The 56,687-nt window shown below is 73.0% G+C and carries 52 protein-coding genes and 1 pseudogene (2 of these 53 running past the window's edge); 31 read left to right on the top strand and 22 right to left on the bottom strand.

Features of this window, described 5'->3' with window-relative positions:
* The 6 genes and pseudogenes from ABZ452_RS16725 to ABZ452_RS16700 all read left to right on the top strand — a co-directional run.
* On the top strand, positions 1-802 hold the 3' portion of the coding sequence (locus ABZ452_RS16725) for a hypothetical protein (RefSeq protein ID WP_357943442.1). It extends 470 nt beyond the left edge of the window; only the last 802 of its 1,272 coding nucleotides appear in the window; its start codon lies beyond the left edge, outside the window; the stop codon is at positions 800-802.
* Positions 803-989: 187 nt separating this feature from the next.
* Positions 990-2,018, top strand: a pseudogene (gene hflX, locus ABZ452_RS16720) (GTPase HflX); the annotation flags it as partial.
* Positions 2,019-2,080: 62 nt separating this feature from the next.
* The gene (locus ABZ452_RS16715; protein ID WP_357943440.1) at positions 2,081-2,659 is read left to right on the top strand and encodes a PadR family transcriptional regulator; all 579 of its coding nucleotides are present in this window, start codon (positions 2,081-2,083) and stop codon (positions 2,657-2,659) included.
* Positions 2,656-4,377, top strand: a complete 1,722-nt coding sequence (locus ABZ452_RS16710) for an acyl-CoA dehydrogenase family protein (RefSeq protein WP_357943438.1) — start codon at positions 2,656-2,658, stop codon at positions 4,375-4,377. Before ABZ452_RS16715 ends, ABZ452_RS16710 begins: the two co-directional genes overlap by 4 nt.
* Before the next feature lie 50 nt (positions 4,378-4,427).
* Entirely contained in the window at positions 4,428-4,976 is a 549-nt protein-coding gene (locus ABZ452_RS16705; RefSeq protein ID WP_357943436.1) for a GNAT family protein, read from the top strand.
* An 83-nt stretch (positions 4,977-5,059) separates the two neighbouring features.
* The gene (locus ABZ452_RS16700) at positions 5,060-5,470 is read left to right on the top strand and encodes a type II toxin-antitoxin system Phd/YefM family antitoxin (RefSeq protein WP_313719758.1); all 411 of its coding nucleotides are present in this window, start codon (positions 5,060-5,062) and stop codon (positions 5,468-5,470) included.
* A 45-nt stretch (positions 5,471-5,515) separates the two neighbouring features.
* On the opposite strand, the gene pgi is transcribed toward ABZ452_RS16700, so the two are convergent.
* Entirely contained in the window at positions 5,516-7,150 is a 1,635-nt protein-coding gene (pgi, locus tag ABZ452_RS16695) for a glucose-6-phosphate isomerase (protein WP_357943433.1), read from the bottom strand.
* Positions 7,151-7,387: 237 nt separating this feature from the next.
* On the opposite strand from pgi, the gene ABZ452_RS16690 reads away from it, so the two are divergent.
* From ABZ452_RS16690 to ABZ452_RS16675, 4 genes are all read left to right on the top strand, one after another.
* Positions 7,388-9,331, top strand: a complete 1,944-nt coding sequence (locus tag ABZ452_RS16690; protein ID WP_357943431.1) for an ABC transporter ATP-binding protein — start codon at positions 7,388-7,390, stop codon at positions 9,329-9,331.
* Positions 9,332-9,410: 79 nt separating this feature from the next.
* Positions 9,411-10,460 (top strand): aldo/keto reductase, encoded by a 1,050-nt coding sequence (locus ABZ452_RS16685; RefSeq protein WP_357943429.1) that lies wholly within the window; start codon positions 9,411-9,413, stop codon positions 10,458-10,460.
* 118 nt (positions 10,461-10,578) lie between these two features.
* Positions 10,579-11,658, top strand: a complete 1,080-nt coding sequence (locus tag ABZ452_RS16680; RefSeq protein ID WP_357943427.1) for a hypothetical protein — start codon at positions 10,579-10,581, stop codon at positions 11,656-11,658.
* A 42-nt stretch (positions 11,659-11,700) separates the two neighbouring features.
* Positions 11,701-12,252: an RNA 2'-phosphotransferase gene (locus tag ABZ452_RS16675; RefSeq protein ID WP_357943425.1), complete on the top strand. Its 552-nt coding sequence runs from the start codon at positions 11,701-11,703 to the stop codon at positions 12,250-12,252.
* A 118-nt stretch (positions 12,253-12,370) separates the two neighbouring features.
* Here the strand turns inward: ABZ452_RS16675 and ABZ452_RS16670 are convergent, their stop codons facing one another.
* The 4 genes from ABZ452_RS16670 to ABZ452_RS16655 all read right to left on the bottom strand — a co-directional run bounded on the left by ABZ452_RS16670 (position 12,371) and on the right by ABZ452_RS16655 (position 16,239).
* Entirely contained in the window at positions 12,371-13,642 is a 1,272-nt protein-coding gene (locus tag ABZ452_RS16670) for a sulfite oxidase (RefSeq protein ID WP_357943423.1), read from the bottom strand.
* Positions 13,643-13,721: 79 nt separating this feature from the next.
* Complete coding sequence (locus tag ABZ452_RS16665; protein ID WP_357943421.1) at positions 13,722-14,447, bottom strand: ABC transporter ATP-binding protein; 726 nt, start codon at positions 14,445-14,447, stop codon at positions 13,722-13,724.
* Positions 14,420-15,256, bottom strand: coding sequence for an ABC transporter permease (locus ABZ452_RS16660; RefSeq protein ID WP_357943419.1), 837 nt, complete (start codon positions 15,254-15,256; stop codon positions 14,420-14,422). The genes ABZ452_RS16665 and ABZ452_RS16660 overlap by 28 nt, the downstream gene beginning before the upstream one ends.
* Positions 15,253-16,239: a sulfonate ABC transporter substrate-binding protein gene (locus ABZ452_RS16655; RefSeq protein WP_357943417.1), complete on the bottom strand. Its 987-nt coding sequence runs from the start codon at positions 16,237-16,239 to the stop codon at positions 15,253-15,255. The genes ABZ452_RS16660 and ABZ452_RS16655 overlap by 4 nt, the downstream gene beginning before the upstream one ends.
* A 118-nt stretch (positions 16,240-16,357) precedes the next feature.
* Between ABZ452_RS16655 and ABZ452_RS16650 the strand changes: the two genes are divergently transcribed.
* Positions 16,358-17,530: an LLM class flavin-dependent oxidoreductase gene (locus tag ABZ452_RS16650; RefSeq protein WP_357943415.1), complete on the top strand. Its 1,173-nt coding sequence runs from the start codon at positions 16,358-16,360 to the stop codon at positions 17,528-17,530.
* Positions 17,531-17,634: 104 nt separating this feature from the next.
* Here the strand turns inward: ABZ452_RS16650 and ABZ452_RS16645 are convergent, their stop codons facing one another.
* From ABZ452_RS16645 to ABZ452_RS16595, 11 genes are all read right to left on the bottom strand, one after another.
* On the bottom strand, positions 17,635-18,150 hold the full coding sequence (locus tag ABZ452_RS16645) for an NUDIX domain-containing protein (RefSeq protein ID WP_357943413.1): 516 nt from the start codon (positions 18,148-18,150) through the stop codon (positions 17,635-17,637).
* A gap of 123 nt (positions 18,151-18,273) precedes the next feature.
* Entirely contained in the window at positions 18,274-18,921 is a 648-nt protein-coding gene (locus ABZ452_RS16640; protein WP_357943411.1) for a response regulator transcription factor, read from the bottom strand.
* A gap of 14 nt (positions 18,922-18,935) precedes the next feature.
* The gene (locus ABZ452_RS16635; RefSeq protein WP_357943409.1) at positions 18,936-20,261 is read right to left on the bottom strand and encodes a sensor domain-containing protein; all 1,326 of its coding nucleotides are present in this window, start codon (positions 20,259-20,261) and stop codon (positions 18,936-18,938) included.
* A 17-nt stretch (positions 20,262-20,278) separates the two neighbouring features.
* On the bottom strand, positions 20,279-21,049 hold the full coding sequence (locus ABZ452_RS16630) for an ABC transporter permease (RefSeq protein WP_357943407.1): 771 nt from the start codon (positions 21,047-21,049) through the stop codon (positions 20,279-20,281).
* Positions 21,046-21,771 (bottom strand): ATP-binding cassette domain-containing protein, encoded by a 726-nt coding sequence (locus tag ABZ452_RS16625; protein ID WP_357943405.1) that lies wholly within the window; start codon positions 21,769-21,771, stop codon positions 21,046-21,048. Before ABZ452_RS16625 ends, ABZ452_RS16630 begins: the two co-directional genes overlap by 4 nt.
* An 84-nt stretch (positions 21,772-21,855) precedes the next feature.
* Positions 21,856-22,428 (bottom strand): NADAR family protein, encoded by a 573-nt coding sequence (locus ABZ452_RS16620; protein WP_357943403.1) that lies wholly within the window; start codon positions 22,426-22,428, stop codon positions 21,856-21,858.
* Between the two features lie 136 nt (positions 22,429-22,564).
* Entirely contained in the window at positions 22,565-23,206 is a 642-nt protein-coding gene (locus ABZ452_RS16615; RefSeq protein ID WP_357943401.1) for an SRPBCC family protein, read from the bottom strand.
* Positions 23,203-23,565, bottom strand: coding sequence for a metalloregulator ArsR/SmtB family transcription factor (locus tag ABZ452_RS16610; protein WP_357943399.1), 363 nt, complete (start codon positions 23,563-23,565; stop codon positions 23,203-23,205). The genes ABZ452_RS16615 and ABZ452_RS16610 overlap by 4 nt, the downstream gene beginning before the upstream one ends.
* A gap of 81 nt (positions 23,566-23,646) precedes the next feature.
* The gene (locus ABZ452_RS16605) at positions 23,647-24,321 is read right to left on the bottom strand and encodes a peptidoglycan recognition family protein (RefSeq protein WP_357943397.1); all 675 of its coding nucleotides are present in this window, start codon (positions 24,319-24,321) and stop codon (positions 23,647-23,649) included.
* 96 nt (positions 24,322-24,417) lie between these two features.
* Entirely contained in the window at positions 24,418-25,164 is a 747-nt protein-coding gene (locus ABZ452_RS16600; protein WP_357943395.1) for a lysozyme, read from the bottom strand.
* A 111-nt stretch (positions 25,165-25,275) separates the two neighbouring features.
* Positions 25,276-26,745, bottom strand: a complete 1,470-nt coding sequence (locus ABZ452_RS16595) for an FAD-dependent oxidoreductase (protein ID WP_357943393.1) — start codon at positions 26,743-26,745, stop codon at positions 25,276-25,278.
* On the opposite strand from ABZ452_RS16595, the gene ABZ452_RS16590 reads away from it, so the two are divergent.
* From ABZ452_RS16590 to ABZ452_RS16550, 9 genes are all read left to right on the top strand, one after another.
* Complete coding sequence (locus ABZ452_RS16590; protein WP_357943391.1) at positions 26,723-27,073, top strand: YciI family protein; 351 nt, start codon at positions 26,723-26,725, stop codon at positions 27,071-27,073. The two genes, ABZ452_RS16595 and ABZ452_RS16590, sit on opposite strands and share 23 nt — an antisense overlap.
* Entirely contained in the window at positions 27,070-28,290 is a 1,221-nt protein-coding gene (locus ABZ452_RS16585) for an RNA polymerase sigma factor (protein ID WP_357943389.1), read from the top strand. Before ABZ452_RS16590 ends, ABZ452_RS16585 begins: the two co-directional genes overlap by 4 nt.
* Positions 28,287-29,123 (top strand): SMP-30/gluconolactonase/LRE family protein, encoded by an 837-nt coding sequence (locus ABZ452_RS16580; RefSeq protein WP_357943387.1) that lies wholly within the window; start codon positions 28,287-28,289, stop codon positions 29,121-29,123. The genes ABZ452_RS16585 and ABZ452_RS16580 overlap by 4 nt, the downstream gene beginning before the upstream one ends.
* A 190-nt stretch (positions 29,124-29,313) precedes the next feature.
* Positions 29,314-30,135, top strand: a complete 822-nt coding sequence (locus ABZ452_RS16575) for an ABC transporter ATP-binding protein (protein WP_357943385.1) — start codon at positions 29,314-29,316, stop codon at positions 30,133-30,135.
* The gene (locus ABZ452_RS16570) at positions 30,132-30,848 is read left to right on the top strand and encodes an ABC transporter ATP-binding protein (RefSeq protein ID WP_357943383.1); all 717 of its coding nucleotides are present in this window, start codon (positions 30,132-30,134) and stop codon (positions 30,846-30,848) included. The genes ABZ452_RS16575 and ABZ452_RS16570 overlap by 4 nt, the downstream gene beginning before the upstream one ends.
* 28 nt (positions 30,849-30,876) lie before the next feature.
* Entirely contained in the window at positions 30,877-31,755 is an 879-nt protein-coding gene (locus ABZ452_RS16565) for a branched-chain amino acid ABC transporter permease (protein WP_357943381.1), read from the top strand.
* Positions 31,752-32,891 (top strand): branched-chain amino acid ABC transporter permease, encoded by a 1,140-nt coding sequence (locus tag ABZ452_RS16560; RefSeq protein WP_357943379.1) that lies wholly within the window; start codon positions 31,752-31,754, stop codon positions 32,889-32,891. Before ABZ452_RS16565 ends, ABZ452_RS16560 begins: the two co-directional genes overlap by 4 nt.
* Positions 32,892-32,943: 52 nt before the next feature.
* Entirely contained in the window at positions 32,944-34,215 is a 1,272-nt protein-coding gene (locus ABZ452_RS16555) for an ABC transporter substrate-binding protein (protein ID WP_357943377.1), read from the top strand.
* Between the two features lie 131 nt (positions 34,216-34,346).
* Entirely contained in the window at positions 34,347-34,973 is a 627-nt protein-coding gene (locus tag ABZ452_RS16550) for a TetR/AcrR family transcriptional regulator (protein ID WP_357943375.1), read from the top strand.
* Between the two features lie 21 nt (positions 34,974-34,994).
* On the opposite strand, the gene ABZ452_RS16545 is transcribed toward ABZ452_RS16550, so the two are convergent.
* Positions 34,995-35,417: a MarR family transcriptional regulator gene (locus ABZ452_RS16545; protein WP_357943373.1), complete on the bottom strand. Its 423-nt coding sequence runs from the start codon at positions 35,415-35,417 to the stop codon at positions 34,995-34,997.
* Positions 35,418-35,499: 82 nt separating this feature from the next.
* On the opposite strand from ABZ452_RS16545, the gene ABZ452_RS16540 reads away from it, so the two are divergent.
* The 3 genes from ABZ452_RS16540 to ABZ452_RS16530 all read left to right on the top strand — a co-directional run bounded on the left by ABZ452_RS16540 (position 35,500) and on the right by ABZ452_RS16530 (position 38,689).
* Positions 35,500-37,293 (top strand): ABC transporter ATP-binding protein, encoded by a 1,794-nt coding sequence (locus ABZ452_RS16540; protein ID WP_357943371.1) that lies wholly within the window; start codon positions 35,500-35,502, stop codon positions 37,291-37,293.
* Between the two features lie 64 nt (positions 37,294-37,357).
* Entirely contained in the window at positions 37,358-38,038 is a 681-nt protein-coding gene (locus ABZ452_RS16535; RefSeq protein WP_357943369.1) for a VOC family protein, read from the top strand.
* 93 nt (positions 38,039-38,131) lie between these two features.
* Complete coding sequence (locus ABZ452_RS16530) at positions 38,132-38,689, top strand: M23 family metallopeptidase (protein WP_357943367.1); 558 nt, start codon at positions 38,132-38,134, stop codon at positions 38,687-38,689.
* Positions 38,690-38,698: 9 nt separating this feature from the next.
* Here ABZ452_RS16530 and ABZ452_RS16525 read toward each other — a convergent pair whose 3' ends face one another.
* Positions 38,699-39,880, bottom strand: coding sequence for a hypothetical protein (locus ABZ452_RS16525; protein WP_357943365.1), 1,182 nt, complete (start codon positions 39,878-39,880; stop codon positions 38,699-38,701).
* 230 nt (positions 39,881-40,110) lie between these two features.
* On the opposite strand from ABZ452_RS16525, the gene pglW reads away from it, so the two are divergent.
* Together pglW and ABZ452_RS16515 are read left to right on the top strand one after the other, a co-directional pair.
* Positions 40,111-44,538: a BREX system serine/threonine kinase PglW gene (pglW, locus tag ABZ452_RS16520; RefSeq protein WP_357943363.1), complete on the top strand. Its 4,428-nt coding sequence runs from the start codon at positions 40,111-40,113 to the stop codon at positions 44,536-44,538.
* Positions 44,538-44,876, top strand: coding sequence for a DUF3024 domain-containing protein (locus tag ABZ452_RS16515; RefSeq protein ID WP_357943361.1), 339 nt, complete (start codon positions 44,538-44,540; stop codon positions 44,874-44,876). Before pglW ends, ABZ452_RS16515 begins: the two co-directional genes overlap by 1 nt.
* Positions 44,877-44,879: 3 nt before the next feature.
* Here the strand turns inward: ABZ452_RS16515 and ABZ452_RS16510 are convergent, their stop codons facing one another.
* Positions 44,880-45,314: a DUF3883 domain-containing protein gene (locus ABZ452_RS16510; RefSeq protein ID WP_357943359.1), complete on the bottom strand. Its 435-nt coding sequence runs from the start codon at positions 45,312-45,314 to the stop codon at positions 44,880-44,882.
* Between the two features lie 60 nt (positions 45,315-45,374).
* Between ABZ452_RS16510 and ABZ452_RS16505 the strand changes: the two genes are divergently transcribed.
* Positions 45,375-46,244 (top strand): hypothetical protein, encoded by an 870-nt coding sequence (locus ABZ452_RS16505; protein WP_357943357.1) that lies wholly within the window; start codon positions 45,375-45,377, stop codon positions 46,242-46,244.
* On the top strand, positions 46,241-47,134 hold the full coding sequence (locus ABZ452_RS16500) for a hypothetical protein (protein WP_357943355.1): 894 nt from the start codon (positions 46,241-46,243) through the stop codon (positions 47,132-47,134). Before ABZ452_RS16505 ends, ABZ452_RS16500 begins: the two co-directional genes overlap by 4 nt.
* A gap of 8 nt (positions 47,135-47,142) precedes the next feature.
* Here the strand turns inward: ABZ452_RS16500 and ABZ452_RS16495 are convergent, their stop codons facing one another.
* The 3 genes from ABZ452_RS16495 to ABZ452_RS16485 are packed head-to-tail and all read right to left on the bottom strand — an operon-like array spanning position 47,143 to position 48,729.
* Complete coding sequence (locus ABZ452_RS16495) at positions 47,143-48,180, bottom strand: ADP-ribosylglycohydrolase family protein (RefSeq protein ID WP_357943353.1); 1,038 nt, start codon at positions 48,178-48,180, stop codon at positions 47,143-47,145.
* Positions 48,113-48,448, bottom strand: a complete 336-nt coding sequence (locus ABZ452_RS16490) for a hypothetical protein (protein WP_357943351.1) — start codon at positions 48,446-48,448, stop codon at positions 48,113-48,115. Before ABZ452_RS16490 ends, ABZ452_RS16495 begins: the two co-directional genes overlap by 68 nt.
* Positions 48,449-48,450: 2 nt before the next feature.
* Positions 48,451-48,729, bottom strand: coding sequence for a cell division protein DivIVA (locus ABZ452_RS16485; protein ID WP_357943349.1), 279 nt, complete (start codon positions 48,727-48,729; stop codon positions 48,451-48,453).
* 314 nt (positions 48,730-49,043) lie between these two features.
* On the opposite strand from ABZ452_RS16485, the gene ABZ452_RS16480 reads away from it, so the two are divergent.
* The 4 genes from ABZ452_RS16480 to ABZ452_RS16465 form a co-directional block, all read left to right on the top strand.
* On the top strand, positions 49,044-49,283 hold the full coding sequence (locus tag ABZ452_RS16480) for a winged helix-turn-helix domain-containing protein (RefSeq protein WP_123242114.1): 240 nt from the start codon (positions 49,044-49,046) through the stop codon (positions 49,281-49,283).
* Positions 49,284-49,355: 72 nt separating this feature from the next.
* Entirely contained in the window at positions 49,356-52,934 is a 3,579-nt protein-coding gene (gene pglX / locus ABZ452_RS16475) for a BREX-2 system adenine-specific DNA-methyltransferase PglX (protein WP_357943346.1), read from the top strand.
* 53 nt (positions 52,935-52,987) lie between these two features.
* The gene (locus ABZ452_RS16470; protein ID WP_357943344.1) at positions 52,988-54,238 is read left to right on the top strand and encodes a hypothetical protein; all 1,251 of its coding nucleotides are present in this window, start codon (positions 52,988-52,990) and stop codon (positions 54,236-54,238) included.
* 108 nt (positions 54,239-54,346) lie between these two features.
* A protein-coding gene (locus ABZ452_RS16465; RefSeq protein ID WP_357943342.1) for a hypothetical protein crosses the window boundary here: on the top strand, positions 54,347-56,687 show its 5' portion. The gene runs 545 nt beyond the window's last position; the window shows 2,341 of its 2,886 coding nt (coding positions 1-2,341); its start codon is at positions 54,347-54,349; the stop codon falls past the right edge of the window.

The following is a 56,687-nucleotide window of genomic DNA, read 5'->3' as shown; positions in this document are numbered from 1 at the left end:
CGCGTACCGGCTGGGGGCCCGGCTGCTCGGCGCCGACGACCCGGACGCGGCCGGCGCGGACGGCCGGCGGGCCGTGCGGTACCTGCTGCTCCTTCCGACGGCCTTCCTGTTCCAGGCGGCGCTGACCGAGTCGCTCTTCGTCTGCCTCGCCCTGGCCGCGTTCTGGTACGCCGAGCAGCGCCGCTGGCTGGTGGTCGGGATCGTCGGCTACTTCCTGGCGATGAGCCGCTCGGTCGGCTTCGTGGTGGTGATCCCGCTGGCCCTGGTGCTGCTGCGCCAGCACGGCTGGCGCCTCGACCCGCGAAGCCTCGCGCGCTACCTGCGGTTGGGCTGGCCGCTGCTGCTGGTGCCGGCCGGCTGGCTGACCTTCATGGCGTTCTGTCGCTGGCAGAGCGGCGACTGGTTCGCCTACCAGCACGCCCAGGAGAAGGGCTGGGGGATCAGGGTGCAGAACCCGCTCGGGGTGGCCGGGTCGGCGCTGGTCGGCGACAACTCGGCGAACGCGTTCCGGGTCTGGATCGCCGTGGCGATGCTGGTCGTGGCGTTCGTCGGGCTGCGCCGGCGGGCCGACTGGCCGTACCTGGTCTACACGGTGATCGTGGTGCTCGTGCCGCTGTCGATGGGGCCGCCGGTGTACAAGAGCCTGCTGCGCTACCTGCTGGCCGCGTTCCCGGTGGCGCTGGTGCTGGCCCGCTGGGCCCGCCGGCCCGGCCTCGACGGCTGGCTCACGGCCGGGCTGGCGCTGCTCCAGGGCGCGCTGTTCGCCGTCTGGCTCACCTACTGGACCCACCTCATCATCTGACCGCGGCCCGGCCCGCCCGCGTCGCATGGTCGGGCGCTCCCCGGGTAGCTCGAACCCAGGCGGACGAGCGAGGTGGGCGATGGCCGGCACGTGGTTGATGGGCGCGGGCGCCGCGACGTCGGGGCGGCGGCCGACCGCCGTCCTGGTGGCGGTGCATCCCGAGGACGGGGACGGCAGCGGGCCGGGGAGCGAGACCTCGCTGGCCGAGCTGAGCCGCCTGGCTGACACCGACGGGTTGGCCGTCGCCGAGTCGGTGGTGCAGAACCGGACCCGGCCCGACCCGGCCACGTACGTCGGCTCCGGCAAGGTGGACGAGCTTGCCGCGGTGGCCGAGCGGACCCGGGCCGACGTGGTGATCGCCGACGGCGAGCTGAGCCCCGGTCAGGTGCGCAACCTCGAGGAACGCACCGGCGTGCGGGTGGTCGACCGGACCGCGCTGATCCTGGACATCTTCGCCGAGCACGCCCGCACGAGCGAGGGCCGGGTGCAGGTGGAGCTGGCGCAGATCGCGTACCAGCTGCCCCGGCTGCGCGGCGACGGCGGCGCGCTGTCGCGGGTGGGTGGTGGCCGGATGGCCGGCGGCGCCGGCATGGGTGTCCGCGGCCCCGGCGAGATGAAGCTGGAGACCCAGCGCCGCCGGCTGCGGCAGCGGGCCACCCGGCTGCGGGGCAACGTGCGCGAGCTGGCCCGGCGGCGGGAGCGCAACCGCGGCCGGCGGGCCCGCAACCGGGTGCCCTCGGTGGCCATCACGGGCTACACGAACGCCGGCAAGTCCGCCCTGCTCAACCGCCTCACCGGGGCCGACGCGCAGGTCCAGGACGTGCTCTTCGCCACGCTCGACCCGACGGTGCGGCGGATCTCGACCGGCGACCTCACGTACACGGTCACCGACACGGTCGGGTTCGTCCGGCACCTGCCCCACCAGTTGGTCGACGCGTTCCGCTCGACGCTGGAGGAGGTGAGCGGCAGCGACCTGGTGCTGCACGTGGTGGACGCCGCCGCGCCGGACGCGCTGGAGCAGATCACCACCGTGCACGGCGTGCTGCACGAGATCGGCGCCGGGGACGTGCCCGAGCTGCTGGTGCTCAACAAGATCGACGTGGCGCCTCCGGGGTGGGTGGACGCGCTCTGCCGCGCCTGCCCGGAGGCCGTTCCGGTGTCGGCGCTGACCGGCGAGGGTGTGGACCGGCTGCGCGCCGAGTTGGCCGCCCGGCTGGGCCGCGGCTGACCGAAGCCCGGGTCTTGCTATGCAACTCGTTGCATAGCAAGATGGCCGGCATGTCGCTGGAGCACGCCATCCTCGTCTCGCTCCTGGAGCAGCCCGCCTCCGGCTACGAGCTGGCCCGGCGCTTCGACCGCTCGATCGGCCGCTTCTGGACCGCCACCCACCAGCAGATCTACCGGGTCCTAAAGCGGATGGAGCACGACGACTGGCTCACCGCCGAGGAGGTCGGCCAGGAGGGGCTGCCCGACAAGAAGCTCTGGACGGTCACCCCCACCGGCCGATCCGCCCTGGTCGCCTGGCTGCGCGCCCCGGTGCAGCCGGAGGCCGTCCGGCACGAGCTGGCCGTCAAGATCCGCGGCGCCGCGTTCGACGACGCGGCCGGCCGCGCCGCCCTGGTCGCCGAGGTCGAGCGCTACCGCGCCGACCACGCGGCCACCCTCGCCGGCTACCTGGCCGGCGAGCGCCGCGACTTTCCCGACCCCGCCGCCCCGGACGCCCGCGCGGCCCTCCAGCACGTCGTCCTGCGCGGCGGCATCGCGTACGAGCGGATGGTGCTGGCCTGGCTCGACGACGTCCTCGACACCCTGCGCCACCTCGACCCCGCCACCACCGGTAGGAAGGCGACCCCGTGACCGACCCGCTGCTGTTCCACCCGCACCGCTACGACCCCGCCCACCTCGACGAGACCTCCCGGCGGCTGCTGCGCGCCACCGTCGACTGGTTCGAGTCCCGCGGCAAGCGGGCCCTGGTGGACAGCTACAACCACCACGAGTGGTACGCCGACTTCCTCGACTTCGCCGCCAAGGAGGGGCTCTTCGCCACCTTCCTCACCCCGGCCGCGGACGGCGGCGGCGACCCGGACAAGCGCTGGGACACCGCCCGCAACGCGGCGCTCAGCGAGATCCTCGGCTTCTACGGCCTCGGCTACTGGTACACGTGGCAGGTCACCGTGCTCGGCCTCGGGCCGGTCTGGCAGAGCGGCAACGCCGCCGCCCGGGCCCGCGCCGCCGCGCTGCTCGACGAGGGGCACGTCATGGCGTTCGGCCTCTCCGAGCGGCCGCACGGCGCCGACATCTACTCCACCGACCTGCTGCTCACCCCCGACGGGGACGGCGGCTTCCGGGCCACCGGCGGCAAGTACTACATCGGCAACGGCAACGTCGCGGGCCTGGTGTCCGTCTTCGGCCGCCGCGCCGACATCGAGGGTCCCGAGGGGTACGTCTTCTTCGCCGCCGACAGCCGGCACCCCGCGTACCGGCTGGTCCGCAACGTGGTCAACGCGCAGATGTACGTCAGCGAGTTCCGCCTGGAGGACTACCCGGTGCGCGCCGAGGACGTGCTGCACACCGGCCCGGCCGCCTTCGACGCCGCGCTCAACACCGTCAACGTCGGCAAGTTCAACCTCTGCACCGCCTCCATCGGCATCTGCGAGCACGCCATGTACGAGGCGGTCACCCACGCCCATCAGCGGATCCTCTACGGCCGGCGGGTCACCGACTTCCCGCACGTGCGCCGCGAGCTGACCGACGCGTACGCCCGACTGGTGGCCATGAAGCTGTTCAGCGACCGCGCCGTCGACTACTTCCGCTCGGCCGGCCCCGACGACCGGCGGTACCTGCTGTTCAACCCGATGACCAAGATGAAGGTCACCACCGAGGGCGAGAAGGTCATCGACCTGCTCTGGGACGTGATCGCCGCCAAGGGCTTCGAGGCCGACACCTACTTCGACAAGGCCGCCAAGGACATCCGCGGCCTGCCGAAGCTGGAGGGGACGGTGCACGTCAACCTGGCGCTGATCCTCAAGTTCCTGCCGAACTACCTGTTCCGGCCGGCGGAGCACCCGCCCGTGCCGACCCGGCGTGACCCGGCCGACGACGAGTTCCTCTTCGCGCAGGGCCCGGCCCGCGGCCTCGGCGCCATCCGCTTCCACGACTGGCGCGCCGCCTACGAAGCGCACGCCCACGTGCCCAACGTGGCCCGGTTCCGTGAGCAGGCCGACGGGCTGGTCGCCCTGCTCGCCGCCCACGCGCCGGACGAGGCCCAGCAGCGGGACCTGGACTTCCTGCTCACCGTCGGCCAGCTCTTCGCGCTGGTCGTCTACGGGCAGCTGATCCTGGAGCAGGCGGAGCTGACCGGTCTGGACGCCGACCTGCTGGACGAGATCTTCGACCTGCTGGTCCGGGACTTCTCCGCGTACGCCACCGAACTGCACGGCAAGGCGGCGACCACCGAGGCGCAGGCGGCCTGGGCCCTCGCGCACCTGCGCCGCCCGGTCACCGACGCCGACCGCACCGGCCGGGTGTGGCAGCGGGTGGTGGCCCTCGCCGGCGCGTACGAGATGCGCCCCTGACCGGTGGAAAGGGGGCGCCCTCCGGCGCCCCCGCCCGGTAGGTTGCTCGGATGTTCGCCCTCGCCCTGACCGACGACGCCGAGCTGCGGCAGCTGATGCCGTGGCACGCCGACGAGTTCCTCGCCAACCTCGACCGTTGCCGGGAGCACATCGCCCCCTGGGTGGGTGCGTCCTTCGTGGCCACCGACCCCGAGTCCGCCCGACGGGTCCTGCGGAACTACGCCGACCGGTGGGCCCGCGACGACGGCGGGATCTGGGGCATCTGGCGGCACGGCACGCTGGTCGGCGGGGTGATGTTCGTGTCGCTCAGCACCACCACGGGCGTCGCCGAGGCCGGTTGCTGGCTGGAGCCCGCCGCCGAGGGGCAGGGCCTGGTCACCCGCGCCGCCCGCGTGATCATCGACTGGGCGATCCGGGACCGCGGCATCCACCGGGTGGAGTGGGTCACCAAGGCCGCCAACGCGCGCAGCATCGCCGTCGCGCGGCGGCTGGGGATGAGCCGCGACGGTGTGCTCCGGGAGGCCGCACCGGGGCGGGGCGGCCGGGCCGACCTGGAGGTCTGGTCCGTGCTGGCCCCGGAATGGAAGCCGGCGGGATAAGCCGGGCGGGCTCCGGCCTCGGAGGGACCCCGGCGATCGGCACGCGGCGGAGTTCTGTCGTACCCGGACGTGAACATACATCCATGGCTGTCCCCGCACTGGCCGACCGGTCCCCCCAGCCGCGCGCCCTGCCGCTGCGCGAGGTCCGCACCCGGCTCACCCAGCTCGTCTCCCTGGCCGAGCTGACCGACACCGTCACCGTCGTCACCCGCGACGGCGATCCGCGCCCCGTCGCCGCGATCGTGCCCGCCGCGGCGGCGCGCACCGCGGCGCAGGCCCGCGCCGACGCCGACCGGATCGCCGCCATCAGCGCCGGCTGGTCCCGGCGGCTGGAGGAGCTGCACCGGCAGAGCAGCCGGCGGCACGCCGCCGAGCTGCGCACCCTCACCGACGCGCTCGCCGAGGTCTGGGCCGAGCTGGACCGACGCGCCCCGGCCGGCGACCCGGCGCTCGCCCGGCTCCGTGCCGCCCACGCCGACCTGCTGCGCGGCTGACCGCGCGGCCTCCGACCACCCCGGACCGGAGGCCGCGGACGTACGTCAGTCCCGGCCGCGCTGCGCCCGGTAGCGGCGGATCAGCGCGGCCGTGGACGAGTCCACGTCGCCGAGGTCCGCCCCGGCCCCGGTGAGCTTCGGGGCGAGCTGGTTGGCCATCACCTTGCCCAGCTCCACGCCCCACTGGTCGAAGGCGTTGATGTCCCAGACCGCGGCCTCGGTGAAGACGATGTGCTCGTAGAGGGCGATGAGCTGGCCCAGCGTCGCCGGGGTCAGCTTCGGCGCGATGATCGACGTGGTCGGGTGGTTGCCCGGCATCACCCGGTGCGGCACCACCTCGGGCGCGGTGCCCTCGGCCTCGACCTGCTCCTTCGTACGGCCGAACGCCAGCGCGGCGGTCTGCGCGAAGAAGTTCGACATGAACAGGTCGTGCATGTCGCCCAGGTCGTGGTTCGGCTGGCTGAACGCGATGAAGTCGGCCGGGATCAGCCGGGTGCCCTGGTGGATGAGCTGGTAGAAGGCGTGCTGGCCGTTGGTGCCCGGCTCGCCCCAGAAGATCTCCCCGGTCGGGCAGGTGACCGGCCGGCCGTCCCGCGTCACCGACTTGCCGTTGCTCTCCATGGTGAGCTGCTGCAGGTAGGCCGGGAACCGGTGCAGGTACTGCGCGTACGGCAGCACCGCGTGGGTCTCCGCGCCGAGGAAGTCGGTGTACCAGACGTTGAGCAGGCCGAGCAGCGCCGGCACGTTCCGTGCCACCGGCGTGGTCCGGAAGTGCTCGTCCACGGCGTGGTAGCCGGCCAGCAGGTCCCGGAACCGCTGCGGCCCGACGGCCAGCAGCACCGACAGCCCGACCGCCGAGGGCAGCGAGTAGCGCCCGCCCACCCAGTCCCAGAAGCCGAACATGTTCTCCGGGTCGATGCCGAAGTCGCGGACCCGCTGCTCGTTGGTGCTGACCGCCACGAAGTGCCGGGCCACGGCGCTGTCGTCGGCGTCCAGCCCGGCCAGCAGCCAGCGCCGGGCCTGGTCGGCGTTGGCCAGGGTCTCCTGGGTGGAGAAGGTCTTCGACACCACCACGAACAGCGTGCTGGCCGGGTCCAGGTCGGCAGTCTTGTCGTGGATGTCGGTCGGGTCGATGTTGGACACGAACCGGCAGCTGATCCCCGCGTCCCGGTACGCCTTCAGCGCCTCGTACGCCATCACCGGCCCGAGGTCCGAGCCGCCGATGCCGATGTTGACCACGGTGCTGATCCGCTCGCCGGTGTGGCCCCGCCAGGCGCCGGAGCGGACCCGCTCGGCGAACGCCGACATCCGGTCCAGCACGGCGTGCACGTCGGCGACGACGTCCTGGCCGTCCACGGTGAGCGACGCGTCGCGGGGCAGGCGCAGGGCGGTGTGCAGCACGGCCCGGTCCTCGGTGGAGTTGATGTGCTCCCCGGCGAACATGGCGGCGATCCGGTCGGTCAGCCCGACCCGCTCGGCGAGCGCGGTGAGCAGGCTCAACGTCTCGTCGGTGACCAGGTTCTTGCTGTAGTCGACGTGCAGGTCGGCGACCTCGCCGGCGAGCCGCTCACCCCGTTGTCCGTCCGCGGCGAACAGCTCCCGCAGGTGCGTGCCGCGCATCGCCTCGGCGTGCTTGCGCAGGGCCTGCCATTCGTCCGTGGTGGTGACGTCCACAGCCATCGGGTCGATCTCCTCCTTCACGACGGGTCTGCCGGCGGGGCCGGCGTCGCCCCGCTGCCGGCGACCCCACCAGCCTGCCACCCACGGCGGGTACGCGCGACGCGACCCGACATCGCCCACCCGCTGGACCCCCGGCGACACGCGCTTGGGACACCTGTTCGACACGCCGGACACGGGGAGACACCGTCTTGTAGCGGACCGTAAGCTCCGAGGGCTGACCGTACCGGAGGAGGCCCCATGTCGGCGGTGATCGGCCCCCGAAACCCGTCCGAGGACGAGGCGGCGGCGGAGGAGTCGCCACTGCCGGAGCTGGCGGACGGGCACTGGATGAACCGGGCCACCGAGTTCGCCCACACCAGCTTCTGGGCGGTGGCCCGCCGGCTGCCCGCGCTGGTCCGCGAGGCCGTCGGCCTGGCCTGGGCGACCAGCCGCCGGGACACCATCGCCTCGATCGGGCTCAACATCGCCGCCGGGATGCTTACGACACTCGGCCTGCTCGCCACCACCGGGGTGCTCCGGCAGCTCTTCGCCGCGGGCCCGACGCCCGACCGGATCCGTGCGGCGCTGCCCGCCCTGCTGCTGGCGGCCGCCGCGGTGACCGTGCGCGGCGCGCTGACCGTCGCCGCCGGCTGGGCGCAGGCCCGGCTCATCCCGCAGATCAACTACCAGGTGGAGCTGCGGCTGTTCGAGACCACCACGGCGGTCGACCTGGCCGCCTTCGACGACGCCGGCTTCGCCGAGGACATGGACCGGGCCCGGGATCGCGGCATGGCCGAGGCGGCGTCGATCGTGGACCACACCGTCAACCTGGTCACCGGCCTCGTGGGCGTGCTGGCCACCGCCGCCGCGGTGACGGTGATCCAGCCGGTGCTGCTGCCCTGCCTGCTGCTCGCCGCCGTGCCCGAGGCGGCCACCGCGGTGAAGATGGCCCGCCGGCAGTACCTCGCCCTGCTGGCCTGGATCACCCGGCGCCGCCGGATGTATCTGCTGGCCCGGCTGATGGCCGACCGGCACACCGCCGCCGAGATCCGCTCCTACCAGATGCGCGACTTCCTGCTGGCCGAGTACCACCGGATGATGACCGTGGAGACCCGCGCGCAGCTGCGGCTGGCCCGCTCGCAGAGCGTCACCCGGGCGGTCGGCCTGTCGGTGACCGGGATCGCCGCGTTCGGCGTCTACGCCGTCCTGGGCGGCCTGCTGCTCGGCGGCGTGGTGGCGCTGGCCGCCGCGGCGACCGCGCTGCTCGCGCTCCAGTCCGCCCGATCCAGCCTGCGCATGGCGGTGTTCGCCACCAACTCGCTCTACGAGGACGCGCTCTACTACCAGGACTACCGGGACTTCCTCGACCGGGCGCGGCACCGGGTGCCGGCCGGCGGCGAGCGGCCCGTCGACGGCTTCGACCGGATCGAGCTCGACCGGGTCAGCCTCCGCTACCCCGACACGGAGGCGCCGGCCGTGGACGAGGTCAGCCTCACCGTCCGGCGCGGCGAGGTGATCGCGCTGGTGGGGGAGAACGGCTCCGGCAAGACCACCCTCGCCAAGCTCGTCGCCGGCCTCTACCGGCCCACCTCCGGCGTCATCCGCTGGGACGGCGTGGACGCCGCCGAGCTGGACCCGCGGCAGACCGCCGCGCAGGTGGCGGTGATGAGCCAGGACTGGTGGAAGTTCCCGTTCACCGCCCGGCAGAACATCCGGATCGGCCGGCACGACCGGCCCGCCGACCGGCCCGGCCCGCAGGTCGAGGACGCCGCCCGCGACGCCGCCGCACACGACATGATCACCGAGCTGCCGTTCGGGTACGACACCCTGCTGGACCGGCAGTTCAAGGACGGCCAGGACCTCTCCGGCGGGCAGTGGCAACGGCTCGTGGCCGCCCGCGGTCTCTACCGGGACGCCCGCCTGCTGATCTGCGACGAGCCCTCGGCGGCCCTCGACGCGCGGGCCGAGCACGCCCTCTTCCAGCACCTGCGGCGACACCCCGACCGGGCCGTCGTGCTGATCACCCACCGGCTGGCCAACGTCCGGCACGCCGACCGGATCTTCGTGCTGGACCACGGCCGGATCGTCCAGCAGGGCGACCACGACGAGCTGATGGCCCAGGAGGGCCTCTACCGGGAGCTGTTCGAGCTGCAGGCGGCCGGCTACCTCGCGCAGGCCGGGGAGGCGGCTGCCGAGCGTTGACCTCCAGTGCACTCGAACTCCTACGGTGACCGCACCGGCCCGCCGCCCGGTCAGCGCGGCGTCACCCCAGGGAGCCCACATGCGTCACCGCGTCCTCGGCGGCACCGGCATCGAGGTCAGCGTCCACTGTCTCGGCACCATGATGTTCGGCGCGGTCGGCAACCCCGACCACGACGACTGCGCCCGGATCGTCCACGCCGCCCTCGACCGGGGCGTCAACTTCGTCGACACCGCCGACATGTACTCGGCGGGCGAGTCGGAGGTGATCGTGGGCAAGGCGCTGCGGGGCCGGCGGGACGACGTGGTCCTGGCCACCAAGTTCCACTTCCCGATGGGGGAGGGGCCCAACCGGGGCGGGAACTCGCGGCGCTGGATCGTCCGCGCGGTCGAGGAGAGCCTGCGCCGCCTCGGCACCGACTGGATCGACCTCTACCAGGTGCACCGGCCCGACCGCGCCACGGACGTCGAGGAGACCCTCGGGGCGCTCACCGACCTGGTCCGGGCCGGCAAGATCCGGGCGTTCGGCTGCTCGACCTTCCCGGCCGAGGAGATCGTCGAGGCGCAGCACGTCGCGGAGCGGCGGGCGCTCGGCCGGTTCCGCACCGAGCAGCCGCCGTACTCGATCCTGGCCCGCGGGATCGAGACCGCGGTCCTTCCGGTCTGCCAGCGGTACGGCATGGGCGTGCTGGTGTGGAGCCCGCTCGCCTCCGGTTTCCTCACCGGGCGCTACCGGCAGGGGACAGCCGTCGACCTCACCGCCGGCCGACCGGCGCGCACCCCGGCCCGGTTCGACCCGGCGCTGCCCGGCAACGCCGCCAAGTACGCCGCCGTCGAGCAACTGGTGGCGCTCGCCGAGGAGATCGGCTGCTCGCTGCCCGAGCTGGCCGTCGCGTTCACCGTGGCACACCCGGCGGTCACCTCGGCGATCGTCGGACCGCGCACGATGGAGCAGTTGGAGGGGCTGCTCAAGGGAGCGGCGCTCGCGCTCGACGACGCGGTGCTGGACCGGATCGACGAGATCGTCCCGCCCGGCACGAACCTCTACCCGCCGGACGGCGTCTGGTCCCCGCCCGCGCTCACCGACCCGGCACTGCGGCGCCGTCCCCCGGCCGAGCGCGCCGCCGCCTGACCGCCGGGGGCACCGCCCGATCCGACGGGGGCCGCCCTGCCGGCGGTCGCCGGACGGCCGCCGGTGGACCGGGGTGACCGGTTGCCGCCGGGAGCCGCCCTCGGGCAGGATGCGCGGAATGGCCCGCCTGTCAGTCCGCCGCGCCACCGCCGTCGCGGCCGTGCTCGCCCTGCTCGCCGCCGGCTGCTCCGACCAGGCGAGCCCGCCGGCCACCTCGCGGGCCGCCGCGCCGACGCCGGCCGGCGGGGTCACCGCGACGCCGGCCCCGCCGGCCGCCCCGTCGCCCGTCCCGGCCGCGCGGGCCGGGCTCGGCGGCCGGCCGAGCCCGAGCGCCCGGCCGTGCGAGGTCTTCCCGGCGGACAACGTCTGGCACGCCGACGTCTCCCGACTGCCCGTGCACCCGCGCTCCGCGGCGATGGTCGGCGCGATCGGCGGCGGCGCCACGGTGCACGCCGACTTCGGCTCCGGCAGGTGGGAGGGCGCGCCGATCGGCATCCCGGTCACCGTCGTCCCCGCCGGCCAGCGGCGGGTCCCGGTGACCTTCGAGTACGCCGACGAGAGCGACCCGGGCCCGTACCCGGTTCCGCCGGACGCGGCGGTCGAGGGCGGACCGAACGGCACCGGCGACCGGCACGTGATCGTCTGGGACCGGGCGGCCTGCCGGGCGTACGAGCTGTTCGACGCGCACCGGAGCGGGGCCGGCTGGCGGGCCGGCTCGGGAGCCGTCTTCGACCTGCGGTCCAACAAGCTGCGTCGGGCCGGCTGGACGTCCGCGGACGCGGCGGGACTGTCCATCCTGGCCGGGCTGGTCCGCTACGACGAGGTGGCCGCCGGCCGCATCGACCACGCGCTGCGGGTGACCGTGCCGCGTACCCGCACCGGCTGGACCTGGCCGGCCACCCACTCCGCCTCGTCGGCCACCGACCCGGCGCTGCCGCAGCTCGGCCAGCGGCTGCGCCTCAAGCGTTCGGTGGACCTGTCCCGGCTGCCCCGGCAGGCCCGGATCGTCGCCGAGGCGATGCAGCGCCACGGGCTGATCGTCGCCGACCACGGCTCGGCCTGGTTCGTCTCGGGCGCCCCCGACCCGCGCTGGGACAACGACGCCCTGCACGCCCTCGGCGGCCTGCGCGGCAGCGACTTCGAGGTGGTGGACGCCGCGGGGTTGATGGTGAGCGGCGGGTCGGGCGCCACCCGCTGATATCCGTCGCCGGCACCCCGACCGGTGGGTCACACTGTCCGGGTGGATCATCGTGATCTGGTCCGGGTGAGCAAGCGGATGTCGCTGGCGCTGCGCCACCGCCCCGACCGGTTCCACCTGGCGCTCGACGGGGCCGGCTGGGTGCCGGTCGCCGACCTGCTCGCCACGCTGGGGATCACCCGCGCCGACCTGGACGCCGTGGTGGCCGGCAACGACAAGCGACGCTTCGCCGTCGAACGCGGCCCGGACGGGGTCGACCGGATCCGGGCCAGCCAGGGCCACTCCGTCCCGGTCGACCTCGGCCTGTCCCCGGCGATGCCGCCGGAGCGGCTCTTCCACGGCACCAGCGAGGCCGCCCTGCCCGCGATCCGCGCCGAGGGCCTGCACCGGGGCCGCCGGCACCACGTGCACCTCTCCCCGGACGTGGAGACCGCCCACCGGGTCGGCGCCCGCCGCAGGGACACCGTGGTGATCCTCGCCGTCGACGCCGCCGCGATGTCCGACAACGGCTACGTCTTCTATCGCAGCGCCAACGGCGTCTGGCTCACCGACACCGTCCCACCCGCCTACCTCACCCCCACCCCACCCCGTTGATCATGAAGTTATTACCACCGACAACGGCGTGTCGGGACAATAACTTCATGATCAACCGCGCGGCGCGCGGCGCGCGGCGCGGGGCGCGCGGGGCGCCGGGGCGCGGGACCGGGTGGGGTCAGTGCGCCGTCACCGGGTGGTGGACCACCGCGTCGAAGAGGTAGGCGAGGGTGTTGGGGGCGGTCCGGTCGGGTTGGCTCGCACCCGTGGTGTCGGTGGCGCGGGCACGGAGGGTGAATGGGCCCGGCGCCGGGGGTCGCCAGCGCGCCGTCCAGCGCTGCCAGGCGCCGCCCCGGTCGGCCGCCACCAGGTCGGCCGGGCGCCAGCCGTCGCCCGTGTCCACCTCGACCCGCTCGATGGGGCCGTTGCCCGACCACGACCGGCCGCGCAGCAGCACCTCCTCGCCCGCCGGCACCCAGGCGTCCCAGGCCAGCTCGAACGCGCTCTTCACCGGCTGGGCGCCCAGCACCGTGCCCCCGGCCGGGTGCCCGGGGCCGAACATCCGGTAGAACCGGGTGTTCCACGGCGAGAAGAGGGGCGTGGTGGAGACCTCCACCGGGCCCACCCACTTGATCGAGGAGATGCCGATCCAGCCGGGCACCACGACGCGGACCGGGAAACCGTGGTCGGCGGGGAGCGGCTCGCCGTTCATCTCGTACGCCAGCAGCACGTCGTCGAGGGCCTTGGCGATCGGCAGCGGGCGGCGTACGCGCCCGAGGTTGATCCCGCCGGTCACGTAGTCCGGGTCCAGCCCCTCGGGCATCACGTCGACCGCGTCGTCCCGCAGCCCGGCCAGCCGCAGCACGGTGCCCAGCCGGACGCCCCGCCAGCGCGCGACGCCGACCCCGCCCAACCCCCAGGCCACTCCCGGCGCCGGATCGCCCTGCTGCTCGGTGAAGAAGCGCCGCCCGTTGCCGGCGCACTCGAGCAGCGCGTCGCTCTCCTCGGCGGGCAGCCGGCGCAGCTCGTCGAGGCTGAACTCGACCGGGGCGTCCCGGGTGGGCGCGTCCCGCAGCCCGGTGCCGAAGAGGCGCAGCCGCCAGGTGTCGGCGTCCAGCCGGGGCGTCTCGGTGTGGTTGCGGACGAAGAACCGGTCGTTCGGCACCACGTACCCCTGCCCGGCCAGCGCCGTCCACCGCATCTCGGCGTTGGTGTCCAGCGGGCGCAGCAGCTCCGACGGCAGTGGCTTGGCGATCGGCGTACCCGGATCGACGCCGACCGGCGCGGCCGCCACCGCGACCGGCTCGCGCTCGGCCGCGGCGGCGGTCAGGGCGGCCATGGCCGCCCCCAGTTCCAGCAGCCGGTCGCGGTCGACGCCCGCGCCCCGGGCCTCCCCGGCGAGCCACTGCCGGCTCCGGCGGGTGTCGTGGTCGGCTTCGGCGTGGGACACGGGTGACCTCCGGAGAGTGGGCGGCGCTGCCACTCCTATCCAATCAGTAGGACTTTTCGCCACGGCAGCGCAGGTCGGGTCAGGCGGTGGGCACGCCGAGGCGGTCGAGCAGCCGCCGCCGCAGCGCGCCGAGGGCGGGGTCGTCGGGGCGGGGGGCGGGACCGAGGTCGACGGGGATCTCCTCGGCGATGACGCCCCCGTCGAGGAGCAGGACGCGGTCGGCGAGCAGCAGCGCCTCCTCCACGTCGTGGGTGACCAGCAGCGCGGCGAAGCCGTGCTCGGCGCGCAGCCGGCGCAGCAGGCCCTGCATGCGCAGCCGGGTCAGGGCGTCCAGCGCGCCGAACGGTTCGTCGAGCAGGAGCAGGTCGGGTTCCCGGACCAGGGCCCGGGCCACCGCCACCCGCTGCGCCTGCCCGCCGGAGAGTTCGGCCGGCCAGGCCCGGCCCCGGTCGGCCAGGCCGACCTCGGCCAGCGCGCGGTCGACCCGGGCCGCGACGTCCGGGCCGGCGAGCCCGAGGGCGACGTTGTCGGCGACCCGCTTCCACGGCAGCAGCCGGTGCTCCTGGAACACCACGGCCGCGGTGCCGTGCACGACGTGGGCGCCGGTCGCCTCGTCGTCCAGGCCGGCGAGGACGCGCAGCAGGGTGCTCTTGCCGGAGCCGCTGCCGCCGAGCAGCGCCACCGTCTCCCCGGCGCCGATGGCGAGGTCGACGCCGGCCAGCACCACCGTGGGACCGAACGCGCGGCCCACCGCCCGGGCCGTGAGCACCGGCCGGGTCAGGTCGCCCGCAGTCCGCGCCGCCATGTCAGCGTCCTCCTCTCGGCGTACCGGAGGGCGAGGTCGGAGAGCAGGCCCAGCGCGGCGTAGATGAGCAGGCCGAGCACCACCACGTCGGTCTGGCTGAACTCGCGGGCCTCCATCATGAGGAAGCCGACGCCGGTCTGGGCGTTGACTTGCTCGCCGACGACCAGGCTGAGCCAGGCCGCCCCGATGGCCAGCCGCAGCCCGAGGAAGAGGGCGGGCAGCGCGCCGGGGAGGACCACGTGCCGCAGCCGGGCCGCCGGGCCGAGCCCGCAGGTGCGCGCCGCCTCCACCAGCCGTTCGTCGATGTCCCGGATGCCGGCGTACGTGTTGAAGTAGATCGGGAAGAACGCGCCGAGCGCGACCAGGGTGATCTTCAACGACTCGCCGATACCCACCCAGATGATCAGCAGCGGGACGAGGCCCAGGTGGGGCAGCATGCGGGCCATCTGCACCGGCGGGTCGACCAGGTCGTCACCGAGGCGGAACAGTCCGGCGGCCGCACCGAGCACCAGGGCCAGGCCGCCGCCGATGAGCAGGCCGAGCGCGGCGCGGGTGAGCGAGTCGACGAGGTGCACGGCGAGGGTGCCGTCCCGGGCCAGCCGCCAGCCGGTGGCGAGGACGGCGCTCGGGGCGGGCAGCTTCTCCGGGGCGAGCAGGCCGGCCCGGGCGGCCGCCTCCCAGCCGAGCACCAGCACGAGCGGGCTGACGAGTCGGCGCCACCGCCGGGCCGCGCCGTCCCGCCGCCGGCGCGGCGCCGGCCCGGCCGGTACGACCGGTGCCGGCGCCTCGGCGAGCGCCGGGCTGGTCATCCGAGCACCTCGTTGAACCGCCCGTCCACCCGTCCGGCGATGTCCACCGGGCCGGGCACCAGCTCCAGCTCGACGAAGCTGTCCGCGATGGCCTGGAGTTCGGCGCCGATCTCGGGGGTGACCGGGGCGAGCGGCCGGGCGCTGCGGGCCAGCGCGCGGGTGGTGACGTCGAGCGGGATCTTCAGCTCGGGCGCGAGGGTCGCGGCGCGCTCCGTCGGGTGGCTGATGCCCCAGTCGGTCACCTGCCGGTACGTGGTCAGGAAGGCCCGGACGTCGTCCGGCCGGTTCTTCACCGCCTCCGGCGCGGCCAGCACGTACTCCCGGTTGCCGGCCAGGCCGGTGGCGTCGGCGAGCACCCGCACGCCGGGCTGCTCGGCCAGGGCGAAGTACGGGTCCCAGATGATCCAGGCGTCGACCTGCCCGTTGTCGAACGCGGGCCGCCCCTCGGCGGGCTTCAGGTACTTCACGTTGACGTCCTTCAGGGTCATCCGGTTCGCCTCCAGCAGCTTGACCAGCAGCCAGTGCACGTTGGAGCCCTTGTTGAGCGCCACGGTCTTCCCGCGCAGGTCGGCGAAGCTCCGGTAGGGGCTGCCGGCCTTGACCAGCACGGCCTCGCCCTGCGGGATGGGGTCCGAGGTGCCGATGACGGCGAACGGGATCTTCCCGGCGGCGGCGAACACCGGCGGCGCCTCGCCGACCTGGCCGATGTCGATCGAGCCGGCCTTGAGCGCCTCGGTCAGCGCCGGGCCGCTCTCGAACAGCGACCAGGTCACGTTCGGCGCGGCGGCCCGGGCCTTGACCAGGCTGAGGCCGCCGAACCGCTGGTAGCCGATCCGCAGCGGGCCGCTGCCTCCGCCGCTGGCGTCGGCCGCGTCGCCGCCGCAGGCCGCCAGGGCCGTGGTGGCCAGCAGCGCCAGGGTGGTGAGCAGCGCGGCAACGGTGCGGCGCCGCCGGGGGCGGGCGGTTCTCGACGGGGTACGCATGGCAGCTCCTCGGAGAGGGGGATGTCCCGGCCGTCGGTGGACGCGAGCAACCTACCAACCCGATAGGATTTATGGGTAGGGTGTGGACGCCGTCGTCCCACCCCTCAGGAGGTTTCCCATGCCGCTCACCTTCCACTGGTTCCTGCCGACCTACGGCGACAGCCGGGACATCGTGGGCGGCGGGCACGGTGTGCCGGTCGGCACCGCCGGCGGCGCGCGGCCCGCCAGCGTCGCCTACCTCGGGCAGATCGCCCGCAGCGCCGAGCAGCTCGGCTTCGCGGGCGCGCTCACCCCCACCGGCGCGTGGTGCGAGGACGCCTGGCTGAGCACGGCCATGCTGACCGAGGTGACCGAGCGGTTGAAGTTCCTCGTCGCGTTCCGCCCCGGGCTGCTCTCGCCGACCCTGGCCGCCCAGATGGCGTCGACGTTCCAGCGGCTCTCCGGCGGCCGGCTGCTGCTCAACGTGGTCACCGGCGGCGAGTCCACCGAGCAGCGGGCGTACGGCGACTTCCTCGACAAGGACGCCCGCTACGCGCGCACCGACGAGTTTCTGCACGTGGTCCGCGCGCTGTGGCGCGGGGAGACGGTGGACCACGCGGGGGAGCACCTGCGCGTCGAGGGCGCCCGGCTGAGCCGGCTGCCCGACCCGGTGCCGCCGGTCTACTTCGGCGGGTCGTCCGCCGCCGCCGGCCCGGTGGCCGTCCGGCACAGCGACGTCTACCTGACGTGGGGCGAGCCGCCCGCGCAGGTGGCCGGCAAGCTCGACTGGATCCGGGGGCTGGCCGCCGAGGCGGGCCGGGAGCTGCGGTTCGGCATCCGGCTGCACGTCATCACCCGGGACACCGCCGACGAGGCCTGGGCGCAGGCGCGCCGGCTGCTCGACGGCATTGACGAGGCCGACATCCGGGCCGTCCAGGAGGGGCTGCGGCGCAGCGAGTCCGAGGGGCAGCGGCGGATGCTGGACCTGCACGGCGGCTCGCGCGACGGCCTGGAGGTCGCGCCGAACCTGTGGGCCGGGGTGGGGCTGGTCCGTGGCGGCGCCGGCACCGCCCTGGTCGGCAGCCACACCGAGGTGGCCGACCGGATCGCCGAATACCACGCGCTCGGCATCGACGAGTTCATCCTCTCCGGTCACCCGCACCTGGAGGAGGCGTACTGGTTCGGCGAGGGGGTGCTGCCGATCCTGCGCAGGCGTGGCCTGTGGCGACACCCGGCCGGCGAGCCGGCCGGGGACGTGCCGGCGAGCGTGCCGTTCACGCCGCAGCCGGTGCCAGCCGCGGCCCGGGGCTGAGCGCGGCCGCCGGGCCCGCCGGCGTACCGGCCGAAGTCATCAGGCGTGCGGGCCCGGGGGCAGTCGGTGTGCGGGCCCGGGGTCAGCCGGCGTGCGGGCCCGGGTCAGTCGGCGTGCTGGCCGGCGAGGAAGTCGGCCAGCACCCGGGTGTGCGTGGAGAACGCCAGCTTGACCGGCTCGGTGAGGACCAGCCACTCGGTGGCCTCCTCGGTGGGCGCCGACGGGGGCAGGTCACCGACCGGTCGTTCGGGCAGCACGCCGAAGACCATCATGGTGCCGCCGGCCGGCGCCCCGTGCACCGCGAACAGCCGCGCCTCCTCGGCCTCGGCGAGCAGGCCGGTCTCCTCCCGCAGCTCGCGGACCAGCGCCTCGGACCACTCCTCGCCGTACTCGATGAAGCCGCCCGGCAGGGCGAGCTGGCCGCGGGCCGGCTCGATGTCCCGGCGGACCACCACCACGCCGAGGCCCTCCGGGGTGCGCACCGGCAGCACGGCCACCGCGACGGGCAGCGGGTTGCGCCACACCGTCTCGCCGCAGGTGGGGCAGACGCGCGGCCACCCGGCCTCCGCCGGGTAGGCCACGCCGCAGAACGAGCAGTGCGAGTACGGAGCGGCGGTCACGCCGCTGCACGTTACCCGCCCGCCGGCCCGGGCGCGCCCTTCACCCGTCCGCGCGGGGTGTCTCCGGGTGCCGCAGCCGTTCCGCCCGGCGGAGCGACACCCGCTGACCACGAGGACGGGACATCAGCCGCCGCCGACGTGGCGGAGGACGGCCAGGACCCGGCGGTTGTCGCCGTCCGAGGACGGCAGGCCGAGTTTCGCGAAGATGTTCGCCACGTGCTTCTCCACGACTCCGGCGGTGATGACGAGAGCCGCCGCGATCCCGGCGTTGGATCGTCCCTCGGCCATCAGCGAGAGCACCTCACGCTCCCGGGGGGTCAGCGACGCCACCCCGGCCGTGTCCTGCCCGGCCCGCATCAGGTGGCCGACCACCTCGGGATCCAGCGCGGTGCCACCGGATGCCACCCGGGTCAACGCGTCCACGAAATCGGCGACGTCGGCGACCCGGTCCTTGAGCAGGTATCCGACCCCGGTCGGCCGGTCGGCGAGCAGGCGGATCGCGTAGCGGGTCTCCACGTACTGGGAGAACACCAGCACACCGACGTCGGGATGGTCGCGTCGGATGTCGATGGCGGCGCGCAGTCCCTCGTCGGTGTGCGTCGGCGGCATCCGGATGTCGATGATGGCCACATCCGGTGCGGTGGCGGCGGTCGCGGACCGCAAGGCGTCGGCGTCGGCCACCGCCGCACACACCTCGAAACCGCGGTCGGTGAGCAGCCGGACCAGCCCCTCGCGCATCATCGCGGCATCCTCCGCGATCACCACCCGCATGTCGTCGCCTCCGTTCACAGGTGTGGGGGCAGGTCGATCTCGACCCGGGTCGGACCGCCGGTCGGGCTGTGCACACGCATCCGGCCGTCCACGACGGCGATGCGGCGGGCCAGGCCGGACAGGCCGGGCCCGTCCGGGTCCGCCCCGCCGACGCCGTCGTCCGTGACGGTCACCGTCAGGCACTCGCCGGATCGGACGACGCCGAGCCCGACACGGGTCGCCCGGCTGTGTTTGGCCGCGTTCGCGAGCAGCTCGGCGGCGCAGAAGTAGGCGATGGTCTCGATGGCGGGCGCGGGGCGGTCGGGCAGCTCGACATGCACCGCGACCGGGATGGCGCTGCTCGTCGCGAGCGTCGCCAGCGCGTCGCCGAGACCGCCGTCGAGGACCGGGGGGTGGATCCCGCGCACCAGGTCGCGCAGGTCGGCCAGGGCATCCTTCGCTCCGCGGTGGGCGAGCGCGACCAGTTCGCGGGCCTGCGCGAGGTCGGGTGGCGGGCCGTCGGCACCGAGCTTCTCGGTCGCCATGCCGAGGTTCATCGCCAGCGTGGCCAGCCGGATCTGCGCGCCGTCGTGCAGGTCCCGTTCCAGCCTGCGCATCATCGCGGCCGCGTCGTCGATCGCGCGGGCCCGGGTGACCTGCAGTTCGCGTACCCGCTCGGCGAGCCGGCGCGGACCGAGCAGCCGTCGCATCGCGGCGACGTCCAGTGCCGTACCGGCCCGCATCAGCCACGGTGCGACCAGCAGCATGGCGAGGCCGGCCGCGGCGATGAGGAACGTTCCGGCGAACGTCCGCGTGCCGATGGCGCCGAACGGCGTCAGCGCCCACACCGGGCCGAGGGTCGTTCCGGCCGGGTGGTTGCGGAACAGCGGCCACCACACCGGGTAGCTGAGGTTGACCGCCCCGAACACGTAGCAGAACGCGCCGTAGCCCTCGGGGATCGCCAGGGGCACCTTGAGCAGGCCGTACCCGACGGCGCGCCAGCCCGGTCCGTCGGCGACCACGGCGCTGATCCGCTTCGAGGGCCGCGGCGGCGGGGCGTCCACCTGTACGCCGAGCAGCCGGTCGGCGAGCGAGCGGTGCACGGCGCCCATCGCGCGCCCGATCGGGGCGGCCAGCACGACCAGGAGCGCGACGGTGAGCGGAAGCAGGACCAGGAACAGCGGTGCGACGGCAGGTGCGGGCTCCTCGGCTGTGGCTCCGGTGGCCCAGAGGACGAGGGCTCCCAGGGCCGGCACGATCGCCGGTGCGCTCAGGATCGCGACCGCACTGACCACGCCGACGACGCAGAACACCGCCCGGCGCAGGGCCAGTGTGGTGAACGGAGCACGCAGCGCGGTCACCAGCCCATTGTCGCCGCTCACGCGTCGCGATGGCGGAGCAGCACTCCGCCGCACAGGATCGCCACCGCCGCGTACCCGCACATCAGCAGCGCGCTGATCCAGCCGGCGAACAGCCCGGGCACCGGCGAGGTCACCGCGATCGAGTTGAGCAGCATCAACAGCGGGACGAAGCGCCCGACCGCGATTCCGCTCTCGCCGAACAGGCCGGCCACGATCATCGGGACGAACATCAGACCGAACAGCGTGCCGATGGCGGCGCCCGAGTGCCGCACGATCGCCCCGATGCCGACCCCGATCAGCGCCGTGACGCCCAGGTACACGCCGGTCAGCACGACCGCGCGCAGGATCGCCGGGTCGGTCAGGGAGGCGGCCGGGATGGCGGTGCCGCGGATCGCGAGCTGCCCGCCCAGATAGCCGGCGAAGCTCGCGACCAGGCCGACGGCGAGAGCCGCGCCGCCGCACACGGCGACCTTCGCGGCCAGGACGGTCCGACGCCGCGGGACGGCGGCGAGCGTGGAGCGGATCATCCCGGTGCCGTATTCGCCGGTCACCATGAGGACGCCGAGCGCTCCGAGGAGCAGCTGGGCCACGATGGCGCCGCCGAGGCTGTTGTTCAGGATCTGGGCGGCGGTGGCGACCGGCGTGTGCGATCGGTACCCGAGTCCCACCCCGGTCCCGGCCGCCGCCATCGAGACCACCGCGGCGACCGCCAGCCACCACGTCGACCGGACGCTGCTCAGCTTGATCCGCTCCATCCGGGCCGCGTGCCGGAATCCGTACCCGTTCATGACGCTCCCACTCCGCGATAGTCGGTGGCCGCCGAGGTGAGCCGGAAGAACGCGTCCTCCAGGCTGTCGCCGCCGGCGGCGAGTTCGGCGACGGTCGTCTCGGCCAGCAGCCGGCCGCGGCCGATGACCACCAGCCGGTCGGCGGTCAGCGCCATCTCGGCGATCAGGTGACTGGACACGAACACCGTCCGGCCTTCGGCGGCGAGCCCGCGCAGCAGGTCCCGGATCCAGCGGATGCCCTCCGGATCCAGTCCGTTGACCGGCTCGTCGAGCAGGAGGACGCCCGGGTCGCCGAGCAGGGCCACCGCGACGCCGAGCCGCTGGCGCATGCCGAGCGAGTACGTGCCGGCACGGCGCGTCGCCGCGTCGGACAGACCGACGGCGCGCAGCACCTGCTCGACCCGGGCACCGGGGATGTCGTTGCTCGCGGCCAGCGCGGTGAGGTGCGCACGGGCGCTGCGGCCGGGATGGAACGCCCCGGCATCGAGGAGCGCGCCCACCGTCTTCAACGGCCAGTTCAGGTCCGGGTACCGGACGCCGCCGATCAGTGCCTCGCCGTGGTCCGGGGCATCCAGGCCGAGGATCATCCGCATCGTCGTCGACTTGCCGGACCCGTTCGGGCCGAGGAAGCCGGTCACCACCCCCGGCTGCACCCGGACGCTCAGCCGGTCCACGGCGACCCGGTCGCCGTAGCGTTTCGTCAGCTCACGTAGTTCGATCACACGATTGACGCTAGGCAGCGCCGCTCGCGGTCGGAAGCCGGAAACCAGGCGACTCCGCCTGGGGGTTTTCCGCCCCCACCCCGGCTAGCCGAGGACGTCGGCGGTGCCCGCGCGCAGGGCGGCCCGGGTCTCCATGAGGGCGAAGCCGAGCAGGTTGTCGCCCCGCCACCGCGCCGGGTCCGCGGCGCGCGGGTCGTCGGCCGCCAGCCCGATGCCCCAGACCCGGTCCACCGGGCTCGCCTCGACCAGCACCCGCTCGCCGGTGCCGAGCAGGAACCGGCCCAGCTCCTCGTGCTGGCCGAACTTGGCCACGCTGCCGGCCACCACGATGTCGTAGCGGCGGGCCGCCCAGGTCGCCTCGTCGAAGCCGCGGACCTGCCGGCCGAGCGCCTTGGCCCGGTGCGGGTGTGCGGCTCCGAGGACCCGCTCGGCGATCCCGTCGTCGCCGAAGAGGGTGGCCTTGTGCCACATCATCCAGTGCTCGGCCGTGGCGTACGTGCGGCCGTCCACCGTGAACGGCGCGGGCCACCACTGGCTCAGGCAGCCGGCGCCGGCGCTGCCGTCGCGCTGCGGGCGGTGCCCCCAGAAGTGCAGGTATCTGACCGGCGTTCCCGTCTGGACGGCGGCCGTCAGCTCGGCGACGGATCGGATCGGCATGATCGCCAGTCTGCCCGAGGGCACCGACACTCCGCCCCCGCATTCCCCGGGGGCCGGAACCTCCGCGCGCGCCGACGGGTCGGCCGCGCCGTGCCCGTGCCGCCGTCCTGCGGCACGGGCACGGCCGGCGAGGGAGTCAGGGGGTGGGGATGCCGGTGTAGAAGGCGGTCGTCCGGTCGCCGGCGGCGCGCGCCTCGTCGGCCGGGGTGCCGGCGGCGATGCTCGCCTCGGTCCAGCGGGCGCTGGCCTCCGCCATGAAGCGCCGGCCCTCGTCGGACCCCATCCAGGCGACGGCCTGGTCCGGGCTGATCCCGCTGCCGTCGGCCGCGAGGTGGGAGGCCAGCCCGAGCAGCGCGCCGTCCCAGCCGACGCCGACCGCGCCGGGCCCGAACTCGGCCCACCGCTGGTCGTCGACGTGCGCGACGTGCTCCAGCTCGAACCGGGTACGCCCGGCGCCGGCCTCGGTGAGCCGTACCTCGATCCAGCTCACCTCGCCGCCGAACTCCCAGGTCGCGGCGAAGCTGTGCGGCGGGTCGCAGCGCTCGACCGTGCCCCCGGCGTTGCCCTCCAACTGGTAGCGGCCGCCGACCTTCAGCTCGCCGGAGACCGGCAGGAACCAGCGGGGGATCCGCTCGGCGCTGGTGCAGGCGTCCCAGACGTCCTCCACCGGCGCGTCGTACGTCTGGCTGACGGTCATCACCCGCGCCTCGCCGGCGGGGAGCGTGCGGCTGCCCAGCCGGCGCTCCACGTCGCTGATCTGCCCGATTACGTCGATCATGATGTGGTCCTCTCGTCGGATTCGCTCTCGCGCAGCCGCCGTTCGCGCCGGCCCCGGGCCAGTTCGGTGGCGAGCGCCGCCAGCGGCGGCGTCCAGAACCGGCGGAAACCCGCCAGCCACTCGTCCATCTCGCGCAGCGGGCCAGGGTCCACCGCGTAGAGGCGGCGGGTGCCCTGGGCGCGGACGGTCGCGAAGCCGTGCTCCCGCAGCACCTTGAGGTGTTGCGACACGGCGGGCTGGCTGATGCCGAACTCCCGCTGGACGGTCGCGCCGAGCGTGCCGGCGGGCTGCTCGCCATCGGCGAGCAGCTCCAGGATCCGGCGACGGACCGGATCTCCGAGGACGTCGAAGGCGTGCACGACCTCTTTCTATCAGATCCGACTTATATAAGCGAGCGCTGCATGAGCGGCGCGCCGGCGGGACGGGTCCCGCCCCTCCGGTCAGCCGCCGAGGCGGGCGGCGACGGTGCTGCGCAGCTCCGGGAGCCGGTCGTGCAGCAGGCCGGGACATTGCGTGCTGTTGAAGTCCTTGTGCCCGTAGATCTCGGTCGGCGGGATGCCGTACTGCTGGCAGGTGAAGGCGCAGAACCACACCAGGCTGTTCCAGAGCGCCTGCGGGGGCTGCACGTCCAGATAGATGCCGTCGTTCTCGATGCCGATGGCCTGGCTGTTCTGCCCGACGCAGTGCGCGCCCTGCACCATGGTCTGCCCGTGCAGCAGCCCGTAGAGGCTGCCGTGCCGGCCCTCGGTGAGGAAGCCGCCCCGGCTGTTGGTGAAGTGCTGCCCGGAGTCGAGCCAGCCGTTGCTGTCCATGTGCAGGTTCTGAATGTCGCGCGAGTTCCGGTAGGCCTGCGCGAGGCTGTAGTCGGTGGTGTTCGGGAACGCCGTGTGGTGGATGATGATCTTGTTGGGCCGGCTCTGCGCCACGCTCACCGCGGAGGACGGCGGGCGGGCGCCCCAGGTCGCGCAGTTGGCGATGGTCGGCTGGTCGATCCGGGCCGCGACGGCCCGGGCGTCGCGGCCGGGGCCGACCTGGGTCAGCGCGGTGGCGCCGGCGGCGGCGCCGAGCAGGACCGCGCCGCGCAGCACGGCCCGCCGGGGAACGGGAACGGACATCGGGGCCTCCTCGTCGGGGACGGGCGCCGCCGGTGGCGGGCGGATCCGGGTCGCGGCGCGGAGACGCCGGAGCGGACCGCCCGCCACCGGAGCGGATCAGCAGGGTCCGTTGCAGGCCAGCACCTTGAGCCGGTCCAGGGTGCCGTTCCAGACGTTCTGGTCACCCGGGAAGACGCCCGAGGAGGCCCACTGCCAGAAGGAGTACGTCCCCCAGCCGGCCGGCAGGGTGCCGACGCTGCTGGAGTAGCGCGCGATCCACAGCGGGTTGTTCGCGGCGAACTGCGAGGTGTTGCCGGTGCAGGTGCTCCACCAGTCGGTGGTGGTGTAGATGGTGGCCCACCGGCCGGTGCGCGCGTAGTACTGGTTGACGAACGAGGCGATCCAGCTGCGCATCGAGGCCTGGCTCAGGCCGTAGCAGGTGGCGCCGTACGGGTTGTACTCGATGTCGAGCGCGCCGGGCAGCGTCTTGCCGTCCTTGGACCAGCCGCCGCCGTGGTCGACGAAGTAGTTGGCCTGGGTGGCGCCGGTCGTGGTGTCCGGCCGGGCGAAGTGGTACGACCCGCGGATCATCCCGACGTTGTAGGAGCCGTTGTACTGCTGGGCGAAGTACGGGTTGGTGTAGTACGTGCCCTCGGTCGCCTTCACGTACGCGAACCGGGCGCCGTTGTTCCAGGCGGCGGACCAGTTCACGTTGCCCTGGTGGCTGGAGACGTCCATGCCGGGCAGGCCGGCCGGGGCGGCGCTGGCGGGAGTCGCGCCGACGACGGCCGAGGCGGCCAGGGTGACGGTGGCGAGCAGGGCCGTGGCGGCCGTACGCAGCGCCGATCGCAGGGGACGGTTCATCTTTCCTCCCTGGGGGTGGGGGAGACTGACGAAAGGAACTGTCAACATTAGGTCACAGGGTGGAGAAACTTTTCAATAGACACATGGAAGTTTTTCTTTGTCTTGCGGGGTTCAGCGGAGGTCGGCCAGCACCTCGGCGGCGGCGCGCTCGCCGGCCACGACCGCGCCCTCCAGGTAGCCGCTCCACCGGGTGGCGGTCTCCGTGCCGGCCCAGTGCACCCGGCCCACCGGCCGGCGCAGCTCCGGGCCGTAGTCCCGCCAGGAGCCGGGCGGCAGCATGCCGCAGAAGCAGCCACGGGTCCACGGGTCGGCCGACCAGTCGTACTCGACCAGGTCGTCGGGGCGGGCGGCGGCCGGCCCGACGAGCGTGCCGAGGGCGTCCAGCAGCGCGGCCCGCCGCGCGTCCGGCGCCATCCGGCGCAGCTGGCGGGCCTCCGCGCCGTAGCTGAACGCGGTGAGCACCCCGCGCGGCGAGCCGGGCACCGAGTTGTCCACCGTCTCGGTGACCGGGCCGTCGTCGGCGGTCGCCACCCCGGAGCGACCGTCGGCCCGCCAGAACGGCTCCGGGTAGAGGGCGTGCACCTTGATCGCCGCGCCCATCGGCATCCGCTGGGTGAGCCCGTCGCGCAGCGCCGGCAGCGGCGGGTCGTACCGGATCCGCCCGGCCAGCGCCGGCGCCACCGCGACCACCACGGCGTCGGCGCGGTGCACCTCGCCGCCCGCGTCGACCCGCACCCCGGCGCCGTCCTGGGTGAGCCCCTCGACCGGGGCGCCGAGGCGCAGGCAGTCCGCCGGCAGGGCGGCGGCCAACCGCTCGGCCAGCGCCGCCGGGCCGCCCACGATCCGGTCCTGCTGGGCGCCGCCGGCCATCCCCAGCAGGACGCCCGTGCCGCCGCCGCTGCGCAGATAGAACAGCATCTGCAACAGCGACACCTCGTCCGGCGCGGCGGCGAGCAGCCCGCCGGCCAGCAACCGCCCGGCGTAGCGGGCGGTGACCGGGTCGGGCGCGGTGGCGGCCAGCCAGCCACCGAGCGTGGTCCGGTCCCACTCCGCCGCCTCGGCCGCCCGCCAGGGCGCGGCCGGGTCGAGCCGCGCGGCGAGCCCGTCCAGCGTGTCGAGGACCGCGGCCACCGACGCGGGCGCCTCGGCCAGCCGCCGCCCGGCCCAGCGCAGCGTCGGCGCGCCCTGCGCCGGTGACGGGAAGGTGGCCAGGCCGTGGGCGGCCACCAGCGCGTACATCCGGTCCTGGGTCGGACCGATCCACTGGGCGCCGAGGTCGAGCCAGCCGCCGTCGGGCAGCGGCCGGGAGAGCGTCCGGCCGCCGACCCGGTCCCGGGCCTCCACCAGGCGTACGGCGCAACCGGCGCCGGCGAGCGCGAGCGCGGCGGCCAGGCCGGAGAACCCCGCCCCGACCACGACCACCCGGCTGCCGCGCACGGCGCGGGATACCCGGATCCCGGTGGAATTCTCTCGGCCGGCGTGTCGATACCGGCGTCCGCCGTTCGTGTGGAGGGTGGAGGGGCGGCGCGGGGCCGCTGCCGGAGGTGAGGAGACGCGCGTGAGGCAGTACCTGATCAGCATGTACCAGCCGGCCGGCGCCGGCCGGCCGGACCCGGAGTTCCTGGCCGGGGTGATGCGCGAGGTCGACGCCATCGGCCGGGAGCTCAGGGAGGCCGGCTGCTGGGTGTTCGGCAACGGCCTGCACGCACCAGAGACGGCCACCGTGCTGCGCCCGAAGGGGGACGACGTGCTCGTCACCGACGGCCCGTACGTCGAGGGCAAGGAGTACCTGGGCGGGTTCACCATCATCACCGCGCCCGACCTCGACGCCGCGCTCGACTGGGGCCGCCGCTACGCCCTGGCCACCACCCTCCCGATCGAGGTGCGCCCGTTCCAGGGCGAGGAATGACCGGCCCCACCGACGTCGAACGGGTCTTCCGCGCGGAGTACGGCCGCGCGGTCGCCGTCCTGGTGCGCCTCCTCGGCGACATCGACCTCGCCGAGGAGGCGGTCCAGGAGGCGTTCGCCACCGCGGTCGACCGGTGGGCCGTCGACGGCCCACCGCCCAGCCCGGCCGGCTGGATCATCACCACGGCCCGGAACCGGGCGATCGACCGGCGGCGGCGCGAGGAGTCCCGCGCCGACCGGCACGCCCAGGCCGCCCTCCTGTACGCCGCCGAGCCGCCCGCCGAGGAGGGTCCCGTGCGCGACGACCGGCTCCGACTGATCTTCACCTGCTGCCACCCGGCGCTCGGCCCGGCGGCGCGCGTCGCGCTGACCCTGCGCCTGCTCGGCGGGCTGAGCACCGCCGAGATCGCCCGGGCCTTCCTGGTGCCGGAGCCGACCATGGCGCAGCGCCTGGTCCGGGCCAAGGCGAAGATCCGCGACGCCGGCATCCCGTACCGGGTGCCCCGGGACGCCGACCTGCCCGACCGGCTGCGCGCCGTGCTCGCCGTGGTCTACCTGATCTTCACGGAGGGGCACACCGCCAGCGCGGGGGAGCGGCTGGTCCGCGACGAGCTGTGCGCCGAGGCGATCCGGCTGGGCCGGCTGCTGACCGAGTTGATGCCGGACGAGCCGGAGGTGCTCGGCCTGCTCGCGCTGATGCTGCTCACCGACGCGCGGCGGGGCGCGCGGACCGGGCCGGACGGCGCGCTCGTGCCGCTGGGCGAGCAGGACCGGGGCCGGTGGGACCGGGCGCTGATCGCCGAGGGGCAGGCCCTGGTGTGGCGCTGCCTGCGGCGGGACCGCCCCGGCCCGTACCAGATCCAGGCCGCGATCAACGCGGTGCACAGCGACGCGCCGACCGCCGCGGACACCGACTGGTGGCAGGTCCTCGCCCTCTACGACCAGCTCCTGGCGCACGCGCCCGGCCCGGTGGTGGCGCTGCACCGGGCCGTCGCGCTGGCCGAGGTGGCCGGCCCGGCCGCCGCGCTCGCCGAGGTCGACCGGCTGGACCTGGCCGGCTACCACGTGCTGCACGCCGTCCGCGCGGACCTGCTGCGCCGCCTCGACCGGCCCGCCGAGGCGACGACCGCGTACGACGCGGCGATCGCGCGCACCGACAACGCCGCCGAGCGGGAGTTCCTCCGCCGCTCCCGCGACCTGCTGAGGAGCCACCCGTGAACGCACCGGAGATCCTGGTCGACGGGCTCACCTTCGGCGAGTCGCCCCGCTGGCACGACGGGCGGCTCTGGCTGGCCGACTGGGGCGCCGGGGAGGTGCTCACCGTCGACGCGGCGGGCCGGACCGAGGTGGTCGCCCGGGTCGACGGGCTGCCGATCTGCCTCGACTGGCTGCCGGACGGGCGGCTGCTGCTGGTCGCCGGTGGTGCCGGGCGGCTGCTGCGCCGGGAACCCGACGGCACGTTGCGCACCCACGCCGACCTGGCCGCGCTCGTCCCGCACCCGTGGAACGAGGTGGTCACCGACGCCCGGGGCAACGCGTACGTCGACACCATCGGCTTCGACTTCCCCGCCGGGGACTACCGGCCGGGGGCGGTGGCCCTGGTCATGCCGGACGGCGAAGCTCGGCTGGTCGCCGACGACCTGGCCTTCCCCAACGGCATGGTGCTCACCCCGGACGGGCGCACCCTGATCGTCGCCGAGTCGTACGCCGGCCGGCTCACCGCGTACGACGTGGCCGGCGACGGGACGCTGGGCGGCCGGCGGGTCTGGGCGGCGGTGCCGGACTCCGCGCCGGACGGCATCTGCCTCGACGCCGCCGGGGCCGTCTGGTACGGCGACGTGCCGAACCGGTGCGCCGTGCGCGTCGCCGAGGGCGGGCGGGTGCTCGACCGGATCGACCTGGATCGGGGCTGTTTCGCCTGCGCGCTCGGCGGTCCGGACGGGCGCACCCTCCACCTCGTCACCACACAGTGGAGCCCCGCGGCGCTCGCCGGCGGGCCCCGCACCGGCCAGGTCCGGACCGTGCGGGCACCCGCCCCGGCCGCCGGCTGAGCACGGCGCACCGCGCACGGCGGGTGCGACTCCGGCGCGCGTCGGAATCGTGATCGCGTCGATATCCCCGCGGCCCTCGGGAGGCATTGACGAACCCTCGCCGAAAAGTACACTCCCGGTGTAATAAGTTTCCCGCTTCGCCCGAGCCGCACCGCGCACCCCCGACGCCGCGTCCTCTCCCGAGGTGAAGATGAGCCCACCCCCCACCCCCGCGGACGGCATCGACCTGGCGCTGCACGGTGTCGGCGTCCGGTTCGGCGGGCTCGTCGCCCTCGACGACGTCTCGCTGCGGGTCCCGCCCGGCCGGATCGTCGGGGTGATCGGCCCCAACGGCGCCGGGAAGACCACCCTGTTCAACGTGGTCTGCGGCTTCGTCCCGCCGACCAGCGGATCGCTCACACTGGACGGCCGGCCGTTCCGGCCCCGCCCGCACCGGCTGACCCACCTCGGCATCGCCCGCACGCTCCAGGGCGTCGGCCTCTTCCCGGGGCTCACCGTGCTGGAGAACGTGGTGGCCGGCGCCAGCCACGCGGCCCGGGCCGGCTTCGCCACCGCCCTGTTCGGCCTGCCGCGCAGCGACCGCGACGAGCGGCGGCTGCGCCAGGAGGCCCTCGACCTCCTCGCCGAGCTGGGCGTCGCGGCGCACGCCGGCGCCGCCCCGACCACCCTGCCGTACGCGGTGCGCAAGCGGGTCGCCCTGGCCCGTGCCCTGATCGCCCGGCCCCGGCTGCTGCTGCTCGACGAGCCGGCCGGCGGGCTGGGCGCCGACGACGTCGCCGAGCTGGCCGAGCTGGTCCGCACCCTGCCCGAGCGGGCCGGCGGCGCCTGCTCGGTGATGCTCGTCGAGCACCATATGGACCTGGTCATGGCCGTCTGCCAGGAGCTGGTGGTGCTCGACTTCGGCCGGGTCATCGCCGCCGGCACCCCCGACGAGGTCCGCGACGACCCGCTGGTCACCGAGGCCTACCTCGGCGCCGACGTGCCGGCCGAGGCCGCGGGGGCCGGGTCGTGACCGCGGTGCTGGAGGTCGAGGCGGTGAGCGCCGGCTACGGGCCGGTGCCGGTGCTGTGGGACGTGACCTTCGAGGTGCCCGCCGGGACCATCGCCGCCGTCCTCGGCGCCAACGGGGCCGGCAAGACCACGCTGCTGCGTACCCTCTCGGGTCTGCTGCGGCCCACCGGCGGCCGGGTCCGCTTCGACGGCGCCGACCTGCGCGGCGTCCGCGTCGAACGGCTGGTCCGGCGCGGCCTGGCGCACGTCCCCGAGGGGCGGGGCGTGGTGGCCGAGCTGACCGTGGAGGAGAACCTGCGCCTCGGCGGGCTCTGGCGCGGCGACCGGGACGACGCCCGCCGGGCCCAGGACGAGGTGTACGAGCTGTTCCCGGCCCTGGCCCGCCGGCGGCGCCACGCCGGGCACCAGCTCTCCGGCGGGGAGCGGCAGATGCTCGCCCTCGGCCGGGCGCTGATCGCCCGGCCCCGGCTGCTGCTGCTCGACGAGCCGTCGCTCGGCCTGGCCCCCAAGGTGACCGCCCAGATCATGGCGCTGCTGCGCCGGCTCTGCGACGAGCGGGGGCTGACCGTCCTGCTCGTCGAGCAGAACGTGCGCAGCGCCCTCTCCGTCGCCGACCAGGGCGTGGTGATGTCGCTCGGCCGGGTGGTGACCGCCGCCCCGGCGGCCCGGCTGCGCGACGACGACCAGCTCCGGCACGCGTACCTCGGGTTCTGACGGCCCGGCGAGCAGGAAGGATCCGCGATTGGACCGGTTCTTGTTCCTCACCTTCGGCGGGCTCTCCACCGGCGCGGTCTACGCCGCGTTCGCCCTGGCCCTGGTGCTCATCTGGCGGGCCGCCCGGCTGGTCAACTTCGCCCAGGGCGCGATGGCCGTGGCCACCGCGTACGTCGGCTACGCGGTGGCCTCCGCGACCGGCTCCTACTGGCTGGGCCTGTGCGCCGCCGTGCTCGCCGGCCTGCTCCTGGGCGCGCTGGTCGAACGGGTGCTCATGCGCTTCGTCGGGCACGCCAACCCGCTCAACGAGGTGATCGTGGCGCTCGGCCTGGTGCTGCTCATCCAGGCGGTGCTCGGCATGGTCTTCGGCAACGGCTACCGGCCGGCCGCCGCCCCGTTCGACACCGACGCGCTCACCCTCGGCGGGGTGGCCGCGCTCTCGCCCTACGACCTGTGGGTGCTCGGCGCCGTCCTGGTGGTCGTCGTGCTGCTCGCGCTGCTGTTCACCCGCACGCCGATCGGCCTGCGGATGCGGGCGGCCGCGTTCGCCCCCGAGGTGTCCCGGCTGCTCGGCGTCGACGTGAGCCGGATGCTCACCCTCGGCTGGGCCCTCGCCGCCGCGGTCGGCGCGCTCGCCGGGATGCTCGTCGTGCCCACCGGGCTGGGGCTGCACCCGCACGCCATGGACCTGGTCTTCGTCGTCGCGTTCACCGCCGCCGTGGTCGGCGGCCTGGACAGCCCGACCGGTGCGGTCGTCGGCGGCCTGCTGGTCGGCCTGATCCTCTCGTACGTCACCGGCTACCTGGGCCCGGACACCACCCCGCTGGCCGTCCTGGTGCTGCTGCTGGCCGTCCTCCTGGTCCGCCCCGGCGGGCTCTTCTCCAGTGCGAGAGCGAGGCACGTGTGACCGCCACCCGCCCCTCCGCCCGGTCCGGGGTGGACCGGCCCGCCGGGCCGTCCCCGCTGCGCCGGCTGCTGCCCGGCGCGCCGGCCGCCGCCGGCCCGCGCGGGTCGACCCTGCTGCGCCACCTGGCCGGGGCGGTGCTCGCCGGCACCCTGGTCGTGCTGCTCACCAACCAGCTCGCGCCGTACCAGAACCTCCAGGTGGCCCGGGTGTGCGCGTTCCTCTGCGTCACCGCCGGCTACACCGTGCTGGTCGGGCTCAACGGCCAGCTCTCGCTCGGGCACGGGGCGCTGATGGCCACCGGCGCCTACACGGTGGCGCTGGTGCAGCGGGCGTTCGACGAGCGGGGCGTGCAGGGCCGCTGGATCCTGCCGCTGTCGCTGCTGGCCGCCGTGGCGGCGACCGCGCTGGCCGGGCTGGTCATCGGGCTTGCGGCCGCCCGGCTGCGCGGGCCGTACCTGGCCGGCGTGACCCTCGCCGTGGCGACGCTGGTGCCGGCCCTCAGCACGATCTTCACCGGGGTGTTCAACGGCGAGCAGGGGCTGCGCTTCCCGGCCGAGACCCCGCCGGCCTTCCTCGGGGCCTACTTCCAGCCGGAACGGTGGCTGGCCTGGGTCGCGCTGCTCGCCGCGCTGGTGACCGTGCTGCTCCTGGCCAACCTGGTGCGCAGCCGGTTCGGCCGGTCGCTGCGCGCCGTACGGGACGACGAGGTGGCGGCCCGGCTCGCCGGCATCCACGTCGCCCGCACCCAGGTCCTCGCCTTCGTGGTCAGCGCCGGCTGCGCCGGCCTCGGCGGCGGCGTGTACGCGGTGCTCACCGCCACCGTCGCCCCGGGAAAGTTCCCCCTGGAACTGTCGCTGTTCCTGCTCATGGCGATCGTGATCGGCGGGCTCGGCAGCCTCGCCGGCGCGGTCTGGGGCGCCGTGCTGCTGGTCGCGCTCCAGGACCTGCCGAGCCTGCTCACCGAGACGTTCAGCCTGTCGGGCGGCCTGGCCCAGCGGCTGGAGGGCAACCTCGCGCTGGCCGTGTTCGGCCTGATCCTCATCGTCGTCATGCTCGCCGCGCCGGGCGGCCTGCACGGCGCCGTCCGTACCGTCGCCGCCCGGCTGCGCGCCCGCCGCCGCGCGCCGGAGAACTGAGCCACCCCGGTTCCACCCACCCGTTCGCACCGCCGCACCGGAATGGAGAACCATGCGTCCCACCACCCGCCGCATACTCGCGGCCGCCACCGGCCTCGCCCTGCTGGCCGCCGTGCCGGCCTGCGCCGACGACGCGAAGCAGGCCGCCGAGAACGTCCCCGGCGTCACCGACACCGAGGTCGTCATCGGCACCCACCAGCCGCTCACCGGCCCCGCCGCCCCCGGCTACTCGAAGATCTCCGCCGCCACGAAGGCGTACTTCGAGCACGTCAACAGCAAGGGCGGGGTGAACGGCCGGAAGATCGTCTACAAGGTCATGGACGACGGCTACAACCCCGCCAACACCGAGAACGTGGTCCGCAAGCTGGTCCTCGACGACAAGGTCTTCGCGCTCCTCGGCGGGCTGGGCACCCCCACCCACACCAACGTGCTGGAGTTCGTCAAGACCCAGAAGGTGCCCGACCTCTTCGTCTCCTCCGGCAGCCGGAACTGGAACCAGCCCGACAAGTACCCGACCACCTTCGGCTGGCAGCCCGACTACACGGTCGAGGGCAAGGTCCTCGCCACCTGGGTGAAGCAGCAGTTCCCCGGCGCCAAGGTCTGCCACTTCGGGCAGAACGACGACTTCGGGCGGGACTCCCTGGCCGGGGTGGAGAAGGTCCTCGGCGCGGTGGCGGCGAAGCAGACCTACACCACCACCAACCAGCAGGTCGGCCCGGCCATCGGGGCGCTCAAGGCGGCCGGCTGCCAGGTGGTGATCTCGGCGAGCATCCCGGGCTTCACGGCGCTGGCCATGGGCCAGGCCGCCGGGCAGGGGTTCCGGGCGCAGTGGGTGGTGTCCAACGTGGGCGCCGACTACACGACGCTGTCCAACCAGCTCGGCGACAAGAAGGTGATCCTCGAGGGCATGGTCGCCGACAACTACCTGCCGATGGTGGGTGACACGGCCAACCCGTGGATCCAGGAGTTCACCAAGATCCACCAGAAGTACAACTCGGCCAACCCGATCGACGGCAACGCGATCTACGGCTACTCGATGGCGTACACCTTCGTGCAGGCGCTGCTCGCCGCCGGCAAGGACCCGACCCGGGAGAAGCTGGTCGAGGCGGTGCAGAAGGGCGGCTTCCGCGGGCCGGGCCTCACCCCGTTCCGGTACAGCGACAGCGTGCACGCCGGCTACAGCGGCGTGCGGCTGAACAAGGTCCAGAACGGCGCGCAGGCGTACTTCGGCCCGACGTACACCACGGACGACGGCGACGCCGCGGTCACCGAGTTCAGCGAGCCGCCGACCGCCCCGCCGGCGGACGCCATCCCGACGACCTGACCACGCGCCGGGCGGCCGTCACCGCGGTGGCGGCCGCCCGCCGACGCGCACGTAGAGTGCACCAGTCCGGCGTGACGCCACCGGGGCGGGCAAGCCGCGCCGGCCAGGAGCTACGCACAGGGGGCGGACGCATGATCGAGGTGGACGCCGACGCGCCGGCGCGGGTGGACGGCCGGTCGGCGCGGGCCGAGCGGACCCGGGCCGCCATCGTCGAGGCGCACCTGGCGCTCATCGACGAGGGCGACCTGCGGCCCACCGGGGAACGCATCGCCGAGCGGGCCGGGGTGTCCCTGCGCACCCTGTGGACCAACTTCAAGGACATGGAGACCCTGTTCGCCGCGACCGGGCTCCGGGTCGGCGAGCGACTGGACGCGCTCTGGCAGCCGATCCCCGCCGAGCTGCCGCTCACCCGGCGCATCGCGGAGTTCTGCGACCAGCGGGCCGAGATGCTGGAGGTGCTGGCGCCCTCGGCGCGCGCCTCGGCCCTGCGGGAGCCGTTCTCGCCGCAGCTGCGGCGTAACCGGGAGGCGGCCATCGCCCGGGTCCGCCACGAGATCGAGCTGGTCTTCGAGCCCGAGCTGGCGCACGCGGGTGCGGGGCGCGAGCAGTTGCTGGACGCGCTGACCGTGGCCTGCACCTGGGCGGCGTGGGCCATGATGCGCGACGCCATGGGCCTCGACGTGGCGGCGGCCCGGGCCACGCTGGCCCGCACCATCGGCGCGCTGCTCGTCGACGGCATCGCCGCCGGCCTGCGCTGACCGCGCTCGGGCCACCACACCTCAGTCGTCGCGCAGCCGGCGCAGGATCCGGGTCAGCTCGTCCCGGTCGGCCGGATCGAGGGCACCGAAGAACCGTTCCGCCTCGGCGGCCCGGGCCACCCGGATGGCCTCGCCGACCCGTTCGCCCTCTCCGGTGAGCGCGACCAGGGTGGCCCGCCGGTCGACCGGGTCGGGCCGGCGCTCGACCAGCCCGCGCTCGGCCAGGCCGTCGACCACCTCGGTGGCGGAGCGGGGCGCGATGCGCAGGTGCTCGGCGAGCGCGCTGAGCCGGACCGCGCCGTGCCGCATGAGCACGGCGAGCGCCCGGGCGTGCCCCGGGTTGATCTCCCAGGGTTCGAGGGTGCGCTTGGACTGGTGGCGCAGCCGCCGGGCCACGGCCCAGAACGTCTCGGCCAGGCTCTCCTCGTCGTCGCTGCCGGTCACTGGAATACGGTAGCAGCACATGCTGTTGTTCCCTCATAATGAGGTAGCCTCAGCAATGCCCCCGACGAAAGAGAGCACCCCCTTGGACGGATTCCGAGACGGCCGCGGCGGCGGCCGGACCACCGTGACCCCCGCCGAGAAGACACAGGCCCGCCAGGTGTCGCTGCGCCGGATCGGCGGCCTCTTCACCGCCCACCGCGGCCCCCTCGCCGCCGTGGTGGCGATCATCGTGGCGTCGTCCGTGATCGCGATGGCGTCGCCGTTCCTCCTGCGTACCGTGATCGACCGGGCCCTCCCGGAGCGCGACCTGACCCTGCTGGCCTGGCTGGTCGCGGGCATGGTCGGGGTGGCCGCCGTGACCGCCGTGCTCGGCGTGGCGCAGACCTGGATCTCCACCCGCGTGGGGCAGGAGGTCATGCACCGGCTGCGCACCGACGTCTTCACCCACCTCCAGCGCCAGTCGATCGGCTTCTTCGTCCGCACCCGCACCGGCGAGGTGCAGTCGCGGATCACCAACGACATCGGCGGCATGCAGGCCGTGGTCACCTCCACCGCCACCTCGATCGCCGCCAACCTCACCACCGTCATCGCCACGGTGATCGCCATGGTCGCGCTGAGCTGGCGGCTCACCCTCGTCTCGGTGGTCGTGCTGCCGCCCGCCATCTGGCTGACCCGGCGGGTCGCCCGGCTGCGCCGGGAGATCACCGCCCGCCGCCAGCGCGAGCTGGCCGACCTCAACGTCACCATCGAGGAGGGGCTGTCGATCAGCGGCGTGCAGCTGGCCAAGACCCTCGGCGCCGGCGCGACGCTGGTCGACCGGTTCACCACCTCCTCGGCCCGCCTCGTCGACCTGGAACTCCGCTCGGAGCTGGCCGGCCGCTGGCGGATGGCCTCCATGACGGTGATCTTCGCGGCCATCCCGGCCGTCATCTACCTCGGCGCCGGCCTGCCCGGCACCGCCGGCACGCTCACCATCGGCACCCTGGTCGCCTTCACGGCCCTGCAGGGCAACCTGTTCCGGCCGCTCATGGGCCTGCTCAACGTCGGTGTCTCGCTCACCGCCTCGATGGCGCTGTTCGCCCGGATCTTCGAATACCTGGACCTGCCCGTCGAGGTGGCCGACCCGGCCCGGCCGGTCGAACTCGACCCGGCCCGCGTGCGCGGCCACCTGCGCTTCTCCGACGTCACCTTCAGCTACCCGGGCAGCGACACGGCCGCCGTGGCCGGGGTGAGCCTGGACGTACCGGCCGGCACCAGCCTGGCCGTCGTCGGCGAGACCGGCTCCGGCAAGAGCACGCTCGCCGCACTGATCAGCCGGCTGCACGACCCCGACGCCGGCCGGATCACCGTCGACGGCGTCGACCTGCGCGACCTGCGCCTGGCCGACCTGGCCGCCGTCGTGGGCGTGGTCAGCCAGGAGACCTACCTGCTGCACGCCACCGTGCGGGACAACCTCCGGTACGCGAAGCCGGACGCCACCGACGCCGACATCGAGGCCGCCGCCCGCGCCGCCCAGATCCACGACCTCATCGCCGCGCTTCCCGACGGGTACGACACGGTGGTCGGCTCCCGCGGCCACCGGTTCTCCGGCGGCGAGAAGCAGCGCCTGGCCATCGCCCGGACCCTGCTGCGCGACCCGCGGATCCTGGTGCTGGACGAGGCGACCAGCGCGCTGGACACCGAGACCGAGCGCGCCGTGCAGCGGGCCTTCGACGAGCTGGCCCGGGGCCGCACCGTGATCACCATCGCGCACCGCCTCTCCACCGTCCGCGACGCCGACCAGATCGCCGTGCTCGACCACGGCCGGATCGTCGAGTCCGGCACCCACGAGACCCTGCTCGACCACGCCGGCCGGTACGCGGCGCTCGCCGCCTGACCCCGACCCGGAAACCTGATCCACAAGACGTGATTCCCACGTCCCCGATCGCTAGAGTGGCGCGATGCGGAACGGAGTGCAGGCCCACGTGCCGGTGCTGTACGTCGCGGACGCCGACGCCGCCCGAGCGTTCTACGAGCTGTTCGGCTACACCGAGCAGCGGAGCGGCGGCGACGGCGGCTCCCGCTGGTGCCACCTCCAGTGCGGGGACCTGACCCTGCTGCTGGCCGCCGTGAAGCCGCGCCTCGTCACCGTCGAACTGCCGCTGCTCGTCTACCTCTACGTCGACGACCTCGCCGCGACGACGGACCGCCTCACCGCCGCCGGTCACCTCGTCGAGCCGGTGGGCCACCCCGCGCACGCCCCCGGCGGCGAGTGCCGCACCACGGACCCCGACGGCAACACCGTTCTGTACGGGCAGCGCCGGGCCGTGCCCACGCAGGCGCGCGGCGACGCCGAGGCCCGGTTCTCCCTGATCCGGGAGGCGGCCGAGGCGGTCGCCCGGCGCGACGGCGCCCCGGCCCGCTGCCAGATCGGCAGCCCCCGCGGTGAGCCCTGCCCGGAGCCGGCCGAGGTGAAGCTCGCCGACTCGTGGGGCGACACGGTCTGGGGTTGCCTCGCCCACGCCGACGAGGCCCTGCTCAACGCGCGGGGGGCCTTCCTGGCCACCGAGGACGTGATGGGGCTGGCCGGGTTCCTGGCGGCCCGCCGCCCCCAGCCGGACGCCGCCGCGCAGGGCACGTAGGAAACCTTTGTCGCGGCACCCCTGGTCGTAGCTATTTACCTTGCCTCGGGCTGCCCATAGCATCGACCCACGTCATTGACTCTGGGGGGATCGATGTCCGTAACGCTCACCGCCGCCCGGTGGCGCATCTTCGCGCTGCTCACGGTTACCGTCGTCGTCGGTGCCCTGACCGGGGTGCAGCCCGCGCAGGCCGCCCGGCCGGGCTTCCGGATGCCGTTCCTGTGCGGCCAGACGTGGCAGGGCAACAACTGGAACGGGCACAGCCCGGCCCACGCCATCGACTGGAACCACTACGACGGCAACGGCAACCCCGACGACCTGGGCCGCCGGGTGGTCGCCAGCGCCGGCGGCACCGTGCTGGAGTCGTACTACTCGACCACCACCGGCTACGGCCACACCATCGTGATCGGCCACGGTGACGGCTGGCGCACCCGCTACGCCCACCTCAGCGAGCGGCTGGTCGCCAAGGGCGACACCGTGAACCGGGGCACCGTCATCGGCAAGGTCGGCGCCTCCTCGGCGAAGTACGACCTCAGCCCGCACCTGCACTACGAGCAGATCCACGACGGCAGCGTCGTCGTCTCGGTCGTCCAGGGCGTCACCTGGTCCGACTACCTCAAGCGCAACCAGACCAGCACCAACAACTGCTGACCCGCCGGCTCAGGCCGGCCCCGGACTGTCCGGGTCGCCCGGCGCCGGCGTGGTCTCGCCCTGATGCGCCGACGCCGGCCGCTGCCCGGGGGCGGGATGCGGAGCGGGCGGCTGCGGGAACGGTTCGAGCGGAGTCCACTGCTCCACCGGGGAGTCGGGCGGCCGGGGCCCCCGCCGCGCGTCTTCCGTGCCGGCCTCCCGCGTGGCCTGCTCGGCCGGACGCCGCCCCGTGCCGCCCGCGTCGTCCGCCTCGGCCTCCCGCTGGCGTGGCGGGTGATCCTGCCGGAGCGCCTCCGGCATGCCGGCTGTCGGTCCGGTGCCGTCGTCCTGGGCCTCCGGCATTCCGGACGCGGGTCCGGCGCCGTCGTCCTGGGCCTCGGGCATTCCGGCTGTCGGTCCGGCGCCGTCGTCCTGCGCTTCCGGCATTCCGGACGCCGGCCCGGCGCCGTCGTCCTGCGCCGTCGTCGGCCGGCGTTTGCGCTCCTCCTCGGCGTACTCGGCGCGCCGGCGCTCGAGGTCGCGCTTCCACTCCAGGGCGATGCGCTTGTCCCAGTACGGCCGGAGCAGCTCGCGGACCGGCTCGTCCAGGTGGACCGACACGTCCGGCTCACAGGTGAACCTCACGCCGCCGCGCCCGTATGCCCAGGGGAGGGCGTCGTCGCCGGTCATGGCGTCGTCCAGCGCGAGCGCGAACGCCCGGGGCTGATCCGGCGGGATCTCCGCGGCGCACCGGACCGCGATGCGCCGCAGCCGCTGCATCGCCTGGGGCTGGAACTGGTCGACGTACCAGCCGAAGAGTTCCGGCCGCGCGTGGTCGGAGGTCCAGGTGAAGGTGGTTCGGACGACGAAGTGGTAGACCTGCCCCTGAGCCGGCACCAGCAGGGTCGGCGCCGGCCGTCGGTCGACGAGCGTCACGGGTGCGGACTCCATCTCCTGCCACCGCAGCTGCTCCAGCACGGGCCGGGCCGCCGTCCACAACCGCTTCGCTCCGCGCAGCGCGACCGTCCAGAGTTCGCGCGCCCGGGCGAGCCACCCCTCCCACCGGTCCCGCGCCGGTACCCGGCCCCGGCCGCCCTCGACGCGCTGATCGCGGCCGGCCCTCGGGCTGCCGCCGTTCGTCTCGCCGGCGCGGGTGCCGCTGTCCGTCTCGTCGGCGTGGGAGCCGCCGTCTTCGCCGGGCGTCCCGGTCATCGCACCCCTCCCCGGTCGAGCAGCCGTGCGCCGTACGGCCGCGCCGGTGTGGGGTCGGTGCGGCCGTTCGAGGGGTGTGCGGAGGCGCGCGCCGGCGCTTCCGTCGTCCCACGCTAACAAGCCGGCACCGTGGCGGACGGCAGCCGCGCGGACGGCGGGATCGGGTTCGGGGATCGTGCGCCCGACCTGGCGGCACCGGGTGCGGGGGCAGTGGGCCTAGGATCTCCGTCATGCAGGAAGGCCGGTGGACGACGATCACCCCGTCGCAGTTCACGCACGAGCGGGAGGCCCTCGCGCACGTCCAGGCGTTGCTGCCGGACAGCGAGCCCTACCGGGCGTGGTCGAACTTCACCTTCACCGCCCAGACCGGCCACCCCTACGAGGTCGACCTGCTGGTGGCGGGACCGGGCGGGCTCTACCTGATCGAGATCAAGAGCCTGACCGGTCGGCTGATCTCCAGCGGCTCCAACTGGATCCTGCACAACCCCGGCGGGACGCGGACCTTCGACAACCCGCTGCACCTCGCCGACGCCAAGGCGAAGAAGCTGAAGTCCCTGCTCCAGGTCGCCGCCAACCAGCGCAAGGGGCCGCCGGTCAAGATTCCGTTCGTCCAGGCTGCCGTGTTCCTGTCCAAGCCGGGCCTGAACATCCAGCTCTCCGACCACCACCTGCACGGCATCTACGGTCCCGAGCCGGCACCCGGGCATCAGCCCGGCATGCTGCCGACCATCACCACGCTGGTGACGCGCCCTCCCCAGGACGAGAAGCACCGGGTCACGAAGGAGCTGTCCGCAGCCCTACCCGACCTGCTCGAGGCGGTCGGCATCGCGCGTAGCCGCAAGCACTACGAGGTCGGCTCGTGGCAGTTGGAGCCCCGACCGTTCGACCTGGGCCCCACCTGGCAGGACCACCAGGCCCGCCACAAGGACCTGGAACGGGAACGCCGCCGCATCCGCATCTACCTCGTCGAGCGGAACGCCGTGCAGGCCGAGCGGGCGAGCATCGAGCGGGCCGCCAAGCGGGAGATGACGGTCCTGCACGGCGTCAACCACCCGGGCATCGTGCGGGTCGACTCGATGGAGTCGCACGAGGCCGGGCCGGCGTTGATCTTCCGCCACGACCCCCGGTCGATGCGGCTGGACCACTACATCGCCCAGTACGGCGACAAGCTGGAGCCGCTCAGCCGGCTGGCGATGATCCGGCAGCTCGCGGAGGCGGTCGCGTACGCACACGGGCGCCGGCTGCACCACCGTGCCCTTTCCGCCCGCAGCGTCCTGGTCACCCCGGGGCCGAAGCGCCGTGGCGGCAGCGAAGAGGAGGCCTGGCTGGTCCCGCAGCTGCAGCTCAGCGACTGGCAGACCGCCACCCGCACCGCCGACTCGGCCGGGGGCAGCAGCGGGGACCCCGCCACCCTCTCCTCCCACGCCGCCTCGCACATCGAGCGCTCCGCCGAGGCGTACCTGGCACCGGAGCTGACCGCGCCCCGGCCGGACCCGGTCGCCATGGACCTCTTCGGGCTGGGCGCCCTCTCGTACCTGATCCTCACCGGTCAGCCCCCGGCCGCGAAGCGCCAGGAGCTGCTGGCGCGGATCGCCCGGGACAACGGCCTCCGGCCCTCGTCGGTGACCGACGGGATCAGCGAGTTCGCCGACGAGCTGATCCAGGCGGCCACTGCCCCGGTCCCGGCCCAGCGCCTCACCACGGTCGCCGACTTCGTCGAGATGCTCGAAGAGGTCGAGAACGAGCTGACCGCGCCGCCGCCGGCCTCCGTGCACCCCGAGGAACCCGAGCCGGAGGAGACCGACCCGCTCGAAGCCCGCGGCGGCGACCGGGTGGCGGAATGGAAGATTACGAAGCGGCTGGGCACCGGCTCGACCTGCCGGGCGTTCCTCGCCCACAACGAGCGCACCGGCAAGGACGAGGTGCTCAAGGTCGGCCTCTCCGACGAGAAGGCCGGACGGCTCGCCCACGAGGCCCGGGTGCTCCGGCCGCTCACCGACTCCCGGGTGATCCGGCTGGCCCGGCCCGAGCCGCTGCAGGTCGCCAACCGTACGGTGATCGTCCTCGAACACGCGGGCGAGCTGACCCTGGCCCGCAAGCTGCGCGACGAGGGCCGGCTCACCGTCGACGAGCTGGAGACCTACAGCGACTACCTGTTCGGCGCCCTCGACTACCTGGAGGGTGAGGGCGTCTACCACCGGGACATCAAGCCGGACAACATCGCCATCCGGGTCCGCCCCAACCGCACCCGCCAGCTGGTGCTCTTCGACTTCTCCCTCGCCGGGGTCTCGGTCAAGGAGCTCGCCGCCGGCACCCCCCGCTACCTGGACCCGTTCCTCGGCACCGCCAGCCGCCAGGTCTACGACAAGCACGCCGAGTGGTACGCCCTCGCCGTCACTCTGCACGAGATGGCCTCCGGGGAACTGCCGGTCTGGGGCGACGGTGGCACGGAACCGCAGCTCACCGAGGGCCCGCCGGTGCTGGCCGCCGAGGCGTTCGACCCGGCCGTCCGCGACGGGCTCGTGGAGTTCTTCCACCAGGCCCTGCACCGCGACCACCGGCGCCGCTTCGCCTCGCTCAAGGACATGCGCGACGCCTGGCAGCAGGTATTCCGCCGCTCCGACGCCAGCGCCCCGGTCGGCTCCGACCACCCCGAGATCGAGGCCGAGGAGCCGGACGAGAAGGCCGCCGAGCAGGCCCGCGAGGAGGCCGCCGCCAAGGCCACCCGCGCGACCGCCCTGGAGGCCGCCGGCCTCACCCCGCGGGCGGTCTCTGCCGCGCACCGGGTGGAGGCCAGCACCGTCGGCGAGCTGCTCGCCGTCGGCAACAACACGTTCGCCACGCTGCCCGGCCTCGGCGCCAAGACCCGCAAGGAGCTGCAACGCCGGGTCAAGGAGTGGCGCAACCGGCTGGGGGAGCGGGAAACCATCCCCACCTCGGCCGCCGCCCGCAAGGCGGCCACCGCCGAGGTGGCCACGGAGACCGCCGCCGGGACCGGCGACGCCGAGCTGGTACGCGTCGGCCTCGACGCGATCGCCACCCTGCTCGTGCCGGCGAAGAACGGCCGCAACACCGCCGAGGTCGAGGCCACCCGCCTGCTGCTGAACCTGCCCGACGACTCCGGCGCGTTGCCGGCCCTGCCGCTCTGGCCGCAGCAGCCGCTGGTCGCCACCACCGTCGGCGTGACCCCCGGCCGGATCGCCCAGATCCTCGGCAAGCAGCGCAAGCGCTGGCACGAACTGCCCGTCGTGGGCAGCGTGCGTACCCAGATCATCGAGCTGCTGCGCGACGGCGGCCGGGTGATGGGCGCCGCCGAGCTGGCCACGGCGCTGCTGACCAGCCGCGGGTCGGTGCGCACCGGCGACGACCTGCGGCTGGCGGTCGCGGTGGCGGCCGTGCGGGCCGCCGTCGAGATCGACGCCCTCGAGGAGGAGCCGCGCCTGCTGCTGCGCCGGCACGCCCGCGCCGACATCGACGGCAAGCCACACCCGCGCGGCGACCGGCTCCTCGTGGCCCTCGAGGCGGGCGAGGACGACGCGCCGGACACCCCGGCCGCGCCCGCGCTGCTCGACTACGCCGACGCGCTCGGCAAGGCCGCCGACCGGCTCGCCGCCAGCGAGGTGCTGCCCAGCGCGGCCACCGTCATGCGTACCCTCGCCACGGTGAACGCGCCTGGCGGCGCGGCCGACGTCATCGACGAGCGGCGGCGGGTGCTGCTCGCCGCGGTGGCGTCCGAGCGCGCCGCCGCCACCGCCCGGCTGGAGCTCTACCCGCGCGACCTCGACCCGGTACGGGCGCTGCGGCTCGCCCAGGCCGGCGTCGTGCCGCCGGCGTCCGAGAACCAGCGCGCCCTCAGCCCGGAACACGTGCAGCAGCGAGTTTCGGCGCGGTTCCCCGAGCTGGCGCCGCTGCCGACCGACCGCAGGCTGGACCAGATGCTTGTCGAGGCAGGATTCGACCTGCGCTGGGACCGTGACCGGTACGTCCCGCGGCCGCCCCGGGCCGGCTCGTCCTCGACGTCGATCATCCAGCGGCGCCCCTCGGCCACCAACGCGCCGAGCCGGTGGGCGGCCGAGTCGCCGGAGCTGGCGGCGGCGATGCGGGCCGAGGAGCGGCTGACCGGGGCCAGGTCCGCGGGCGGGTTCCGGGCGCTGACGGTACGCCTCAATCGTTACGCGCCGGCCCGCGAGGAGCTGGTCCGGCGCTTCGACGCCCGGCCGGTCAGCGTGGCGGCGGTGTTCCTGCGGGAGCTGCGCGGCCTGGTCGACGCGAAGCCGAAGCCCACCTGGGAAACCGTCGTCGGCGCGGACATCGCCGAGCCGGGCTCCCGCGGCGCCATCAAGCTGGGGGAGTACGTCGAGCAGGCGTGGCAGCTCGCCGTGCCGTCATTGCGGGCGGAGCTGGCTGCCGATGCAGGGCCGGTGCTGCTGCACGAAGCGGCGGTGTTGGCTCGGTACCGGGCGATGGAGCGGCTCTACGAGCTGGCCGACGCGGCGCGGGGCGGGGCGGGCGACGTGTGGCTGCTCTGCCCCATGGAGGACCCGGGGACACTGCCCAAGCTGGACGGCGCGGTGGTGCGGGTGGGCGACAACGAGTGGATCGGGTTGCCGGACGCCTGGGTCGTCAACGCCCACCGCAGTGCGGCGGTGGCGTCCTGATGGCGCTGCCCGAGACGGACGTGGCACGAGTACGTGACTGGTGCGCGGGGCGCGTGCCCGAGCGCGTCCGCGACCAGGTGCGCATCGAATGCGACGTGGAGGCGCGTCACCTGACGGTCGTCGAGTGCCGCGCGCCCTGGCGTCCCGAGGAGAACCCGGAGTGGACTCGGCTGCCGGTGGCGCGCCTGCGGTACACGCAGCGCCCCGGCACCTGGACCCTCTACTACCGCGACCGAAACTTGCGGTTTCGTCGTTACAACCTCACCCCGCCGACTCCGAACGTCGACAGTCTGCTCGACGGGCTCGACCGCGACCCGACCGCCATCTTCTGGGGCTGAGCCTCAGGCGAGGGCGTCGTACTCCGCCACCGGCCACGGGACGAGGTAGTACCGCTGCTCCTTCGCCCGGTCGAGCAGCTTCCGGAGGCGTTCGCCCCCGATCATCTTGAGACTGAACTGGCCGGGATCCCCCTGGCGGATGTTCTCCACCACGTACACCCAGAAGTCGGGGTTCCGGCGGGCCTCCTCAACCTGACGCACTTCGAGCCAGAGATCATTGCCCCTGGCCGACTTCCCGAACGCCTTCACCTCGATCATCCGAGGTGGACTGGACACATCGCCCGCAGCGCCGGTTCCCCGCACGTCCACTGCCAACCGTTCCGCTGCAGCCTCCTTCGCGATGACGTACTCGATGGCCGCTTTCTCTACTGCTTGATTACCGACGATCTCCATCGCTTCTCTCCCCGGCTCGGGCGCCCCATGTGTCGGCGCGGTCATCAGGTCGATTGTCGGCGCTTGATGCTGGCCTTGCCGGTCATGCGTCGCTAGCTTCTGGTCATGACGACCTCCGCACGGCAGCGCGTCGCGGCTTTCTGGGACGCCCACGTCGAAATGTGGTTGAGCGGCGGGGACCCTCTGCCGCCGCCGCTCGACTGCTGGTTCGACTCCTACAAGGGCAATGGCTCGGGAAAGCCCACACGCCACGGGTTCCCGGAGCCCTACCACGGAGATCTCCTCGGTCTTGAGCAGACGCCACGGATGGTGGTCCTCGGGCTGAACCCGGGGGAGTACCGCCAGAAGTTCCAGTCCCGGGACGGCATCTTCGCGAAGGAGATCAAGGAGGAGTACGGCTCCTACAGCAGGTGGCAGACGACGTGCCCGTACAACCGGGCGCCCTGGACCCTGCCGGACCAGATGGGCAAGAACCGGTACTACGAGGCGCGGCTTCAGTTCACCCGACGCTGGCTGCAGGAGCCGGACGCCGACCACGGTGATCTGCTGATCTTCGAGTGCTACCCCTGGCACTCCAAGGCCATCACCGCGCCGATGTGTCCGCCACGGGAGGTGATCGAGGAGTACGTGTGGGAGCCGATCGCTGAGCTGCCGGTGCGGGACGTCTTCGCGTTCGGCCGCCCGTGGGACGGTGTCGCCCAGGCGCTGCGCCTCCCGTTGACCGCCAAGCTGGGGTCCGGCGGCACGGAATACGGCTCGACGGTGACAGGGCGGGCGGTACGGATCTACTCGCTGCCCTCCGGGCAGCGGCTCGTGACCGAGTGGCACCCGGGTTCCGCCGGTCCGCCCAGCGCGCCAGAAACCGAGATCCTCCGTAATGCGCTGCTGCGAACGGCAACCGGCGGGCCGAGCACGCCTCGGCCTCGCGCGGGGGCATCCGGCGCTTCCGTCCCTGCGTCCGCGGAGCGGCCGTGACGGCCGCCGGCGACACCGTCGCCACCGCCCGGCGCCTCGACGAACTCGGCCGGTACATGACGGAGCAGGTGCTGAGCCCCACGGGTGTCTGCGTGTGCGGACGGCTCGACAGTTGCCGGCAGAGCGTGCTGGGCCGTTCCGGCAGGGCGCCCCGGCCGGGTGCGGCGTTCGCCCCCGGCCAGCTCTCCCACGTCGGTCATCACTACGACCTTGTGATCGACGGCGTGCCGTCGCGCACTCTGGTCATAGCGATGGAAACCGGGCGGGCACGTGAGGGGGTGACGCTCAAGGAGCGCCATGCGGAGGTGATGCAGTCCGCCGGCCTGGCGTTCACCGCGCGCAACCCACACATGCGCGGCGTCACCAGTGCCCTGCGGCTCGCCGTCGGCCGCGAGCCCGGGGCGGACCGGGACGGTGAGCAGCTCCACGTGGCCGGTGCCACCGGTCCGGTTCACCTCTTCGACGCGTACGCCATGGCGAACATGCGGTTGTGCTCCGCCTTCGTCGCCGGTTCGACGAAGTCGCTGGGCAACGCGACGATGAGCCGGAACTGCGCCCCGCACATGGCAGCGACGATCGATATCCTTCAGCCCACCCTCTGCATCGTCCAAGGCGTAGAGGTCCACAGGGCGCTCACCGCCCTCATGAGCCGCCGTCGTGAGATCGCCCCGCACCTTGAGCAGGTGCGGATCGGCGGTGTCGACACGCTCGTCGCCGCGTTCACCCATCCGTCCGCGATGCGGCTGACGGACCACTGGGGAAGGCTGACCAGCGCGCCGTACCTGTACGAGACTGTTGTGCCGACGATGAGGACGGCCTACCGATGGCTCCAGGGCGATGGGGGGTACTCGCCCACTCCAGGGGACGGTGATGCCGGGTGGGCGGCATAGCGGATGGGCTACCAGCCGGGGTAGCGGTCCCACCAGTGCGCATCGGTCGCGTCGCCGTAGCCGCTGCCGGATGGGCGTTCGGTGACCTCTCGGACCAGGTCGCGGGCGAGCGTATCGGCTACCCAGGCCAGCTCCAGCCGGGAGAGCCAATCGACGGGCAGCGCATCCGGTCCGTGTGCCGCTCCCAACAGTGCGCCCGCGACAGTTGCAGCGTGTCGGCCGTCGCCCACCGACGCCGCGAACGCCAGCGCGTCCCGAATCTCGTATCGCATTGCGAAGGACATGGCCACGTAGACGCCTCCGGCCAGCGCTGAGGTCGCCTTTGCATCCCCCGCGAGGCGGGCCAGTTCGACGGCCTGCCGCGGCTTGGACCGCGCTGCCTCGAGCGCGGGACCCAACAGAGAGTCGCCGGTGTGCACGGATCGCCCGAGAGAGTCACGTCGAGCCCGCTCCATTGCCTCCGCGAGGGGCTTCCCCTCGCCGAGGAGGCGGATCAGCGTCGACCCCAACGCGGCCGCATCTACCGCCGCGCCCGTGTGGGTCAGAGCCGAGATCTCTGCGCCGAAATTCTCCGAGGAGGGCCACCAAGCACAGAGGCCCGCAGGCAGGCTGCGCGTCAACCCGTGTGCCCCGATGCTTGTGCCAACCGGCTTGTCCAGCGTGCCGGCGGTCTTCCCCTTCAACGCGGCAACCGTCGCCGGCGCCGACCCTCTCCGCTCGGCCAGGACCGGCACCGTCGCGAGCCATCCATCCGGCCAGTCTTCCTGCGACCACGGCTCGATGCCAGAAATGCCCTGCATGGCTGCCCACCGCATGTATGCATGCCAAACGCTGATCGGCGGTGGGCAGACTCCCTTATGCGTCATGCGGACGTGGGTCCGAATCAGCCCATCGACGGTGAAGCAGGCGAGCTGGCCGGCGCTGGTGGCGCGCAGCGTCCCACTCACCGGCACGTTGCCGCCGGTGGCGCCGATCGCGTCACCGAGCATCAGCCCGAGGACGCACCCCCGAGCCGCCGCGAGCTGCTCCGCCTTCACCCTGATCATGCCGGGAAGCATAGGGGCGGGTGGCACGGGATCCGCTCGGGGCCGGGGTGCTGGTGGCGCGGCGGAGGCCGGCGAGCTGGACAAAGATCTCGCGCCGGTCGATCGCCTCGCCGCGCCGGTCGATGACGTAGCCGGTCAGCCACACCCAGCCGGTGTACGTCGGCTTGGGGCAGACCGAGACGACGCGGAAGGTCAGGGCGCGGTCACCGGCGAACTGCACCGAGGCGTGCCCGTCGATCCGCAGCAGATCGCCCGGTTGCGGTCGCACCGCTACCAGTGACCCTCGTTCGGTGGCCGGCACTCGCGGGCGTGAATCGTCTGCCAGTCGCGCAGCGCCCGCCTGAGCCGCCCGTTCTCCTCGCTGAGCAGGCGTATCCACCGGTGGAGGTCGGCCAGCTCCTCGGCAACCAGGGCCTGGAACTCCCGTACCTGATCTGGATCGACGCCCCGACGGCGCACGTCGAACACGCGGATCCGCGCCTCGTGCGCGGTCAACCGGGCCGGTAGGCCGGTCCCGTAGAGCTGGCCACCTCGATACACCTGGGTCACGACGGTCCTTTCCGGGGCAGGCGGGAGCGCGGAGGGTCGATGCGGTGGGTCTGGAAGGGCGGGCCGTCCGCACGCCGGCCGCGGGCGACCCGCCCGCTCCGCCGGGGCAGCTTGAGATCAGCGGTACGACAGCGGAGCAGTCCGGTGGGTCGGGACGGGCACGCGCACCCGCCCCGACCAGGGGGATGAGCCGAACTCGTTGCCACGCGAGGACCGGCTCCGCTCCAACATAACTAGGGAACACAGGGGAGTCAAAGCACGTTGTTTAGACATTCGAGTTGTGATCGAATTCGGGTTGCCACGCGAGGAGTGACATGCCCGAATCAGCCGAATACCTCCGCATCGCCGCCGACGTGATGGCCGACGTCAAGTCGGGGAAGCTGAAGCCAGGCGACCGACTGCCGTCGGTCGCACAGACTCGCGCCGACTACGGCGTGAGCTACGGAACCGTGCAGCTGGCATACGTCCGCCTTGAAGCGCTGCGGGTGATCCGACGCCAGCAGGGCAAGGGCGTCTTCGTCACTGACCCGAAGACCTGGATGCGGGAGCCGTAGGTAGCGACCTGTCGGCCAGATCGGGCCTTACGGGTACCCCCGTCCCGTGGGCGGGACGGCTAGAGTTTCCGCGTGATCGACCGGAAGCTGCTCTTGTCCGACCTGCAGAAGCAGGTCAAGAACCTGGAAAAGGACCTGCGGGAGCAGGCCGAGTCGGTCGAGGAGGTGCGCCTCCGCCTGCGTGGCGAATACGACCACGCCTTCAAGGTCGGGCGTACCGCCGCCACCTGGGCGGCCTGGCGGGACGAGCGAGTGACGCAGGTGGCCGTCGCCTGGGTGCTCGGCACCGTCTTCGTGCGCTTCTGCGAGGACAACGGTCTGCTGCCTGACCCGTACCTGGCCGGGCCGGGGGACCGACTGGTTCTGGCCGAGGAGGCCGAGGCGCAGTTCTTCCGCGACCAGCCCGACAAGACCCTGCGCGACTGGCTGCACCAAAGCTTCGACGCCATCGCCAGCACCCAGGCCGGCAAGTCGCTGTTCGACAAGCGGCACAACCCGCTCTACCAGATCCCGCTGTCCCACGACGAGGCGAAGAACCTGATCGCCTTCTGGCGCCGACGTGGCGAGACCGGCGGCCTGGTCCACGACTTCACCGACCCCGAGTGGGACACTCGCTTTCTCGGCGACCTCTACCAGGACCTGTCGGAGGCGGCCCGCAAGACCTATGCGCTGCTTCAGACGCCGGAGTTCGTCGAGGAGTTCATCCTCGACCTGACACTCACCCCGGCAATCGCTGAGTTCGGCCACGATGTGGTCAAGATGATCGACCCCACCTGCGGCTCGGGTCACTTCGTCCTCGGGGCCTTTCACCGTCTGCTGAAGGAGTGGGAGCAGCACGCCCCCAACCGTGACCCCCACGAGCGGGTACGCCTCGCCCTCGACGCCGTCCACGGCGTCGACATCAACCCCTTCGCCGTAGCCATCGCCCGTTTCCGCCTCCTCGTCGCCGCCCTCCGCGCCAGCAACGTCAAGACCCTCGCCGGCTCGGCCGGATACGCCTTGCCGATGCACCTCGCGGTCGGCGACTCGCTGATCAAGCGGCGGCAGGCCATGCTGTTTGGCGAGGACCCGATGACCGAGTTCGCCTTCGCCACCGAGGACGTGCAGGAACACTCCGGCATCCTCAGCCCCGGCCGCTATCACGTCGTGGTGGGTAACCCGCCCTACATCACCGTCAAGGACAAGGGCCTCAACGAGGCTTACCGCGAGATGTACGACGCATGCTCGGGCAAGTACGCCCTGTCGGTGCCGTTCGCCCAGCGGTTCTTCCAACTCGCCAAGTCCGGCGACGGAGACGGCAAGGGGTCCGGGCATGTCGGGCAGATCACCGCCAACTCGTTCATGAAGCGCGAGTTCGGCAAGAAGATGATCGAGAAGTTCTTCGCGGTTGAGGTCAACCTGACCCACGTCATCGACACGTCGGGTGCCTACATCCCTGGCCACGGCACCCCGACCGTCATCTTGATCGGTCGCAACACCAACCGCGGCCGGTCGGGCGCAATTCGCACTATCATGGGTGTTAGGGGAGAACCAACTGCGCCGACGGACCCTTGTAAAGGGCTGGTCTGGCAGGCAATTGTCAGCCAGTTCGAGCAGCCCAGGTTCGAGAATGAATGGATCAGCGTCGCTGACACGCCCCGGACCCTGTTGGCGTCGTTTCCTTGGAGCCTAAGCGGCGGCGGCGCTGGAAGCGTCATGCAGGCGGTCGAAGACGCCTCCACCGCCGCGCTCAGCCAACATCTTTCGCGAGTTGGCTTTTATGGTGTCATGGGCGCAGATGAGGCAATGATGGCCCCGTCCTTCGTCTTTGCGCGAGAGAAGGTGGAGACTCCGTATTGCCGCCGGCTAGTCATCGGTGATGAGGAGCGCGACTGGATGACCTTGGATGGGGACTACGCTTTCCATCCATATGATCAAGGCCGTAACCTGGTTCCGCTTTCGGCGATGCCTCTGTATGCGAAGCGGCTATGGGCCTACAGAACGGAACTGGGCAACAGGGCAACCTTTTCTCGCGGTACCTACTTCACTGATCGTCGGCCGTGGTTCGAATGGCATCAACTTCCTAAGGATGAGCCTTCTCATCCATGGTCGATCGCATTCGCCGAAGTGTCGACACAAAACCACTTTGTGCTCGACCGGCTAGGTCTCGCATTCAAGCATTCGGCACCACTAATTAAATTGCGAAGAGGTGCATCGGAGGATGACCATCTCAGTTTTCTTGGAGTCTTGAACAGTTCCTTGGCTTGCTTTTGGCTGAGGCAGCGCTGCGGGGCAAAGGGCGGAAGTGGAATTGGCCGCGGAATTCAGCCAGAGAGCTGGATGGAGAGGTACAACTTCAATTCAACAAACGTTTATCAATTTCCGATGCCGTCGGCGTACCCCCTTGAACTGAGCCGGGAGATTGACGGCCTGGCGCAGCGGCTTGCCACGGTGAGTCCGGCGGCGGTCGCGGGTTCCGGGGTGCCCACCGGCGAGCGGCTCTACGCCGCCGAGCGGGAGTGGCACTCGGTCCGGGCGCGGATGATCGCGTTGCAGGAGGAGTTGGACTGGCAAGTCTACTCGCTCTACGGGCTGCTGGACGAGGAGTTGCCCGCCCCGCCCGGCTCGGTGCCGGAGTTGAAGCTGGGGGAGCGGGCGTTCGAGATCGTGCTCGCGCGGAAGATGCGCGACGAGGGCCTGGAGACGCAGTGGTTCGCCCGGCATGGGTCGACGCCGATCACGGAGCTGCCGGCGCATTGGTCGGATGAGTACCGGGCGGTGGTGGAGCGGCGGATCGCGGTCATCGAGGGGAACCGCAACATCGGGTTGATCGAGCGGCCGGAGTGCAAGCGGCGGTGGGCCAGCGAGGGCTGGGACGCGATGCAGGCGAAGGCGCTGCGCGATTGGCTGCTGGACCGGTGCGAGGCGCGGGAGCTGTGGTACCACCATGTCGACGGCCTCGAACAGCCGCGCCCGCTGACCACCGCCCAGCTCGCCGACGAGCTGCGCCGCGACGCCGACGTGCTGATCGTCGCCGGCATCTACGCGCCCGGTCAGGATCTCGGCAAGGTGATCGCGGACCTGGTCGCTGACGAGCATGTGCCGCACCTGGCCGCGTTGCGCTACAAGGACTCCGGCCTGGCCAAGCGGGCCGACTGGGAGCAGGTGTGGGACCTGCAGCGGCAGGAGGACGCGCTGCCCGACGAGGCGGCGAAGCGGGAGTTCCGTAAGCAGATCCCGGTGCCGCCGAAGTACACCTCGGCGGACTTCCTCAGGGGCAGCTACTGGAAGCATCGGGGCAAGCTCGATGTGCCGAAGGAGCGGTTCGTGTCGTACCCGGGTGCCAGCCGCGACGGTGACCCGTCGCTGCTGGTCGGCTGGGCCGGCTGGGACCACCGCGAGCAGGCCCAAGCCCTCGCGACGCTGATCGTGGCACGTGAGCAGGAGGACGGCTGGGCCGCCGACCGACTGCTGCCGTTGGTCGCGGGGTTGCGCGAGATCCTTCCCTGGGTCCGCCAGTGGCACGGCGAGTTCGACCCGGAGTGGGGCGCCTCGCCGGCGGACATCTACGCCGGCTTCCTCGCCGAGACCACCAACCGCCTCCACCTCACCGACGACGCCCTCACCTCTTGGCGCCCGCTGAAGGCCGTCCGTGGCCGCAGAGCCAAGTAGTGACAGAGCACAGGTCGTCGCTGTCCACCCCTTCCGTACCTCAGGAGCCGACAATGGGTAACGAGATTCAGCTGATCAGTGACGGCGATGGGCTGGCGGTCATCGGGCATCCGACGGCCGTCGAACGCTTCATCGCCTCCGAGGGACTGCCGTCGACGGACCTCGGACTGCCTCGGCTCGGGTCTGTCCTCAGTGCCGGGGCGGCCGCGGCACAGGCGGGTTCCGAGATTGCCGCCCACTCGGGTCGCTGGGTGCAGCTGACCAAGGAGTCCGCGCAGACTGTTCACAAGTACGGGCTGATGCCGACCAAGACTCCAGGGGTCAGCCACGCGATGGTGGGGGATCCGGGCTCGATCCAGAAGTGGCTCCAGATTTCGAAGGGGCCCGGGGCGATCGCGGGCAACCCGGCGCTGCTCGCCGGTGCTGCGGGAATCATGGCGCAGCTTGCGATGCAACAGAGCATGAAGGAGATCACCGACTATCTCGCCAAGATCGACGAGAAGGTCGACGATGTGCTCCGCGCCCAGAAGGACGCCGTGTTGGCCCGCATGATCGGCGTGGGCTTCGTCCTCGAGGAGGCCATGACCATCCGAGAGGCGAGGGGCCGGGTCGACGAAGTCACGTGGTCAAAGGTGCAGGGCGCGCCGGCGACGATCGCAGAAACCCAGGCGTACGCGCTGCGTCAACTCGACGCGCTCGCGGAGAAGCTGGAGCGCAAGACTGCGATCGGTGATCTCGCCAAGGCGGCCAGGGAAGCAGAGTCCAAGGCACAGGAGTGGCTCGTCGTCCTGGCTCGCTGCTTCCAGCTGCAGGACGCGATCGCCGTGCTCGAACTTGACCGGGTGCTGGACGCGTCGCCTGGGGAGTTGGACGGGCATCGCCTCGGGCTGAGGGCTGCCCGGCAGAACAGGCTGGAACTCATCTCCCGGTGCACCGAGCGCCTGCTGGCCCGCATGGAGGCGGCCGCGGGTAGGGCCAACGCCAAGGTGCTGCTGAATCCGCTGGACTCCCCGGCTGTGGTGAAGTCGAGCAACCATGTCTCGACCGCCATCGTCGAGTTCCACGGTCGGCTCGGGATCGAGGGCGATCGACAGTCGTCGGAGGCGAGACGATGGACGGACGCGGCCATGGAGGCGCGGGACAAGGCGCTCGAGACAGGAGCAGACGGCGTCGGTGCCGCCGTGCGCCTCGGCAACGACACCCTCGGCCGCGCCAAATGGGCGACGGGCATGCTCTCCAGCCGGATCGCCGAGCGAGGGCTCCGCTGGCGCGGGGACGACGAGAAACGCGACGAGAAGGACTGAAACCCTCGATTGCGGTGGCCTGACAACTGAACCACCGGCTCCTGGCCCCTGACCCGCCCTGCTCATGAGGGCGGGTCAGGATCCCCGTACGTGAGAAGTCTCGTTGTCGTGGAAGGCAGCATGGCGTCGCGGCCCCCCTCCGGGTACCAGATCAGGAAAGTGCACCCCACGCTGGGGGAACTGCAGCGGTACACCCTCAACAAGCCGCTGACCTTCCGCTGTTCGAGGTGCCAGCGCACCAACATGTCCAGCTCGGTGGTCACCATCGGCGGGGACTGGTCCCGTCTGCTCTGCGGTCATTGTTACGGCGGGCCGGTGGGATCCGGTAAGAGCGTGGCCCCGAAGGCGAAGGCCGCCGGAACCTCAGCGAGAGCGCAGCCTGAGACGCACCGGCCGGCCAGCCCGCTGCCCCGGGACATGGTGTGGCTCGCCGCGCTGCACCGTTCCGTCGCCGAGAGGAAGGAGCTGTCCCCGTCCGAGCAGGAGCTCTATCGCCGGCGTGCCGGTGAGCCCGCCTCCATCGCCGCCATCAGGTACGCGGAGGGGCTGCTCGAGATCGAGGTCCGGATCGCCGAACTGACCGGCGGCCGGGCCGCCGAGACGCTGAGCCGCACCCGCGATGAGTTGGCGCTCCGGCGCGTGGAAGCGTCCGAGAGCTTCCGTGTCTCTCGCCGGCATGTCCGGGGCGAGCATGCCTCCGCTGATTCGCGGCCGGCGTCCTTGCCGACGCAGGTGGTCCGTGACGTTGCCGGCAGCACCTTCGACGCGGCGCTCGCGCAGGTGCTTCGCCGTAGGGGGCTACGTCTCGTCGATCTTGACCCGCCGGCCACCGACATCTGGGCGTGGCTGCGCCTGCATGAGAAGCCGGTCGCGCCGGAAGTGCCTGCTGAGGTGAAGCGCCTGCGAAAACTGAGCCAGGCGGACTTCACCCGTGAAGCTGTGGCTGACGTCAACCGCTGGCAGTACGACGAAGCGCTGGCCCACCCGGCCGTGGCGGAACAGTGGGCAGCCTGCGCGGACGGAATCCTGGCGGAGACTGAGCGCGCGTACCGGTCACTTCAGGCCGACCCGAGCGGCGGGCGCCGCAAGGAGGTCACGACACGTCTGCGACGGGCTGGCGAGACACATGCGCGGGCCAGCGCGCGCTGCCTCGAGGCCCAACTGATGGTGGCGGACCTGCAAGTTCAGGCCACCCGAATCCATCGGGCACGGGGCATGCCGAAGCTACGTTCCGACTGCCTGGCCGAGGCGACCCGGGCGGTCCGCAAGAGCGATTCCGAACTGGCACGACAGGTCGACCGAGCGATCGAGGAGCACCGGAGAGGATGCCCGCAACGGCGTGACTGCGAGCGCCAGGCCGGTTGTGTGTCCTCGATTGTCGAGGCGGTGCGGTTCCGGCTGGCGGCGGTGGAACTGCCTGACAATGAGCCGCCGGCACCGAACGCGCGCCCAGTCGAAGGAGTGTCCTCGACGGAATTGGCACGGTGCGGGCACGAGCGAGCCGCCTTCATCTGTCCCGACCTGCTCAAGCAGGTGTCGACCGACCTGGCGCGGGTTGTCGGTGTGGTGGACCTCGCGTACCGCGGCGAGGGGCGATTCGCGTTCGCCTGGGTGACGGAGTACGGGGAACTGGGCACAGGGGCTGAGCACGCGATCAACGAGCATGACGCCTGGCTCCACGCGACATGTCGTGGGGCCTTGGACCTGGGTGGCGAACTGTCGAACGTACACATCGCCTGTCGTGACGAGCGGGCGGCTTCCGTCGTGAGGTATGTGGTTGATGCCGGGCTCGTACCCGAGGCCTTGGGGTTTTCGGTGTCGGAACGCACACGTGACCTGCTCGCTGCGCTGGTCGCGCGATCTGGCAAGACCTTCGTGGACGCTGACCGCTGCCCCGGACCACATCGGGGTTCGACTGCGGCACAGCGCCTGGCAACCGTCGTTCTTGAGGCCGGGCGTGAGACCGGTGGCGCGCAGGCGGTGAAGTCACTGGCGGATGAGATCTCCGAGGACCTGCGTGAGACGGCGGAGTCGCGGGCACAGCTGCCACGACTGGCCGAGGCCGGGCAGTGGAGTCCCGCCGGTTCGAAAGCCGGGGAACTTCGGTGGACGGCGGCGGTAGGGCGGGCGCAGATCAACGGGGGCTGGTGCGCCGTTCCCGCTGGAATGACGACACCGCCCACCGCTGGCAGGCGCCTCCGGCTTGCTGTCCATCATCCGGGTCAGGCCGAGCGGGACGGGCGGGCTGAGAGCGACGTGTTGATCCGGCATGTTGGCGGAAGGTGGGAGCTGCATGGCGTGGCGTGGCCGCCGGGTCTGCTTCCGGGAACCCTGGTCAGCTTCAGCTGGCGTCCGGATGACGATGCGATTCTGGCCGGCACCGACCTACTGCCTCGCCCCGAGCGGGTCGACGAACTGACCTACCGGCACCGCTACGACATCCGCGTGG

Source organism: Micromonospora sp. NPDC005707 (assembly GCF_040631005.1).
In the GTDB taxonomy this organism is placed as follows: domain Bacteria; phylum Actinomycetota; class Actinomycetes; order Mycobacteriales; family Micromonosporaceae; genus Micromonospora.
Note: the sequence above shows the minus strand (reverse complement) of the source record. Positions and strands in the feature narration are given on the sequence as shown.

Bases quoted from the DNA above. Each gene is read 5' to 3' on its own strand.
- ABZ452_RS16715 (WP_357943440.1), top strand. From the start codon at position 2,081: ATGTCGCTGGAGCACGCCATCCTCGTCTCGCTCCTGGAGCAGCCCGCC.
- ABZ452_RS16705 (WP_357943436.1), top strand. From the start codon at position 4,428: ATGTTCGCCCTCGCCCTGACCGACGACGCCGAGCTGCGGCAGCTGATG.
- ABZ452_RS16700 (WP_313719758.1), top strand. From the start codon at position 5,060: ATGGCTGTCCCCGCACTGGCCGACCGGTCCCCCCAGCCGCGCGCCCTG.
- pgi (WP_357943433.1), bottom strand. From the start codon at position 7,150: ATGGCTGTGGACGTCACCACCACGGACGAATGGCAGGCCCTGCGCAAG.
- ABZ452_RS16690 (WP_357943431.1), top strand. From the start codon at position 7,388: ATGTCGGCGGTGATCGGCCCCCGAAACCCGTCCGAGGACGAGGCGGCG.
- ABZ452_RS16685 (WP_357943429.1), top strand. From the start codon at position 9,411: ATGCGTCACCGCGTCCTCGGCGGCACCGGCATCGAGGTCAGCGTCCAC.
- ABZ452_RS16680 (WP_357943427.1), top strand. From the start codon at position 10,579: ATGGCCCGCCTGTCAGTCCGCCGCGCCACCGCCGTCGCGGCCGTGCTC.
- ABZ452_RS16665 (WP_357943421.1), bottom strand. From the start codon at position 14,447: ATGGCGGCGCGGACTGCGGGCGACCTGACCCGGCCGGTGCTCACGGCC.
- ABZ452_RS16660 (WP_357943419.1), bottom strand. From the start codon at position 15,256: ATGACCAGCCCGGCGCTCGCCGAGGCGCCGGCACCGGTCGTACCGGCC.
- ABZ452_RS16655 (WP_357943417.1), bottom strand. From the start codon at position 16,239: ATGCGTACCCCGTCGAGAACCGCCCGCCCCCGGCGGCGCCGCACCGTT.
- ABZ452_RS16650 (WP_357943415.1), top strand. From the start codon at position 16,358: ATGCCGCTCACCTTCCACTGGTTCCTGCCGACCTACGGCGACAGCCGG.
- ABZ452_RS16640 (WP_357943411.1), bottom strand. From the start codon at position 18,921: ATGCGGGTGGTGATCGCGGAGGATGCCGCGATGATGCGCGAGGGGCTG.
- ABZ452_RS16630 (WP_357943407.1), bottom strand. From the start codon at position 21,049: ATGAACGGGTACGGATTCCGGCACGCGGCCCGGATGGAGCGGATCAAG.
- ABZ452_RS16620 (WP_357943403.1), bottom strand. From the start codon at position 22,428: ATGCCGATCCGATCCGTCGCCGAGCTGACGGCCGCCGTCCAGACGGGA.
- ABZ452_RS16615 (WP_357943401.1), bottom strand. From the start codon at position 23,206: ATGATCGACGTAATCGGGCAGATCAGCGACGTGGAGCGCCGGCTGGGC.
- ABZ452_RS16605 (WP_357943397.1), bottom strand. From the start codon at position 24,321: ATGTCCGTTCCCGTTCCCCGGCGGGCCGTGCTGCGCGGCGCGGTCCTG.
- ABZ452_RS16600 (WP_357943395.1), bottom strand. From the start codon at position 25,164: ATGAACCGTCCCCTGCGATCGGCGCTGCGTACGGCCGCCACGGCCCTG.
- ABZ452_RS16595 (WP_357943393.1), bottom strand. From the start codon at position 26,745: ATGCTGATCAGGTACTGCCTCACGCGCGTCTCCTCACCTCCGGCAGCG.
- ABZ452_RS16585 (WP_357943389.1), top strand. From the start codon at position 27,070: ATGACCGGCCCCACCGACGTCGAACGGGTCTTCCGCGCGGAGTACGGC.
- ABZ452_RS16575 (WP_357943385.1), top strand. From the start codon at position 29,314: ATGAGCCCACCCCCCACCCCCGCGGACGGCATCGACCTGGCGCTGCAC.
- ABZ452_RS16555 (WP_357943377.1), top strand. From the start codon at position 32,944: ATGCGTCCCACCACCCGCCGCATACTCGCGGCCGCCACCGGCCTCGCC.
- ABZ452_RS16550 (WP_357943375.1), top strand. From the start codon at position 34,347: ATGATCGAGGTGGACGCCGACGCGCCGGCGCGGGTGGACGGCCGGTCG.
- ABZ452_RS16535 (WP_357943369.1), top strand. From the start codon at position 37,358: ATGCGGAACGGAGTGCAGGCCCACGTGCCGGTGCTGTACGTCGCGGAC.
- ABZ452_RS16530 (WP_357943367.1), top strand. From the start codon at position 38,132: ATGTCCGTAACGCTCACCGCCGCCCGGTGGCGCATCTTCGCGCTGCTC.
- ABZ452_RS16525 (WP_357943365.1), bottom strand. From the start codon at position 39,880: ATGACCGGGACGCCCGGCGAAGACGGCGGCTCCCACGCCGACGAGACG.
- pglW (WP_357943363.1), top strand. From the start codon at position 40,111: ATGCAGGAAGGCCGGTGGACGACGATCACCCCGTCGCAGTTCACGCAC.
- ABZ452_RS16515 (WP_357943361.1), top strand. From the start codon at position 44,538: ATGGCGCTGCCCGAGACGGACGTGGCACGAGTACGTGACTGGTGCGCG.
- ABZ452_RS16510 (WP_357943359.1), bottom strand. From the start codon at position 45,314: ATGACCGCGCCGACACATGGGGCGCCCGAGCCGGGGAGAGAAGCGATG.
- ABZ452_RS16505 (WP_357943357.1), top strand. From the start codon at position 45,375: ATGACGACCTCCGCACGGCAGCGCGTCGCGGCTTTCTGGGACGCCCAC.
- ABZ452_RS16495 (WP_357943353.1), bottom strand. From the start codon at position 48,180: ATGATCAGGGTGAAGGCGGAGCAGCTCGCGGCGGCTCGGGGGTGCGTC.
- ABZ452_RS16480 (WP_123242114.1), top strand. From the start codon at position 49,044: ATGCCCGAATCAGCCGAATACCTCCGCATCGCCGCCGACGTGATGGCC.
- ABZ452_RS16470 (WP_357943344.1), top strand. From the start codon at position 52,988: ATGGGTAACGAGATTCAGCTGATCAGTGACGGCGATGGGCTGGCGGTC.